Source organism: Ammoniphilus resinae (genome assembly GCF_017873965.1).
GTDB classification, from domain to species: domain Bacteria; phylum Bacillota; class Bacilli; order Aneurinibacillales; family RAOX-1; genus Ammoniphilus_A; species Ammoniphilus_A resinae.
Genome location: NZ_JAGGKT010000023.1, coordinates 1 through 57671 on the forward strand (window position 1 = coordinate 1; position 57671 = coordinate 57671).

Sequence of the window (57671 nt, forward strand, 5' to 3'; positions counted from 1 at the left end):
CAGTTTCTCCGTGTTGTATCTGCTTATTATACAAAAAAGTACCCCATAGGTAGACTTTTTTTAATGTGTCTACTCTATAGGGTACATTTTAAACGTCAGACTTCTCTTTTTCAACCTTACCTTACCAACTTTCCCGTCTCATCAAAATTGAACGTTGTTTCGTCTCCTAAAATCTCCATGGCTGGATGTTGCCGGACCTCATCAAGTAGATTAGAAGACACCCAGATTTTATTTAGCTCCAATGTATTCTTGATATGTACCACCCGAACATCATCCAGGTTTCTTTTCCTGGTTGTTTTAATGGCGGCGGCGATCGCTTGCTGGTCGTTCTTTAAAATAAGCGGAAGTTTCCCACCTCCGATTTCAACCGCGGTAATCGTATTGGCATAAAAAGCTGCAAAATCGACCTGGCTCAGCGTTTGTACCGTTGTAAAATCGGCCAATCCCAGTCCAGTGGAATTACCATGGGATTCAGGGGTTATCCCCAATACAACAATACGACGGATTGGTGGCGCTTGTTCAAAGGTGAAAAACTCGGAAGAGGACGACCGACCGATAATATTCGGATCCATTCCTGAACCACTAATGTTTTTTCCAATTTCATCTACGATCAAGACATCGATTTCCTGTAGATGAAATTTGGGCATCCAGTTTGTAGCTTTAACCAACAGTTCCTCTTCTCTTTTCGGCAACTCTTCCTTCGGAACAACCTCTAAGTGGGCAGTATCGTGGAAAGCATTTTCGATGATCCCCACTCCAAATAGAAAGGGAACTTTGTCCATAATAAATTTCCCAATTTCCGGCACCAGCTGCGCGAAAGCCAACATTCCCCCACGGTGGAGGAAACTAGCCCCTTTATGCTTGCCCAGACCAATCCCGAGCATTTTCATAAATCCGCTTTCAATCCGACCTTTAAAATCTGTATGGGGTTTAATCCGAGACACAACGATAATGCCATCTGCCTCTTCGTAAGCAATCCGGTCAAAGTACACATCAACCTCACCATTCACTTTGCCCAGGTGAACCGTATCCATCGATGAACGAACCGGTGCGCCTACCTGTTCCTCCGTAATCCCATAATCAGCCAGGATTTGCTGTTGACCTTCAGCAAGCCCTCCGCCATGGCTTCCCATAGCCGGAACGATGAACGGGATCGCCCCTCGCTTTTTTAATTCCAACACGGTACAGCGTACCACTTCCTGCAGGTTCGTAATTCCCCTGCTACCAACACCAACGGCAATTTTCATCCCTGGCTTAATCTTTTGGGAGATCGCTTCCTTTTTAAATTGCTCCTCCAGGATCTTCGGTATTTCCTTTACTCCAATAACGGGTGCCTCAAATGCTTGTCTCACCAGATGCATAGAAGGCCAAGGAATATCATACCCTCCCTCTACCCTTACATTATCAAAATTTAACTCGATCATTAGACAATCCACCTTTTTTAGGATTTGCTTGGCTATTTTTAATTTATTTTATTATATTCTAAATATTATTTCAATATAAACAAATTTGCGGGTTACAGGAGTCTAGGAGGCTTTTTTCGAGGCCTGGGTTAGGGGGGCTTGACCAAAAAAAGGGTGCCTCGCACCCTTTTTACTACACCATCTCATCTGTCCGATCCGTCGCCGGAGCCGGAGCTATGGATAAATTTGAAATTTCCTTACGCCAATCTTCCGTCATTTTTACATCCAGGGCTGCCAGTGATGGCTCTAATTGCGCCACGTCACGGGCCCCAATAATCGGCGCAGTAATTGCTGGATGGGACATTACCCATGATACAGCCAGCGTTGCTGGATGAAGATCATGGGACTTGGCATACTCGTTAAACCGCTCTGCAGTCTCGAAGTATCCCTCCTCCGCATACCTTTTCTGATACATTTCCTGAACAACCAAGCGTCCTTCCGCTGGCCTATTCTTCGTTGTATACTTGCCAGACAATAATCCTCCGCCAAGTGGACTATAGGAAATAACCCCAATCTGTTCTGATTCGGCCAATGGAAGAATCTCTACTTCAGCTTGCCGCTTGACTAGATTATACATGGGCTGGATGCACTCGAAACGCGCAAGTCTTTCTCTTTCCGAAATCCCCAGCGACTTGGCAATCTGCCAAGCTGCCCAGTTACTAACCCCGGGATAGAGAATTTTCCCTTGAGCCTGCAGATCATCTAAAGCCCGCAGTGTTTCCTCCATTGCCGTTTTTGAATCAAAGTGATGCACAAAATAAAATTCGATTCGGTCTGTCCCGAGCCTACGCAAGCTGTCCTCGATCGCCTTCATAATATGGCGTCTTGACAACCCCCGCGCGTTGATATCTGGTCCCATTGGGTTGAATACTTTCGTGGTCAGGACCATCTCATCCCGGCATTCGGCGATTAACTTCCCTAAAATTTCTTCGGAACGACCTTTATTGTATGCATTTGCCGTATCGAAAAAGTTGATTCCTGCCTCACGACAACGATGAAACATTACTCTCGACGTCTCTTCATCTGCCACTCCTCCGAAAGACATCGTACCAAAACACAAACTCGAAACCTTAATGCCTGTTTTTCCAACTACACGATATTCCATGTCTTCAACTCCTACAAATTATTTATATCTTGCTACTATTCTTTCTTTCCATATAAAATCCTGCTCCTCAGAAACAATTATATCCATCAATAAAAAACACTAACGAATCAATAAAAACCTTATTAAATATTTTAACATTAGATTTTAAAATATTCCGAATTTGTGACAGTGATCACAACATCTTGTGTAAAACCACTTTATATTTAGATACAGGACAATAACATTGATTGAAGGAGGGCTTTTATGTACCAGCAATTAGCCTGGATTCTCACAGTAGTTTTAGTTTTTGCTCTTGCTGTCGTTTTCCTAACTATTGCAAGAAAAACAGCCCGCAGGGTGGATTATCAACCCATCCAGGAAAAAGGGTATCGAATCAGAAAATATTGGTTTATTAGTTTAGTTTCAGTTATGGTTATCGCAACATTTTTCTCCTTAAGGGATCTTCCTTATCACGATGCGACTGCTGCTGCAGCCACAGGTGCTAAAGTTGTTAATGTGGAAGGGTATCAGTTCTATTGGAAATTAAGTCAAGAGGAATTTTATGTTGGCGAACCTGTCCAATTCAACGTGACAAGTATGGACGTAAATCATGGCTTCGGTCTTTATGACGAAAACATGCAGCTTTTGGCTCAAACACAAGCGATGCCTGGATACACGAATGTGGTTGATTTCACCTTTACAAAGCCTGGAAAATACCAAATTCTTTGCCTGGAATATTGCAGCGTTGGACATCACGTGATGGTGAAGGAAATCGTTGTAAAAGAAAAAGGAGGTGCTTCAGATGGCCAAAACTGAAACGACTTACCCGATTAGCAGAGCAACGAAAAAAGGAGTTGTCGGTCATCTGGCGGTTGCCGCAACCGTATTAATCTTGATGATGGCTTTTGGGATTATCATGCTGTTTAATCAAGGCGGATTAATTACAATTTCACCTGATCTTTTCTATTCCATTATGACTGTACACGGGATTGGGATGGTCGGCATGGCATCCTTAGGCGGAGCCGCTATCATGTGGTATTTCCTATGTAAATATGTGCCACTCAACCCAAAAGTGCTGATGACTAATTTGGTTTTGAGTGTCATTGGTATTGCCATGATCCTCATTGCCGCATTTGTTTTCAAATTCTCTGATGCGTGGACTTTCCTCTATCCATTGCCATCCGTTTCTGCAAAACAACATGGAATGGCAGGTGCAATGTTTTTCTTAAATGGTGTGCTTTTCGTTGGTGTTGGCTTCTTAATCATGTACTTAGAAATTGGAAGGAAAATTGCCAAACAATACGGCGGACTGATGAACGGTCTTGGATGGGATATGCTTTTTGGTAAATCTGATAAACATTACGGCCCCCCAGCCGCTGTCGTTGCGAGCACCATGGTTGTCATTTGTAACAGTACAGCTATCTTAGCTGGTGCCACTGTGATCATCATGTCGATTATCAATATTCTAAATCCGAGCATTGTCTTTGATGCGTTGTTAGCCAAACATTTAACCTATGCTTTTGGACATATCTTTGCAAACGCCACAATTTATATGGCTGTTGTGGGAGTTTATGAAATCTTGGCAAAATATGCAGATCGCCCATGGAAAGCGAACAAAGTCTTTCTAATTGCCTGGAATTTCTCTACCCTATTTACCCTAATGATTTATACCCACCATTTATTAATGGACTTTGCTGTACCAAAATGGATGCTGTTAATTGGACAAATTTTCTCCTATGCGAACGGCTTACCTGTAATGGTCGTTACTGCTTATGGTGCATTAATGATCGTTTATCGATCAGGTCTTCGTTGGGATATGGCGTCCGGTCTAATGTTCTTAGCGATGTTTGGCTGGGTTGGTGGGGCAGTTCCAGCTATTATCGACGCTACCATCGTTGTAAATCATGTCATGCATAATACCAAATGGGTACCAGGACATTTCCATATTTACATGGGATTAGGCGTGACCATCATGATCATTGCCTTCATGTATTACTACAATAAAGTAGAAGGAAACCGCAGAGATCATTCTTGGGATCGCATTAGTGCCGCCTTCTATACCGTATTTTTCCTAGGTTTAACAGGATCTTTCCTATATGCGGGAAAAATCAGTGCACCAAGAAGATGGGCTGTCCATCTGCCAGAATGGATGTTAAGCGACATTGTGGGTGGAATTAGTGCTTGCTTTGTTTTAGCGGCGACAATCTCTTTTACCCTACGCTTTTTCGCTAATGTTAAATATACGAGAACAGCTAATACAACTGAAGAAATGGTCCATGACACTACATCTTTGATGAAGAAATCAAGCTAAAAGATCCCGGTGGGTAACCACCGGGTCTTTTTTGCAGTTAGAATTCTATTAGCACCTTAAGCGAACGGTCTTCCTTGCGCTCAACGAGTCGAACAACACTTCACCTAGGTTAGGACTATGAACCAAATTTCTCAATCGCTTGCCGTAACTCTGTATTGGTCTTGGCATATTCCTCTAAGCTGATTCCGCTTAATGCCGCTTCCCAACCCTGGATCATACTTTTTACGCCAGCTGCTGTTCCCCCAGGATGAGCAAGAATGCCTCCACCAGCGATGTTCATTACATCGATTGTTTGCATCTTAGTATAGGATTCCACCGCCATCCCTGCCCACTGTCCTGACGAAAGTACAGGCATAACGGTTAACCCGCCAAACATTGGGGTCAGACAATCATTAACAGAATTTAGTACAGATTCATTTGATTCGAAGAATTTATTATTTAAGCCATTCGTATGTAGATGATCAACGCCAACCAGTCGGCAAAGCTTCTGGTATGCCCTAAATTCCATTCCAAGTAGCGGACAGCGAGTCATTGCTCCCCATTGGTTTCTATGGCCATGGATTGGAAGTTCACTATACTTACGCAGATGCGCTACTGCAGGGAGGCCCACACTATTAATACTTACCATCACACATGTTCCACCTGCATCGTACACAAGATCATGATTTCTTTTTAGCTCATCAATATCACCAGTAATATTAAAAGCATACATCACCTTTTTCCCTGTGATATCTGCCACTCGTTCAATTTCTTCCATCACGACCTTCACTCTCTGTTGAAGAGGGGCATAAGGGGGATTCCCGTTCAATTCATCATCCTTGATAAAATCCAATCCCGCCATCGCAAGCTCACGAACAACGGGGCGCAATTCTTCGGGGGAAAGACCAATACTGGGTTTGATAATCGTACCGATTATGGGACGGCCATAAACACCCGCCAACTTCCGAGTCCCTTCAATGCCAAACTTAGGACCTAGATAAACCTCCGTAAACTCAAAGGGCAGGTCTAGATCCATTAGCCTTAAACCAGAGAACTCCCGAAGCTCATAAAGATTTCCTGCTACAGTGGCTAAGAGGTTTGGGATGGATGGACCGAAATTATGAAATGGGAAAGAAAGTGTCACCAACCCACGACGAAAAACAGGTTTTTCATTAACCCTTTTAGGAAGCTTAAATCCAGGAAGCGAAGGAGTTTCGCTTGATTCTAATTCCTGAACTTCAACGACCCTTGCCCCAAACTTTTCCTTTATTTCTTGGGTTTCTCCAGGTACAGAAATAAATGTTCCAGTTGATTGCTCACCTGCCATAACCTGTGCTGCATACTCCAACGAATAGGGAGTTTCAATCAAATAGGTTGCCAATACGCGCGCTTGACTCATATCTCCGCCATCCTTCCAAAAAAGAAATGCCATTTTAGATTGAAGTTTTACATTAACTTAGTGACTTTTTACCATTGCGGAATTTTTAATCACTGTTTCTTCCACCAAATATTTTTTAATGGCCTCCTGATCCCAATCAATCCCAAGCCCATTTTCTTTTGGTGGTGCTAAAGTTCCCTTTTCTGTTAATTGATAAGGATTAATCATGACTTGATCAAAATTGACTACATTTGTCCCCACAAATTTTTCAACGAAAGCAACTTCCCTTGCAGCACATGCAAGATGTACGTGGATATCCCAGAAATAGTGGGGGGCTAAGGTAACCCCTTGAGCGCCAGCTAGAACGGCTATTTTCAACCATTCGGAAACACCGCCACATTGTGTTGCATCTGCTTGGATATAGTCCACTGAACCCTGTTGGATCAGCTCTTGGAACTCCCAACGTGTTGCACCAACTTCACCTGTTGCTAAAGGAATAGATGTTTGTCTTTTCAGTCGGTTAAACCCTTCAATCATATCCATCGGCAAAGGTTCTTCAAAAAAAGAAATGTCATACTTTTCAATTCTTCGACAAAGCTCCATGCACTCATTTACATCTAGATAGGATTGATTAGCATCGATCATAAGTTTGACATCCGGTCCTATGATATCTCTAGTAATAGCTACCCGTGTGGCTTCTTGTATCGCATTAAGCCTGCCTATTTTAATTTTTACCGCTTTGAATCCCTGCTCCATGTACCCTTGAATTTCTTCCTCTAATTTCGTGTACATATCAAGTCCTTCATAATAATAGCCACCCGAAGCATAACAAGGAACTTCATCTCTATAGGAACCTAATAATTTATGCAGAGGCATTCCTGCTAATTTTGCTTGATGATCCCAAAGAGCAATATCGATAGCAGATAGAGCAACTAATACGTTTCCCCTTCGTCCAGCTCTTACGGTTTGAAAATACATTTTATCCCACAGTTTTGCAATGTCTCTGGGATCTTCTCCTATTAACATCGGTGCTAATAATTCATCAACAACTGCTTGCACGGGTTTTGCACTTGTATCTTGTAAACAAAAGCCAATCCCTTCGATCCCTTGGTCGCTTTGAACCCGAACCATAAGATAATCCCGGTAGCGTAACGTTTTAATAGAGAAACCTACAGGATTTTCCAAAGGAATTCGTATCCATTGTGAAGTTAATTGAGTAATTTTCATATATCTACCTCCCTTCACGTTTCTTATTTGAAATCACATTCTACTGTGAAAATAATTAAGAATTATATCCCATGGTCCGCAACCTGGCTTAATAGTAATTTCCCCGTCTCGATAATGTGACTTTTGATTTCTTCAACGGCCTTTTCGACCTCACCATTTTCCATCGTTTCAATCAATTTCTCATGCATTTTAACTACTATTTCAAGTGATGAAGAATAATTCTTATCAATTGTAATGGTATAAAACATATACTTGTACTTTAGAGGGTACCACGCTCGATATAACTGTTCGTGATCTGCACCCCTAACAATTATCTCGTGAAATTTTGAATCAAGCTCTGCCATTTGAAGTTTATTTCCTGTATTACATACCTCTATCATTTTGTCATAGATATCCCAGAGAGAAGTTATTGTATCTCGGATATTAGATTCCATGACCCGTCTAATTGCGAATTCTTCCAACACTGCTCTTAAAGTATAAAGCTCCCAGACACCCGTATAATTTAAATCCATTACGTATGTCCCTTTATATGGAACAACGTGAACCAAGCCTTCCTGTTCTAACTGAATCAAAGCTTCCCGTATTGGCGCTCGACTAATGCCGAGATTCTGGGCAAGCTCTAATTCCACAATCCGTTGTCCTGGTTTTAAGTGACCCAGAGCTAGAGCATTTATGATTTGATCCGCAACTTGCTGACGGAGGCTTTTGGGACGCCCTAGTTCCTTCCATACTGAATTTGCACCATAATCCATCATGTCCTCCGAACATTCAACAATTACACATTAAATGTTGAACAGATTATTCATCAATTTGAGAAACCTCTATTACGTTTCCATCTGGATCATGGAAAAAGATTTGATACCAACCTTTAATAGACCATTCTCCATAATCAGAAAAAGGAATGTTATTTTCTCTAAGTCTTGCCTTGACCTCTTCGATATCATCTACGCGGAAAGCGATATGGCCTTGTAGCAGGGGATTAACGTGATGACCAGTAATAAAAGACATGTAAGGCTCATTTTGGGCTATATGAACCTCTGCCTGGCCCTCTTCCGCAAGTAAAAATCGAACATTTCCTTGGTACTGATCTTTTATTCTAGCATCTGGCAATTGGGTGCTTTCTTTCATGCCAAGGATGTTTTTGTAAAAGGTGGCCATTTTGTCAATGTTTGAGGTACTAAAATTCCGATGATGAATACTAATTTTCATAAAATTCCCCTCCTAAGGTTTTAGTAATACTTTCGTCCCTTCTCCACTTGAGGCAATTCGAAATCCTTCTTCGTAATCCTCTAAAGCAAACTCATGGGTTATTGCAGGTCGGACGTTGAGCTTTTTTTCAAGAAGTAAATTTTCCATTACATCCCATGTATCCCACATCAACCGACCATGAACACCTTCGACAGTTGCTTCTTTATAAATAACGTCGCGGGAAAGATTTAAGGAAACATCGCCTGAATAAAGGCCAACCATTGCAACTTTTCCCTTTTCCCGCAAATATGGGAGGGTCTCGGCGATCGCTTGATTGCTTCCCGTGGTTTCAATAATTACTTCAGGTGCTGAAGAACGCGAACCCAGCATCGCCGATGCAGAGATTTCCAATGGATTCCATATATGCATATCTCCACACATTGAAGCTACTTCTAATCTGGTATTTTTTACGTCACTGATCGTAACAGAATGGGCACCTAAAGCTAAGCTGGCACAAGCTGAAAAGAGTCCAATAGGGCCAGCCCCGAGCACAACCACCCTTTTTCCCTGAACATTCCCTACTTGAGCAGCGTGGACGCCAACTCCTAACGGCTCCAAAATGGATGCCAGATCATCAGGGATAAAATCCGGAACCTTGCGTGCGCAAACTGCCGGAACAACTGCATATTCTGCAAAGCAACCATCAGTATGTAAGCTGAATATTCGTTTATTTTCGCATATATGCATGTTTCCGTTTTTACAAAGTGAACAATCCTCACAAGGAATATGGGTTTCTATACAAACTCGGTCCCCTAAAGCGAGAGATTCTACCCCCTCTCCTAGCTTTACAACTTCTGCAACGCACTCATGCCCCAATATGTTACCTGGTTTGATTCCTATCCCTGCAGCCCATTTGTTCCAATTAAAAATGTGTATATCTGTCCCACAAATAGCAGTGATCTTAACCCGAACCAAGACTTCCCCTTGCCTTGGTTCTGGAATAGCAGCTGTATGCAGGCGTGCTCCAGGTGCACCAGTGATCAATGATTTCATGCCCATTTTAATTTCATCTCCTTTCTTATTGACTACAGTCTTTGATGACTGTCGACAATAGTTATTTAATTATTTAAATAATATAAAATTTTTAAAATATTGTCAACACATTATTGTTGTTTATTTTGCTCGTAGCTTTTGAGAAAAAAATTATCCCCTAGAATTTTCTAGGGGATACGTTCTTCCTTATTGGGTTAATAGTCCGCCATCTACGAATATCGTTTGCCCAGTAACATAATCGGATGCAGGGCTAGCCAAAAAGAGCAATACTCCCACGAGCTCTTCCGGTTCTCCAAAACGCCCCCATGGCAATTGATTTAACATTTTTTGATAACGGACAGGATCAGCTCTCGTATCTTCATTCATTGCTGTTTTAATATAACCAGGACCAATAGCATTTATATTTACGTGATCTGGACCCCATTCAGCAGCCAATGTTCTTGTTAAATGCTCGATGGCTGCCTTCGAGGTGCAGTATGCCAATCTTAAATCAAGGCCCATTCGGCCGGCTATCGATGAAACGTTGATAATTTTCCCTTTCCCTTTCCTTTTCATCATCACGCCAAAGTGTTTACAGCAAAGAAAAGTACCTGTTAAGTTCACATCCATCACACGATTCCATTCTTGAAGCGTCATATCCTCTGTTGTTACTCTTTGCACGACACCGGCATTATTAATGAGGATATCTAGCTGCCCCAACTCATTACTAACCTTGTCTACTAATGCGATGACTTCTTGCTCAATTGCAACATTGGCTTTGTAACCTTTGATCTCACCATAAGAGGTTAATTCCGCCACCGCGGCTGCCACTGCATGTTCATCTAAATCACAAATAATCACTTTTGCACCTCTAGATGCCAACGCTTTAGCATAGGTAAACCCGAGTCCCCTTGCACCACCAGTGACCAAAGCCGTTTTACCCGCTACTGAGAACAGATCGTCCAAGTTCTTTTCACCTCAGGATGTTCATTTGAATAATCTTCGTTTCTGTCATTTCTGCAATGGCATATTTGGGTCCTTCCCTGCCAATCCCGCTAAATTTAACCCCACCATATGGCATGGCGTCAAACCTGGTGTTTGAGGTATCGTTGATATTTAAACCTCCTACCTCTATCTTCTCCGCGGCAATCATTGCCTTATTAATATCATTTGTGAAAATACCAGCTTGAAGGCCATATGGACTATCATTAACCAAATCAATCGCTTGTGAGAAATCTTTGTATGGCACTACACTAAGGACGGGGCCGAACACTTCCTCACAGACAATTCGCATCTCCTGTTTGGCATTTGTTAAAACAGTAGGGTAATAGATGACACCTTCCCTTTTCCCCCCCGTTAGAACCTTTGCACCTGTAGAGACTGCTTCGTTTACCCATTGCTCAACCTCAATCGCCTTCTTTAAGCTAATCATTGGACCGATATCGGTGTCTGGGTCCAAGGGATTTCCGACCTTAAACTTCTCCACCTCGCGGGCTAGACGATTTGCCAGCTCCTTTGCAATCGACTGATGGGCGTATACCCGTTGCAGGGATACGCAAACCTGCCCCGCTTTTCGAAAGGCTGCCCGCACCATAATCGGTACTGCAACATCCAGGTTGGCATCTTCACACACGATGGTTGCCGAATTATTCCCAAGTTCTAAGGCCACTCTACGTAAACCGGTTTTGGTTTTTACCACTTCTCCAACTCGTGTACTTCCGGTAAAAGTATAAAAGTTGATCCCGGGATGTGTTAACATGGCTTCGCCTGTTTCAATTTCACCGAAAATCACTTGAATAAGCTCTTTAGGGTTCCCTGCATCAAGTAGAATCGAAAGCACCTCCAGGGCAGATTGCGGGGTGGCCGTGGATGGTTTCAATACAACTGCGTTACCCGCAGCAATCGCTGGTGCTACCTTATGAATCACGTTGTTGAACGGTGCATTAAAAGGAGTGATTGCTCCTACAACTCCGACAGGAACTTGAATGGTAAATGCGAGTCTGTTCTCCATCCCAGGGTTTGCTTTTACAGGCAAAACCTCACCTGTGATACGCTTAGATTCTTCAGCAGAAAGGATAAAAGTTTGCACGGCACGAGCTATTTCCCCATAGGCATCCTTTAAGGTGATTCCGGACTCAACTGCCATTACCTCGGCAATATCTTTTTTTCTTTTTTCTGTAATCTGAGATGCTTTAAGAAGGATTTCATAACGTTGGTAAGGGGTTAAAGCATTTTGTTTAAAAGCACGTCTTGCTGCTTGAACAGCTTGGTCAACCTCCCGCTGACCCGCTTCATGAACCTGCGCGATCACTCCCCCTGTAAATTTGTTCGTTACAGGGATTAGCTTCCCGGTTTTGATCCACTCTCCTTGTATAAAGAGTCCAATCTCTTTCATCTCCTACCTTCCTTCCCTACCTGCTAGTGATTCGGCATTCGGCTCGATTACAACCTTTAAACACTGGCGCTTCAATAATAATTCCACAGCTTTATTCGTTTCGGCTAATGACAAACGATGTGTCACCAACAGCTCTAATTGAGGGACAATCTTCCCGATGATTTCCATCGTTTTCGGCCAGGTAGACAAATTATAGGCGCGGACCCCTATCAATTCTTTCTCAGCAAAAACCACCTTGGTCGTGTCAATTGGTGTATAAGAAGCCGCAATTCCAACCATGGCAACCTTTCCGGCAGTTTTTACGAGATCGATCGCAAAGGTGATGGAATCATTTGTTCCGGCAACTTCGAATACTACATCTGCTTTCGGTTGACCCGTCAGTCTTTCAAAGGCGATATAGGGATCCTCCTTTTCAATGTTAACTGTCTTCGCTCCCATTCTCTTGGCCAATTCCATTCGCTCCTGATCAGAATCTAACCCAAACAATACAATGTCCTCATATCCTGCCGCCTTGCAAGCGATATATTGCAATAACCCAACTGTTCCCACGCCAACGATGGCCGCTGCTTTATCAGACTTCTGCTGGACCCTCTCCAATGCGTGAACGGTGACGGATAAAGGTTCGGCAAGGCTGCCCAAATAAATCGGTACATTCGCTGGCAATACAAAGACATTCTTGGCTCGAACTGTGAGGTATTGGGTTAAACCACCATCTGCGTGACAGCCAAGGATGGGACGGTTCTCACAAATAGATTCACGATTCTGTATGCAATAGGGACAGATTCCACAAGATATATGGGGGTTAATCGCAACTTTATCCCCTACTTTCAGGTGGGAAACCCCCGCCCCTACTTCCTCCACAATTCCTGCAAATTCATGCCCAGGGATCAGTGGGAAAACGGGATGATATTCACGTGCAACAGTTTCCGTCCATTTATAAATCGACAGATCCGTTCCACATATTCCAACGGTTTCTACACGAATTTTCACCTCGTGATCCCCAGGTGATTTCGCCATTGGAACCTCGATGACTTCAAAACTTCCATACTCTGACCTTACCTTGGCAACCGCTTTCATTACATTATCCATGAAACTCCCATCCTCTGCCTTGCAAATTATCGATACTCTTTCCAATCCCTACCTCAGCCTCCGGGTGGATAATTTCCAGCATACAAATCCCCTTATAGTTGATACCCTGCAGAGCTTGTTGGACTTTTTCGAATGGAACGTCACCAGAACCTATCACGGCATGCTCCCATTTGGAATGAGTCGTGTCAGACAGGTGAACAAGCTTGATGTAATCGCCCAGTCGACGGATTCCCACTGCGGGATCTTCCACCATATACCCGTTTGCTACATCATAAATGGCAGCAAAGTACGGGCTTGGAAGCTCGTTTAACACCCACCCAACCTCTTCGGAGGTTTGTAAAAATAGGGACGGGATATTTTCAACCAGCAGCGTCACTTTTCGCTGTTCAGCAAATTCAACGAGTCGTTCAAAATCACCCTTACACTGTTTCCAGACCCATTCAAAATCAGGTGGCAGCAAAGGATGCAGTTTACCAGGTGGCATGACAAGATAGGGAACATCCCATTCGCTCGCGAGAGAAATCCACTGTTGATAGTGATCAACGGTATATGCACGCATATCTGGATTAACACTTGCTAGATTAATATCCAAACCTGGAGGATTAAACGCCATAATCTTTACGCCCGCCTTTAAGGCAGCTTGCAGGATTCTTGCTTTCTCTTCTGCTCTGATGCTCTTTGCATGAATATGGGGGACGGATGTGAGAATTTCCACATCCTTAACCCCCATGTCTGCTATTTTCTGAAAAGAATCTGCTAACTCACAGTTCCACAAATAGGGATACGTATTGATTCCTAATTTCATTTTTCCTCCTAAGGCCGGAAATTGGGCTCTGGATGTTTAAATGGCGGCAACACCCACGTACCGGTTCCTGGGGGCTTAATGTCACGGTCAACAAGAACTTCAATTAAATAAGGTTGATTGAGTTCAAGAGCATGCTTCACAGCCTCCCCAATCTGCTCTGGCTGATCAACCTTTGTTGCTGCTACCCCGAAAGAATTAGCTAAGGCTACAAAGTCCGGATTATAGAATTCCCCTGAATTACGCTCAACAAAGCTTGTAGCCAATTCTCTTCCTCCGAAGTATCCAAGTTGTAAATCCCGAATCGACCCATAGGCGAAATTATTCCATACCACCCAAACAACTGGAATATTGTATTCTTTGGCAGTAGCCAAAATATGTGGGTGCATCATGAAGGAGCCATCCCCTACAATCGCCACACATGGACTATCTGGTGCTGCTAGTTTTGCACCTAAAATGCCGCAGGTGGCAAATCCCATACTGGCAAATCCCCAGGATTGCAAAAGTTTTTGTGGCCCTGTGCTATTCCAGTATTGAACAACCCAGTTATGATGGACACCTACATCTACACCAAGGATTCCATTTTTAGGCAAAACCTTTCGTACTTCTCCGACCAGTCTTGCCGGATGAACAGGTGAACCCGGCTGTTGAAAAGCATCTGTTTCGTGATCTTGCCAGATCTTTTTCCAAGCGGCTATGCGGTTTAGCCAAGGATCAAAATTTGGTTTCCGCATCGCAAAAACTTCCTTCGCCTTCGTTAGGATTTGTTTTGCTACGGTTTTGGCATCACCGATAATGCCTAATTCAACGGGATAGTTGCGACCGATTTCCTGTGGATCAATATCAATGTGAACGATCTTTGTCGTGGAAATGTTATACGTATATCCGTCTAACCAAGCACTGGTGGCCCGATCGTCAAAGCTGGAACCAAACGCAATTAACAGATCACAATTTTTGCCTGCTTCATTTGCCGCATAGGATCCATTTCTTCCCGTTGCCCCTAAGCTAAGCTTATGGTATTCGTCAATGGTCCCCTTCCCCTGCGGTGTCGTATGTATCGGGATCTGAAGGAACTCCACCAATTCCAAGATCTCTTGCGAAGCCTCAGACAAAAGCGCCCCATTCCCTGCCGCAATGAGTGGCTGCTTTGCTGCCGAGATCAACTGTATTACCCGATCAATGGTCGTTTCATCTGCCCCGAATCGCTGATAGATATTTCGGCGAAAACCTTGGGGATCTGCCGTTTCGACTTCGGCTTGCTCCACAAATACATCTAGTGGAACATCCAAGTGAACAGGTCCAGGCTTTCCGGTTGTCATTTCCTTGAAAGCTTGGCGAACTGCTAATGGAACCATTTCTGTCCGCGTTGGCTGAAAGCTTTTTTTCACATACGGCCGAACAACCGACGGAAAGTCGGCTTGGAAATATTTCCCTGTTTCTTGGAAGGGACTTCGATTGAATTGGGTCGTTGGCACGTTTCCGGTAATCGCCAAAAATGCGGAAGAATCCATGAAGGCCCCGGCAAGAGCAATAGGCAGATTAGCGGACCCCGGTCCACAGGAGGTAATGGTAGCCACTGGTTTGTGGGAGATTCGATAATAAGCATCCGCCATAAATCCAGCTGCAGTTTCATGGCGAACGGAAATTGTTTTGATTTTATCGGATGCCTTATGTAATCCGTCTAATAACCCCACATTGCCATGGCCGCACAAACCAAAAACGTAAGGAACTTCTTCTTTCACCAAATAATCTACGATAATGTCCGCACCATTCATCACAGCTTTTTCCTTCTTCTTTTCTGATTCCATAACCTGATTATTTTGCTCTGACAAGTTCTTTTCCACCTTTCATTTATTAATGAAACTTCTCATTGTAGGGACAAATCCCAACCGCCTGGAAATCTGCTGACAAGCTTCCCTTAATGCTTTGATAAGCAACTGTCGGCTCGCTTCAATTCGTTCTGTCGGTCCAGAAATACAAATTGCGCCAACAACATATCCCGTAAAATTGAAAATTGGTGCAGCAAAACATGAAAGTCCCTGTTCTAATTCCTCCGCATCCTTGGCCACACCCAATGAGCGAATTTGACTAAGCTCCTCATGGTACTCCCGGAGTGTGGTAATGGTCGATTCTGTATATTTAGGCATCCCTTTTTCGAAGAGTATCCTATCTACCTCTTCCAATGGAAAGGCAGATAGAATTGCCTTTCCTAACCCAGTACAATGGACCGGCCTGCGGGAGCCAAGTTGGCTCGAAATTCGAATCGAACGTGTCCCCTCAGCCTTATAGAGATAAACAACCTCCCCTTCGTTGTAAACTCCAAGAAAGGAAGTTTCCCCTGTAGTTTCCGCGATCTCCCGAAGGTAGGGAGCGGAAACATCCACGATTTCCCTATTTCCCAGGGCTGATGCACCTAAATCGATAGCCTTTAATCCTAAACTATACAAATCACTTTGTGGAAGCAGTTCTACATATCCTCTTGATTTTAGTGTTTCAAGCAGACGAAAAACCGTAGTTTTAGGCATATCCAATGCCTTGACCAATTCAGCCAGTGAAACTCCATTTCTTCCAATAGAAATATACTCCAGTATGGCAAGTGCCTTATCCACTGAAGAAGAATAGGAAGCTTCGGCCTCATTGGTTTTATTCTCCATAGCACAACTCCTTTCTGCACATGTGGAACAATTTCCCACTGCGCAATATACTTATTACCTTTTTGGAACATCATACCGTTTCTGTTATGGTAATACGGTAACAATAAATAGTCAATATATTTTGATTAATTTATGTTTTCGGATTATTTTTTTATGAATTATATTATTTACAATATTGACAATTATTAAATTATTTATTATTGTAATTCTGTATTACATCTCATCTGATGAGTTAAACACGTGATGAGTCTTTTCTTTTTAAAGCTCCACTTTAAAACCCAAAATTTGTAGAAAGGTGATGCAAATTGAGACGCAAAATCAAAGTTGCTGTCATTGGAGCGGGACGCGTAGGAAACAGTCATATACAAGCCATTTTAAAATCTCCAGAGCAAATTGAACTTGGAGGAATCGTTGAACAACAAGCAGCATTGGCCAATGAAACCGCAAAAACAAATAACACGAGAGCCTTTTATTCTGTGGAAGAAGCCCTAAGCAACACGGACATTGACGCTTATGTTGTTTGTCTTCCACATCATTTGCATTACCCCATTGGGAAACAGATCCTTGAGGCAGGCCGTCATGTGCTTATTGAAAAACCGTTGGGAATTCACCTCAGAGAGGTGCGGGATCTTATTCAAACCGCTGAAAAACATGGCGTATATGTCATGTCTGGTCAGAGCCGGCGATTCTATAATCCGATTCAACAAGCGAAGGAATACTTGCCTGCCATTGATGGCCCTACGAACCTTCTATACAATTTCGCCTGCATTTTCACAAAGGATAGTGCTCCAGTATGGTGGCGTGAAGAAAAGAAAACTGGCGGACTGGTTTTAGGAATGCTTGGTTCCCATAGTATTGATATGACGCTCTGGATGTTTGAAGGAAGAAGGCCTGTACGAGTTTATTGTGAAACCCGTAAGATTACAGATGTTTTTGAAGGGGATGATGCGGGTTCCATTATCATTACCTTTGATGATGGGTGCATTGCAACCAACTACTTATCAATCTGTCATTCCCCTCTCAAACATGAATGCCTTATCGAAGGACGAAAAGGATCAATCTATTTTAATCATGAAGGGGACCACGATGGTGTGATCGGCACCTCTGCCACCAAAGTTTTAGTAAACGGAAAACAACTTGATACGTCGGATGACCCTGATTGCTTCACCCTGCAAATCAGGGAATTCACCTCGGCTATTCTAGAAAATCGGCAACCCAGCACTTCTGCACAAAATGTTTATTCTTCCTATCTTGTTTTGGAAGCTGCCAAGGAATCTGCAAAGAAACACCAATCCATCGATTTGAGAGAGTTCATTTAAATCATAAAGAAGGCAGACATGATTATGACCTATCACCTACAACCATTCATCGAGAAATTAACGAGAGATATCGTTTGGAAAATTACCCAAAATGAATATGGTCCACGCGAGCAGTTACCATCCATTGAAGAAATGGCTAAGCAATACGGGGTTGCCCGCTCGACTATTCGGGAAGCCTTGAAACATCTTCAATCATGCGGATTAATTTACTCCCAGCACGGTAAAGGAACCTTTCTATTAAACTTTAAAGTTTCTGAACATGGGGGCAATGTTATTTTAGAAGAGATTTTAGATCTGAGAAGAATGCTTGAAATTCATGCCATGAAAAAAGCCGTTCAGACTAGAACAGACCAGGATATTGCTAGACTCCAACAATTATTGAATGAAATGGAACAGTGCATCACAAGTCCTGTTCGCTTTACCGATACGGATCGGCAGTTTCATATATCGATTGCAGAGGCATCGAAAAACCCATTTCTACCTAGTATGTATCATAATATTAGCGGATTGTTTGCGGGTTTACAGGATGCCATTTTCCAGGTAAAAGGATCGCCAGAAAAAGCCCTATATGAACATCAAGTCATGTTAAGAGCGTTAGTGGGACGTGATGAATCGCTTGCACTGGATGTTATGAACAATCACCTGGACAGTATTGTTAAGCAAATAAGAGAACGAAGGGTTTAATATAAGAGGAGGGATACTATGGTAGCAACTCTAGCAGCCAAGCTAATTGAAAAAGAAAACTTAATTCTAGAAGAAAAAAAACTCGAGCTGGGGGAAGATGAAGTACTTGTTAAAACCCATATGGCCTCGATTTGTGATGCCGATTTAAGAGCATTTCGAGGGCTTCATATGCCGGGTGACCTTCCGAAATTTGACTATCTCGGCCATGAAGGTGGAGGTGAAGTCGTTGCCATCGGCAGTAAGGTGCGGGAATTTAAAATCGGTGATAAGGTGATGGTATTTGGCCCACATAATTCGTTTGCATACTACTTTAAGGCTCCTGTCGCGAACTTGCATAAAGTTCCTGAAGGAATGGATATGAGCGTCGCTTGCCTTGGAGAACCAATTGCAGTGGGGATGTATGCCGTGGTAGAAACGGATATCCAGCTAGGCGATACGGTTGTCGTAGCTGGATTGAATTTCCAAGGGCTGATTGCCGTTCAAGCGCTAAAAAAACGTGGAGCAAGCAAAGTCATTGCAATTGACTATTCCGATAAACATCTGCAAATTGCGGCTGAAACAGGTGCTGATGTTTTAATCAATACAACAAAAGAAAATGCCTTCGAAAAAGTTCACGAGTTAACCCAAGGAAGACTATGTGATGTGGTTTTCCACAGCTGCGGGTATTGGAATCCGCGAGCGGAGGAGTATTTCAATTTAAGTGCTTCCCTTACCAAAGATGAAGGGACCATGGTTTCTGTCCCCGACCTTATGTCTAACATTTCCGCTTATTTACATCGCATCCATCATCATGGTATTACCCTGAAGTTTCCCGCACTTATGCATCATAGTCCCGCATTCCGGGAAATTTGGGTTCCGCGGTTATTGCGAATGGTCCAGGAAGGTGGCATCAACCTTCAGCCTTTGATTACGGGACGCTATCCTATTTCCGAAGTCGTGAATGCCATGCAGGAATTCCACCAAGATCCTGATCAAGTCAAAATAGTCCTTGTTCCCTAAATCCATCATCGGACATTTTTTAACCAAAAAAACCACCTGTAACCAGGTGGTTTTTCCTATGTGTTGCAAATCCCTACTTCATTAACAAGTCAGGTAACACCAATACTAATTGCGGTACATAGGTAAAGAGATACAGAAGCAGGATAAGCATCGCCAAAAATGGCGCAATCTCTTTAATAAATTCACCTATCGTTGACTTTGAGATACTGTTCGTCACATACATCAGTACACCTACAGGTGGAGTAATTGATCCAATCATGACATTTATCGCAAGAATAACACCATAATGGACGGGATCTACCCCGATTTGTGCTAACAACGGCATAACCACAGGCGTGGTAATGATAATGATGGCGGTTCCCTCCAAAAAACAACCAAGAACAAGCATGACAAGCATCAATAGTAACATAATAACCCAAGGTGTTTGGGAAATGGATTGGAACAATTCCAATACCTTAATTGGTCCTTGTTCGAAGGCCATAATCCAGCCAAAAGGGGCCGCAGCTGAAATAATAATTCCCACAGAGGCTGTCATTACCAAAGTTTCTAGAAGTTTCTCAGGTATATCTTTCCATTTTAGGTCACGATACACAAACAATCCAACCACTAATGCATAAAGAACAGCAATCACCGCAGATTCAGTTGGGGTGAAAGCACCGCTTAAGATTCCCCCTACGATAATAAGCGGCATGATAAGTGCCCACACGGCATTCTTAAATGCCTTCCCTACCTCCGATGACGTAGCACGTGTTCTTGTTTCCAGCTTTCTCTTTGTAGCTATAAAATACGTGATCACCATTAGTCCAAGTCCCATAAGAATTCCCGGGATAGCCCCGCCAAGAAACAGTTTTCCGACGGAAACCCCAGCAATACTTCCATAGATCACCATTGGGATACTTGGGGGGATTATGGGGCCAATAGTTGCTGCAGATCCTAAGATCGCCGAGGAAAATCCTCTGCCATATCCTCTTTTGACCATTTCGGGGATTAGGGTTGTACCGGTAGCAGCTGCATCAGCAACTCCAGAACCCGATACACCTGACATAAACATATTCGAAACAACTGCAACATGGGCTAAGCTCCCACGAATATGGCCGACAAGTGCCTCCGATAAACGAATCAATCTTGTTGTAATACCTCCACCGTTCATCAGTGCTCCAGCTAAAATAAAAAGCGGAATCGCAAGTAAAGGAAAGGAGTCTAAGCCCACAATCAACCGCTGTGGAAGCGTTTCAATCGGGACGGTTCCAGTCGTTTGAATAGCTAATAACGAAGCTGCCAACAATGCAAAACCAACGGGGAGTCCAACCACGATTAAAATTAATAGACTTGAAACCAGCATCACGAGCATGGTTATATCCCCTTTCCATCAAAATTGTCTAATTGGTCTACAACAATGGAAGGTCCAAGCCACAATGTTTTCCACATATCGATGACGGTATAAATAAACATCAAAAAGCAAGATACTGGTACTGCCGCGTAAATTATCCCTGTTGGGATTTCCAAGCTTGTTGTCGGTACATCCCATGTCGAAAGGGTTAGCAGGAATCCATAATAAAACATAATAGAAAACAAAATGAGTAGGGCCAGTTGAATGATGAAATAAAAGGCCTTTTGGAATCCCCCGGGGGCAATTCGAATTAAAAAATCCAAAGCAATATGCCCTTTCCTTTTAACAGCGACTACTGACCCTAAATACACCGTCCAAATAAACGTATAACGGGATAACTCATCCGTCCATACAATAGACACATTAACAAACCTTGCAAATACTCCAACTGAAACGGTCGCAACCATCACCGCAACAAGGATGCATCCCACAATTTCTTCCGCATGTCGAATGATAAAACGAATGTTGGACAATACATTTCACCCCTTCTTAGAAGTTTTAGGGGAGTAGGGCAATCTCTGAGCCCTACTCCATCAAGATCGCTATCTCTATTCTTGTGCTTTTTTGATTTTTTCATAGAAATCTTGATCAAACTTATCCAAGAAGGATTTATATGTATCCTTTGTCGCTTCGCGGAAGGCATTCAAATCAGGCTTTACAACCTTCATTCCGTTCTTCTCCAGTATCCCCAGTTCTTCTTCATTAGCTTTCAGCTGTTCTTCAGACTGGTAATCCCCCGCTTCAATCATTGCATCCTTAATAATTTGCTGTTGCTCAGATGATAAGGTATTCCACCACTTTAAACTGATGCTTGGAATCTGATTCTGGGTCATATGGCCTGTCAAATTAATCGTGTCTTGAACTTCAAAAAACTTTGAGGTATAAATAGTGTTTATTGGATTTTCCTGAGCCTCAATCGTGCCAGTGCTTAAGGCCATGTAGACCTCTGTGAAAGCCATTGGTGTAACGTTTGCTCCCATGATTTTAAAAGGTTCGGTATGTGCTTTCGCATCAGGAGTACGAATCTTTAAACCCGCAAGTGCATCCGGGGTAGCGATTTCCTTTCCTTTCGTTGTGATTTGTCGGTCACCGTACCACCATACCGCCTCAGGTATAATTTTTAGGCCTGCCGCTTCAGCCTCCGTTGCAATTTCTTTATAAGCGTCACTTTGCGCTAATTTTTTTAAACTAGCAAACTTTTCCCGTTCATTCTCACCTTTAATAACATAGGGTAAAGCAAGAACCGCTGCTTTCGGTGCAAAATTAGACATCATAGCAGCAGAGGGTATAGAAATTTGGAATGTACCTAATTTATTGCCTTCAATCATATCCTTTTCATTTCCTAGCTGGCTTGAAGGGAACACCTGGACTTCCATTTGTCCATTGGATTTTTGTTCTACAATTTCTTTAAATTTAAGTGAACCTTTCTGCAGTGAGGTTGTATCTGCAACGGTGTGTCCGAGCTTGATAACTATTTTCTCAGTACCAGCTTGCTCTTTCTTGGCCTCTTCTTGTTTCGGTGGTGTAGATGTTGAATTAGAATTCGAGCTGTTATTCGCTGGTTGGCTTCCAGTTGAAGAACCTCCGCATCCAGCAAGAATCGATGATGCCAATAAGGTTGTCCCAATCATCCAATGTACTTTTTTCATCATAACAACTCCCCTTATAGTTTTTATTAATTTAAAGCGCTTTAAAAACTGTGTTTTAACCTGCCGAGATTCCACTTTAATCTATCGAGTTTCCTCACCGCCTTCCAAAAGTAATTTTCATTCATAGGCAAAACCCTCAATACTAGTTAGAATCATTGCAAACTTCAAAATATAAAAATTTAATTGAACTATCTGACTATTATTGTATAATAAACATATTGGAACATCAATACACAATCTCAAACAATATCAAACAAAGTTGTCATTCAAGGGGATAAGCAATGTTAGCTGAAGAGCGAAGAGCCAAAATCATTGAGTTTCTTAAAACGGAAGAGACGATGACTGTTCAGCATCTAAGCGAAAAACTTAAGGTTTCTGAAATGACTATTCGCAGAGATTTAATCACTCTCGATAAAAAAAGGGTGATACGCCGCATCCATGGAGGGGCAACAATCTTACAAAGGGAAAAGATTACGGTCCGAAGCCCGTTTAATGAACGAGAGGATCGCCTTTGGCACGAAAAATTACGAATTGCAAAAAAAACTGCTGAAACCATCAAGGACGGAGAAACCATCCTTATGGATATTGGGACTACAACTCATCTTGTAGCACAGCACTTAAAACATAGAACGAACCTTTTCATTGTGACAAACTCCATTAAAATCGCCCATGAGATGGCTGGTCTCCCAAGTATTAAAGTTCTCTTATTAGGTGGATATCTTTATGATCCATTTGAATTAAGTTTGGTCGGCTTACCCGTGATTAAGATGCTAAGCGAACTAAGAGTCGATAAGGCAATAATTGGGGTAGCCGGCGTCCATGAGGACAGAGGGATCGTCAATTTAGATTTAGATGAATCCGAAATTCGCAAGATAATGATCCATTGCGCAAGAGAAGTCATTGTTGTTGCAGATCATTCCAAAATCGGGAAAGATTCCCTTGTTTCAGTGGCTCCATTAACAGCCATTGATACACTGATTACCAATAAAGCTGCTGATCCCCACTATATTAGTCTTTTCAAACAATATGGTGTTCAGGTCATTCTAGCGTAAGGAAAGTCAAACATTTATAGGAGGTTTTTATTTTATGAAGAACATGTATCAAGCTGCTGTTGTTTACGGTCCAGGGGATATTCGTTTGGAAAACCTTGAACATTCAACACCCGCTGCAGATGAAGTGAAAATCCAGGTTTTTGAGGCGAATATTTGCCCTACAGACTTGCGTGGATATCGTGGGGCTAAAGAAATCCGTCATCCTGAACGTGTAGGTCATGAATTTGCTGGATATGTCACAGAAGTCGGATCATCAGTAACACGCTTTAAGATAGGTGATCGCGTGACTGCGATGTCATGGACGGCTTGCTACCGTTGTGAAAAGTGCACTCGTGGAAAATATTCTGCTTGTCCACATCGTACTTTGAACATGGGGGCTTTTGGAGAATACATTACAGTAAAAGAATGGGTAGTTTATAAACTCCCAGAACATTTATCCTTCGGTGTTGCAAGCTGTGCTGAACCTTTGGCAAGCGTGTTAAAGGCCTGTACTGTAATTAGTCGCGTAACCTTAGGGGACCAGGTTGTTGTTTATGGACTCGGCCCTATGGGAATTCTTCATCTCCAAGTATGTAAACTTTTAGGTGCTACGGTTATTGGAATTGACTTAATCCCAGAAAGGTTGGAAATTGCCCGGAAGGCCGGTGCAGATGCTGTAATCAATGGCAATGATGTGGATGTCATCAAAGAAGTGAAGGAACTAACAGGCGGTGGAGCCGATGTCGTCATTGTGGCTGTAGGCGGAGCAGCTGAAGCTCCTTGCACAGAAAATGCGCTAAAAATGGCGGCACATGGCTGTCGGATCAATATTTTCACTGGCACTTTCCCTCTACGCAAAATGACCATTGATCCCAATTTGATCCATTATGGAGAATATGAATTATCCGGAACACGGTCTTACAATCCCAAGACATTTGAATTAGCTCTTGATCTGCTCGCTAAAGGGCAAATCAATGTGGATTTAGTTCGGACACCAACGATTACCCTTGACGACATTAAGCATGGCTTTGATATACACGGAACACGGGAAGCCATGAAGGTAGCAGTCACAATTAGGAAATAAAAATGACAAAGATAGCGATTATCGCGGATGATTTAACCGGGGCATTGGACAGTGCTGTATATTTCGGGAAAGAGGGATACCCAACCGTTTGTTATCTCGAATGGGGGGAAAAGACAATTTCAACCCTCTCCCCTTCTGAGGTTACAGTCTTTAATACCAATTCTAGAAATCTGCCAGAAGAACAACTAGAGTCTTGCTTGAAACCCTATATTGACTGGTCTTCTAGTGCCAAGATTTGGTTTAAAAAAATTGATTCAACTCTGCGTGGACATATCGGACGTGAGTTAGAAATTTTCATTCAACAACTAAAGCCTGATGCTGTCCTAGTCTCCCCTGCTTATCTAGATACGGGAAGAACTGTCAATCAAGGAAGCCTGTTTGTTTATGGGGTACCGCTAGAAAAGACAGAACTAGCTTATGATCTTCCTGACGATTGTCGAACCTCACAGCTCGTGAAACGGTTTAGCTATAAGTCAAATATTAAAATGAAGCACATGAATCGGACCGAATATTGGAATAAGCAATCTATAATGGATACAATAGAAACCGCTTTACTGCAAGGAATTAACGTTTTTTCATTTGACATGATTCACCAGGAGGATGAAGCTCTTTTAATAGAAATCGGTACAAAGCTGCAAACCACCGGAAAAAAAATTCTTTGGTGCGGCTCTGCCGGATTAGCAAAAGCATTGGCCCACAGCCTGCCTAGTAAATTAAAAAGTTCCTTAAGCCTTCTCATCAACCATAGCAGGTTGTGGATCATCGGTAGTAGAAAAATGATCTCGCACCAACAGGCAAATGAGCTCATTCAAAAAACCTCAGCTGCTGTTCTATTGATATCGGGTAACTCCCTTACGACAGAACAACAATTAAAGATAAAACTAGCGGTAGAAGAAAAAAAAGATATAGTCTTATATTCCGCTATTGAGGAAACATCTTCCGAATGTAAGCCAGAAATTGCTCAGCACCTGGCCCAGGCAGCACGTAATATCTTAGAGCTTTATCGAACAAAGATTAACTATATTATATTAGTTGGAGGTGATACAGGCTCCATTTTCCTGCAAACAATAGGAGGCAACACCATTCACATTATTGGGGAAATTGAAGACGCTGTGCCTTGCAGCAGGGTCATAACAAATGATCACCATGAATTTATATTGATTACGAAGGGCGGAAGTATCGGTGATGTCGGAACTTTGTCAAGGGTTTGGAATTGGATAAACAAAGGGAGAGAGTGAGCAAATATGAAAATGAAAAAACTAGGAAATACAGGCTTAAAAGTTTCAGAAATTAGCTTAGGTACCATGTCTTTTGGACGATGGATTGATGAGAAAGCATCCATAGATTTAATTGATATCGCCATTGAGAACGGGATCAATTCGATCGATACGGCAGACGTCTACGGCCGCGGGCAGGATAACGGTGTTTTTTCTCAGCTTGGAGAGGCGGAGAGCATTGTTGGGAAGGCATTAAAGGGGCGTAGAGATCAAGTTGTTTTGGCAACCAAGGTATGTAATCGAATGGGCCAAGGGATCAATGAAGAAGGGTTAAACCGCAGACACATCTTAAAATCTATAGAAGATAGCTTAAAACGTTTACAAACCGATTATATAGACATATATTATGCACACCGTTTTGACCCTAATACCCCTTTGGAGGAAACACTGCGAACTTTTGAAGATCTGGTCAGGCAAGGTAAGGTTCGTTATATTGCATGCTCCAACTTTCAATCCTGGCAAGTCGCAAAATCACATGGTATTAGTGTTAAGCTGGAACTAGAAAGATTCGAAGCTGTACAACCCCAATACAGCTTGCTCGTAAGAGATATTGAAAAGGAGTTAATCCCTTTTTGTCAATCTGAGCAAGTGGGTGTCATCGTATACAGCCCCCTGGCAAGAGGGATGCTCTCTGGAAAATATCAAACGCCCGACCGCTTCCCAGACCATTCTCGAGCAAAGGCGGGTGAAGAACGATTGCTTGATTTGCTGAAACAGGAGGCAAACTTTGAAAAGGTACGACAGCTGCAAGAAATCGCAAATCAATTAGGCATTCCGCTAGCCCAAATGGCTCTTGCTTGGATTCTACATCAACCTGCTGTCACCTCGGCAATTATTGGAGCAACCAAAAAAAATCAGTTGGAGAGCATTATTCAAAGTAAAGAAATTCACTTTGAAGCGGCTGTTCTTGAGCAGATTAACAGTGTTACAAAATAAAATCAGGTGTATTCCTCTTTAGAGGAATCTTTCCATGCCGATAGGAAGGTTTGGTTCACTTTAACGCTTTAGTGTGAACTTAAACTTTCCTATACGGAGAGAAAAACCGGGCATAGCCCGGCCCTTTTACTTTGATTCCGCCCAGCCTTTAACAATGCAATATTTATGACAAAGATGCTATCTCAATTTCTAAAATTCTATTAGCACCTTAAGCGAACGGTCTTCCTTGCGCTCAACGAGTCGAAACCCGAGATCCGCTTGAGAGTAAGGCAGAACGTGGGAAATTAGAGATTCAGTCTTCACCTTCCCTGCAGCAAGAAGCTGGATGGCTTTCAACATGTCCTTCCGCGTGTATGTGTAAGATCCAACGATTTCCTTTTCCTGACCTTGCAGCTGCATTATATCTAGTGCTTGCTCCTCATGAAACATGGCCACGGTGATAATTTTTCCACCACGACGAAGAAGGGATAGAGCTTGGTTCACAATTCCGGGCACCCCCGCCGCTATAAACACTATATCAATTGACCCTCCAACTAGTTTTTTTGCTTCACTCACCCAATCGGCATGCTGACGAATATTTAGCGTGGAAGTTGCTCCTAGGTCACGAGCAGCCTCCAGAGCGTAATCAAAGACATCTGTTGTAAGAATGGTGGTAGCCCCTGCTGCGATCGCTGCGGCTTGTGTAAGTAAGCCAATAGGTCCTGCCCCCAAGATCGCCACGCGGTCGCCAAGAGATACTCCCCCTTTAAAAACCGCATGCACCCCCACAGCAAAAGGCTCAACTACGACGCCATGATGATAGTTCAGCACATCTGGCAACACGAAGACTGTGGATTCTGGTGCAACAAAATATTCCGCCATTGACCCATACCAATTTTTCACGCCGGGCGCTAATCGATCCCCACAATAATTGATCCTACCGTTTATACAGTCTTCACATACACCACATCCAGCCTGTGGTTCAACCGTTACCCGATCCCCGATTTTAATCCTCGTAACCTTGCTTCCCACCTCGACCACATCTCCGGCTACTTCATGGCCGATGATAACCGGTGGCTTGCGAAACGGATGAATCCCTTTATAAGTATGTATATCCGAACCACAAATCCCGGCTGCTTTTACCTTTATTCGTACGTCGTAATCCCCTACAACCGGATCTGTCACATCCTTTACAACAACCTGATAAGGACTTTCCACGAGCACCGCCTTCATCCTACCGTTCCTCCTCCTAATATTGAAGCTTTCTTATCATCCTACTTCTCTAGATCAACCGAGCTTATTGCTTGAAACAGTTCTTTATTCCTTTGATATAAACTTTTAAAAACAAAATAGCCACTCTGATAAATCTTTTGATGATCCAAGTTTGGAACATATGTAGTTATTATTTTGGATTCTGGAAGATCCGCAACTGTCCCACCAGTCACACATAGCAATGCAAGATAGGCCGCACCCAGTGAAGCCGTTTCTACATCGGTGGACAGTACTTTAATTTCTGTACCTAAGATATCTGCTTTGATCTGTGACCATTCCTTACTAAAATATCCCCCGCCCGTTCCAAGAAGTGATTTCATAAACCACCCTGCATTCCTTAATTCATCTTGAATCGTCTTCAGGCCATAAGCTGTACCTTCCATGATAGAACGAATCAGTTGTGCCTTATCTGTGCTTAACTGCAATCCGAAGAACATTCCTCTTGCGTGGCTGTCCCATAATGGAGCACGCTCACCAGCTAGATACGGAAGAAAGATCAGTCCTTTCGATCCGGCAGGGATGGTTCTCACCAATTTTTCATAATCTGAAAAGGCATCCACTTGCCCAGTTCTCCCATCGAGCTGGTCTCGAAACCATTGAAGAGACCCCCCGGTTGCTGACATGCTCCCTTTTAAGATCCATTGACCATCCACTGCATGCTTGAGCAGCGCAAGGTTTGGATGTGTGACCGGTTGGTCTAAAATCACTCCGATACCCGAGGATTGCCCTGACATTTCAAATGCCTGATTCGGCTTAATCAACTTCAACCCCAACGGTGCTGTCGCACCATCTATGGCACCCGCTACAACTGGAATACCCTCATTCAACCCAAGCAATGATGCCGCTTCAGATGTCACATGCCCGACAATCTCCATGCAGCGATAAATATCGGGTAGTTTGTCAAGAGACAACCCTAGTTCACGGATCAAGGAAGCGTCCCATCTCTGTTCACTGATATGGTATAACTGCGTTAATGCCGCATGAGAAATATCAATAGAAGCCTTTTTTGTTAACCGATAAATAATCCATCCATTCGCTTGAACATAACCCTTTGCCCGTTCATATCGATCTCTTTGATGTTTCTTTTGCCAAAGCAGCTTCGGAAGCATATAATACGGATCAATCCGATTTCCCGATATATTTTGGATCGTTTCCTTGCCGACAAGGGTTGCAAGTTCGCCGCATTCTTGTTCACTTCGGCGGTCCATCCAGATGAAGGCGTTCCCCAAAGGCTGACCTTCTGCATCAATCCCAAGAAGAGAAGGCGCTTGGCCGCTCACCCCGACACCACGGATGTTCCCAGCCCCCTCTTCCGAGAATTTGGTGACCTCCCTTATCGCTGAACAGGTTGCCCTCCACCAGTCCCAGGGATTTTGTTCTACCCATAAGGGTCTGAGATGAAAGGTCGGATATTCCACTCTTCTTTGAACCATTACCTTTCCATTTCGATCAATCAGTGTTGCTTTTACACCCGTTGTCCCTACATCAATTCCCAAAAAAGTGTCACGTGAGGGCATGAAGAGGCCTCTTTCCTTGAACAAAGTGCTGAACATCCTTCACTACCATTTCCGTTTGATGATAAAGAATATCCTGCGAAGCCCCTCCAATATGCGGGGTCAAAATGATATTTTCAAGCTGCAAAAATGGGTGGTTTGGATCCATCGGTTCCTCCACTAAGACATCCAAGGCAGCTCCGGCAATTCTTTTGTTTAACAATGCTTGAAACAGATCCTCCTCATTGACTAGTCCGCCACGGGCTGAGTTAATGAGATACGCTCCCGCTTTCATTTTATTTAGCGTTTCTTTACATATGATATTCTTGGTTTCAGAAGATAGCTTACAGTGAAGACTTATAAAATCCGATGTGGTCAAGACTTCCTCTAATGTGGAAGCTACAAAGATATCTTCGTTAGCTTCTTTTAGATAGGGATCATAGACGATAACATTCATGTCAAACCCTTTGGCCCGTTTAGCGACCTTTCTTCCGATTGCCCCATAACCAATCAAGCCTACTGTCTTTTGCTCCAATTCCGGTCCAGCAAAACGCTTGTAAGGTGTATTCCCTGCAATATCCCAAGGAACGTCCCCCCAACGCCGCTCCATAATGTAACGATAGGTTTGCGGAATAAATCGAGAAATACCGATCATCAGACCCATGGTTAAATCTGCTACTGCACTTGCGTTTCTTCCAGGAGTATTAGAGAGGGTAATATGGTAGCATTTCACCAGTTCGACATCAATGTTTTCGATTCCGCCGCGGGTGCAAGCAATATATTGTAATCGAGGTAATCCCCGCAAGACATCCTCTGTAATATCTTCATAACCAACAATCAGAATTTCACAGTCCTTCGCCCTTTCAACCAGCTGCTCAGGTGTAAGCTTCACCCCTTCATAACCCCATCCTCCAAACTCTAAGGACAAAGATTGGGATAATTCATTTATCCCTTGCTCAGTCAGCTGTGCCGTAACAAATGCTTTCATCCTTTGTCCCTCCTATCTCCAGGGGTCAATCAGTACTTTGATGCCCAAGAAATTGTTTTTCATTTCAAAAGCTCTTTGCCAATCTTCTAAAGGTACGATTTCCGAAATCAACTCGCTCACATCCAATTCTCCGGAAGCCAGTAATTCTAATACCTCATGGTGGATTTCCGGCGTTGAAGCGGAGGATCCCGTAAAATTAATTTCTTTATAATGAATGACATTCGGATCAATGGTAATCTTTGAACCATGCGGACAACCAGCAAAGATCAGGAAGGTGCCTCCCTTTTTTACGTAATCAAGGGATGTTTCAATCACCTTCGGAATTCCGACATCAATGATCACCACATCTGCCCCTTCTCCATTTGTAAGATTCAGGACTTGTTCAATAGGGTCTGCAGTTTGTGGATCAATCGTATGCGTAGCTCCACAGAGAACTGCAAGCTCCCTCTTCTCCTCCTGTGGCTCAATCACAAGAATCTGAGCAGGTTTTTTCAGTCTCGCTAATTGTGTATGAAATAAGCCAATCGGACCAGCCCCCACAATAATGACGGTATCGCCTTCTTTCAGCTGACTTCGTTCGATTCCGTGATAAGCAGCTGCAATCGGTTCGGAAGCCGCTGCAATCTTGTCATCGAGTCCTGGTGGAATGATGATAACATTCCCACTTTCGATGGCAATCGCCGGTATTTTTACATATTGTGAGAACCCACCATCAATTTCGTAACCGATCGTGGTGCGATTAACGCAAATATTTTTTCTCCCTCCGCGGCAGGCATAACAAGAACCACATGGAATCATTGGATAAACCGTGACTCGGTTTCCTAGCGCAAATTCCTTGACATCTCTGCCAACGCCAACCACCTCACCGACAAATTCATGGCCGATAATCCGTGGTGTCGAGATTTTCTTCGTCCCTTGATAGATCCGATTGTCGGTTCCGCAAACCCCTGCATATGTAATCCTAACCAAAAGCTCATCATCTTGAATGACAGGGATAGCGCGTTGCTCCACCTTTAAATTTTTCGGACCATAAAAAGCTAAGGATTTCATCATCTTTGCTGACAATTCCCACCAACTCCTTATTTATAACTGGCCTTTATACCATTTGTAGCGTCAATGGGTAGCGGGCGCGCCAATCCGTTTGATATAAAGTAAATTCGGGCGTTATCCTCCACCTCTGAAGCAACCACGATGGCTTCCTCTAGTGTTTTTCCAACGGCTAATACACCGTGGTTTTCTAGTAAAACAGCTTGGCTATTTTGAATTCCTGCACTTACTACTTCTCCTAATTCATTGGAGGCGGGTAAACGAAAAGGGGTTAAACACACTGAACCAACCTTCGCCACAAGACTAGGTACAAAAGGCGGCATCATTTCCCCTGGTTTCAATGTGCAGGCATAGGTAACGGCATGGATCGAATGGGTATGGGCAATAGCACTAATATCTGGTCTTGCCTCATAGACGGCAAGATGCATAGGCAATTCTTTTGTAGGTTTTAATCCCTCACAATATGTCCCATTCATTTGCGCTTTTGTGATCGATTCCGGTGTTAGATGGCCTAGTGACCATCCACTTGGTGTACAGAGAACCAATTGGGGACTGATGCGAATCGATAGATTACCGCCGGTTCCATTTACTAATCCTCTCTCGTAAATTTCCTTTCCCCACTTGACGATTTCCATTCTGGCCTGCTCTTCATCGATAATCTGATTGGCTTTCATTCCTCACACACCTTTCCATTCGGTAATAGCACTACCGGGCCTGTTTGACTCAAAGCCTGGATTTGTTCCGGGGTCGTTCTATGATCGGTAACAATGTAGTTCACTTCGTTCATTTGTGCGACTCGAGCCAGATACCTTTGGCCAATCTTCGTTTGGTCGGCAAGCACAATGAACTCTTTGGAAGAGGCAATCATTTGTTTTCTGACTTCCAAAGAAACGATATTGGATACGGTTACCCCCCCTACCGGGCAGAGACCACTGCAGGATAAAAATAATTTATCGATCCATATTCCTTTTAAAGTATCTACTGCAATGGAACCAATGACCGATCCTGTACGATGACGCAGAATTCCGCCAATAAAAATCACTTGGATAGACTCATATTCTTGTAAATGAAAAGCAATGTGAATAGAGTTGGTAACAATGGTCAAGTCCTTTATTGAAGAAAGATAGGGAATCATTGCTGCCGTTGTGGTCCCGCCGTCGAGACAAATGGTTTCATTATCTTGAACCAGCATCGCCGCCCGCTTAGCAATCTCTTCCTTTTCTAACACATGTGTCCTTTTTCTTTCTTGAAATAAAGGCTCCGCGTTTTCCTCATGTAAAACAACAGCTCCGCCGTGAGTCTTCTTTAAAATGTTCTCTCCCTCAAGATAATCTAAGTCCCTGCGTATGGTCGTTTCCGACACCTTAAGTGTTTGACTTAGATCTGAAACGGAAATGACCCCTTGCTCCACAATCATTCTTCTAATGAAATTCCTTCTCTCTATGACTAACATTAGACCACCTTTGACTTTATTAGTGTGCAATTGAATGATTTTGATCGATTCTGCTGATTTCTGCACATTTATATTTTACATTTTTTAGAATATTAATTCAATACTGATCAAATAGAATGTTATGGGACCACAATAAAAATGAGCGTTCCCCCTTTTGGTAAAAACGCTCACCTGTTTGTTTTCCTTATTCCCTCTTTCGCAGCAAACGAATATTGCCAATTGCAACCAAAAGAATGTCTCAGTATTAAACTTAGGCGTGCTCAATTTCCTTTTTCTTTAGTTCGGCGCACATCCAGTTATAATACTTTTCCAAGGATTCTTTAAAGTCCGCACGTGGTCTAAAACCAATTTGTTCCTTATATTCGGAAACGAGCGGACCGCGTAATGGGGCTTGCTGTACAAATGGGTCCATACCTTCTCCAATCTTAATTTCTGCCTCTGGGCATTTCATGGACAAGAATTCAATAATTTCCCGATTCGAATACAATTGTTCACTGCTTAAGTGTAGGTATGCTGGCGGGTTATCCACTTCAATAGCTCGACAAATCCCATCCACAACATCATCTACGAAGGTAAAATTCGCAATAAAATCGAGACCGGATTCTTCCACTAATCTATTTTCGGTTATTACTTTCCAGGTATAGTAGGCAATTGGACCTGTGTTCCATCGCGGCTCACGAAGTTCCGGCAGCGGGCCGAATACCCAAGAAACGCGAAGGTTCACCCCTTGGATTCCATAGTTCACGCGATAACAGTGGACCAATTCTTCACTGACCCGTTTAGTTGAAGCATAAGTATTCATTGGAGTAGCCAATGTTGATTCATAAATCGGGTCGGTACTGGTTTGGGTTCCAAAAACAGAACCTGATCCAACGTACAAGAATTTATTGACTCCATAGATCCGCGCTAGTTCCAATAAATTTAATGTTCCAACGGTGTTGGTTTGAAAAGCATCCGTTGGATTGGCCTTACAGTACATCCCGTTTAAATTCGCTGCTGAATGTACAATGGTTTCAATCCTATATTTCGAAAACAAAGCCGTCAATTGAAATGGATTGGTGATATCTCCACCTTCGTAATAGATATTAGAGCAGCCCTTAAAAAAATCACTCTGGGGATCGATAACACGATCAAAAAGAATAATTTCTTTTCCTTCCTCTGCCAACCTTTTGACAAGATTAGAACCAATCATCCCGAATCCACCTGTTACTAAAATCACAAAGATCTCTCCCTTTCTATTTATAAATCTTAAAATTCTTTGTAAATTTGCTTGATAATTGCAATATAATCGATATTTCCGCCTTCCTGATTGATTAGCTGCTCATAGAGTTCCTTCGATTGAAACAGAACCGGCAGCTCTAACTGTTCAGCCTTTGCCTTCTCTATGGCCAGGTTGATATCTTTTAATAAAAGGGCAGATTTAAAACTAGGCTCAAAGTTTCCTTCAATCATAAGTGGAGCCTTATGCTCTAAATGCCAACAGTTAGCCCCTCCTGAAACAAGAACATCCCTTAATTTATAAAGGTCTAGTCCGGATTTTTTCCCCAAAGCTAGGGCTTCACTCATCGTCAGGGTCGTTCCCGTAACCATAATTTGGTTGCATAACTTTGTCGTTTGACCCGCACCACTTGGTCCCATATAGGTAATTCGTTTCCCCATACACGCTAACACATCTTTAACCTGTTCAAAGGCCTGTTCTTCACCTCCGACCATGATTGACAGACTGCCAGCAACAGCGCCAACATACCCGCCACTGACAGGGGCATCAATATAGGAAACTCCCTTTTCCCCAAAAGCTTCGTTAATTTCCTTGGTTACTTCCGGTGAGATACTGCTCATATCGATCACAATCGTTCCTGGCTCAACATATTGAATAAGTGCCTGTTCACTTAAGAGACAGACGTCCTTCACATGGGGAGAATTAGGGAGCATGGTAATAACAATCTCATTTTCCCCCACAGCCTCCAGCAAACTGGATGCAGGGTGAGCACCTTCCTTCTTCAATTCATCAACCAAGGATCGTACCTGATCAAATACGGTAACCTGGTGCCCCGCTTTTATCAAATTCATAACCATGGGTTTTCCCATTACACCAAGGCCAATAAATCCTATCTTTTTCATGAATTATCCCTCCCAAATGAGAAGTGGGGGAATTCCCCCACTTGGTTGTTTATTTTACATCTCGAATACGTTGGATTAGATTTGGTGCCCATTCGCTCTCAAATTGTTTTTCCACCTGGGCTTCTTCTACTTTTTTGGCAAATAGTGATTTGTCGACCTCTACTACCTTCATGCCTTCTGCTTTTAATTGCTCAAAGTACTCTTTTTCAGTTTGTTTTGTAAGATCCTTCTCGTAATTCCCTGCTTCAATAGCGGCTTCTTTAATCACTTTTTGAATATCTTCAGGGAAACCGTTCAGCTTCTTATTGTTTATTAGGAATATGAAAGGTGCAATCAAATGCTCGGTGAGCATCACATGGGATTGAACTTCATAGAACTTGGAAGTATAGATTAAGTCAACAGGGTTTTCCTGGCCATCTACAACCTTTGTTTCCAAAGCTGAGAACAGTTCGGTAAATGCCATGGGTGTCGGATTGGCTCCTAAAGCTCTCCAGGATTCTAAAATGTTTGGAATTTCGGGAGTACGAAGCTTCATTCCAACCAAGTCATCAGGGGTTTTAATTTCCCTGTTTGCAGTAAGATTTCGCGGGCTTCGATCCCACCAATCCAAAACGGTCGAATCTAAATTCTTATTAAATTCCTCTTTAATTTCATTACCTATTTCACCGTTTAGCACCTTATGTAAGTGTTCCAAATCTCGAAAAAGGTAAAGGGAAGATAAACCAGCGTATTTCGGAGTGAACATGGCAAATGCTGCATCCCCTGTAATCACAAAATCCACCGCGCCGAATTTCATACTATCAAGCATTTGCTTTTCGCCGCCAAGCATTCCGTTAGGATAAATATCAATTTTCACCTTGCCATCGGTTCCCTTTTCAACCATTTCGGCAAATTTCTTCGCACCCAAATCAACGGGACTATCAGCTGCATTAACATATCCCAATTTCAGAACAACCGTTTCTTTATTCTCGTTTTGGGCTGGCTCCGTTTTAGCAGATTCCTGTGGTTTGCTTGCTTCTTGTGGTTTGTTGGCTTCCTGTGGTTTGCTAGCCTCCTGAGGTTTGGAACCACACCCCGCAATAATCATAGACATCGCCAACAGGATTGCAAATGAACTAACAAGTGTTTTTTTCATCGATCGTATCCCCCTTCGGAATCTGAATTTTTGTTTTGTCCAAACTTAAAGTGACAAGTTTTCTATTCCAGAACCGCCCCCTCTCAGGTGAATTTGTAAATATTAGTTAAAATAAATAGAATATACAGATATTTATTTTTAAAGATTGAATCCTTTGGGCTCACTCATTTGCAGTTGCTTCCAACGCCAAATCAGCTCTTTATTGTTTTCATAATAGGCTCTGAAAATAGGTAAGGCATGCGAGTAAAATGAATGAGCGTCTGGGTTAGGAATTACTTGTCTTTCCACTTTAATCCACTTTTTCCGCAATGATGCTAGGTCCGGAAATAAACCGATACCCCATCCCGCAAGCATCGCTGCTCCTTTTGTTTCGGTTTCCAACTCCGCTGGAATAAGTAATCTCTTACCTAAAATGTCACTAATGATTTGCATCCAAAGTCTGCTGCGGGCCCCGCCTCCACCTGCATATAAATAGGTAGGGTTGATTCCACATTCCTCCTTCAAAATGCCATCATTTTGCGCTAAAGCAAAACCAACGCCTTCAAGTACAGCCCGGATCAAATGCGCCTTGTCATGCCTTAACTCTAGTCCAAAAAAGCTTCCGCTAGCATGCGGATCCCAAATTGGTGATCTTTCCCCTGTCAAATAAGGGACATACATCAAGCCTTCCGCTCCCCGATGAATAGACTCAGCCATCCTATCCATTTCGTCGTATAATCCGGTTGCGGGGCAATCTGAGAAAAGCAGCTTTTTTATCCATTTCATTGATATCCCTGCACTGTTAATGGGTGTCATACTAATCGGAGGGCTTGCCTCATCACAGACAGTATTCATAAATCGCAGATCCAATTTATCGTTCTCTACACAAATTCGGCATACAGTCCCCATAATCAGCGCACCACTACTGGCTTCTACCCCCAAACCAACCCAAGCCCCGATTGTATCCATCGCTCCAGCGATAACTGGTGTACCTGGTTTAAGACCAGTGCGAGCAGCTGCTTCGCTGTGGACAAAACCAATCACTTCTGAAGAAGAATAGATGGGCGGCAACTCCTCAGGGTGGAGTGAAAATGCTTGACAAAGCTCACTGTCCCATCTTCTATCAAAAATATTGTAAAGCATTGTACTCGATGCCCTGCTATGATCGATACTGTACTCACCCGTTAAGCAAAACGTCAAAAAACTTGTAGGTGCAAGGAAATAGCGAATTCTTTCAAAAATATGTGGTTCATGCTGTTTCAACCATAAAAGGGTAGGACCCCAAAATGCCCCGGAAGCGATCCGATTCCCGGTCTTTTCGAATATCCACTCGTGACCGAACTCCACGGTCAATTGTTCAACCTGGGCTGTGGCCCGATGATCAAGCTGCATAATGGCCGGACGAAGGATGTTTTGTTCGGCATCCATTATGATTAGAGAGTTAGTACAGGTAATCCCAATCCCTTTGACCTCTTCCGCCTTCACTTTTCCTCTAGAAAATACCTCTTGCAACCCATTACAAACATGGCTCCACCATAATTTTGGATCAAATTCCACCCAACCTTTGAAAGGCATCGATAAGGCGTATTCACGGTAAGTTCGATCAACCAGCTCTCCATGGTCTGTGTAAAAACTTACTTTTAGCCCGGTTGTTCCGATATCGATCCCCGCAAGTAGTTTTGTCAACGAGCCACCACCCCCACATCTGACCATTGATCTATATTGTTGATTTTCTTTTACTCAAATTTGAAGTTTTTTGCTCATTTTTGGTTGTTAATGATCTTATTTTAATATATTGAGAATTTAAGTTCAATACTAATATTTCAGTTTATTTAAAATAATCACTATGCATGAGGTTGTTTCATCAGTGAGAACCATCACTTTAAATTCGGCGAAATTTGAATAGAATTAAACTAGAACCTGCACCCTAGCAGGTAATTTTACTAACATAGAAGAAATGAGGAATTGCCATGGAGAATACTCATTTATACGAACCAAACCTTAAAAATACACTCAACCGTTTTGAAAACAGACAAGTGGTTTTAAATTTCTATCAGGAGGATATGCTTGTGGATCGAGTCGGGCTTTTCTTTGATACAATGGAGGTAACCGACAAGTCCGTCAACTTTCAAAAAAACGGAGAAACCAGCTATGTCCTTGATATCCAAGACTATAACAGTTTTCAAGCCTTAACAGGCTTTAAACATTACTATTCCTTCTCTAACGACAACAACAGGGTTGAGTTGTATTTCCCCTAGGCTCTACCCTGTCCGTTAGTTTATTTTCCCCACATATGAAGTTCTATTTAAGTTTCACTTACTCCTAAAAATAACCCCAGATTTTAAGCCTTATTAAACAAATAAATCAGGGAATCCCCCGACATACTTTTCATATAAAAACTTTTAAAATAGTGATTAAGAAAGTTTTAGTAAAAAAGGAGAGTGGTTAATATGACGCTTATTGATGTGAAAGAAGTATTCAATACATGTGAGTATCCATTTTATAAAGAAGTTATGTTAAATTCAGGGACAATGACCTGTACAATATACAGCACACATTCCGACTTTAAGAAACAAATCAACATCCCGCTATTAAACTTTGATCAGGCTGTACACTATATTTCACTAAACATTATCCAGCTACGATCCTATGAAATGATCCACAAAGAGTTAAGCGAGGATTTGGACTGATATCCTCTGTTTGCTCCATTTTGAGTCCAAATCAGACCTGGATTCGGACTGAAACCCTCTATTTGCTCCACTCTGAGTCTGAATCAGGCGTGGATTCGGACTGAAACCACTGTTTGCTCCACTCTGAGTCTGAATCAGACCTGGATTCGGACTTAAACCCACTGTTTGCTCCTCTCTGAGTCCGAATCAGACCTAGATTCGGACTGAAACCTACTGTTTGTATTCCAAAAAGCTGTCTTCATCTTCTAAGCACCTTTTGTTTTTTCTAGGAAAATGGGCACATTAAAAAAGCCGTCTTCATTTATCCATTAGAAAGGAGTAAGAACATGCATTCAGGAAATTCACAATTAACGATTCAAACGACAAGCTTGGTTATAGGGTTTATGGTTTGGGTCATTCTTTCTTCCCTGATGCCCTTTATCCAAGATGATATTGCCTTGACACCCAATCAGATCACTTGGATCTCCTCGATTCCGGTCATTTTAGGATCACTCTTGCGTATCCCCTTTGGTTTTTGGACCAATCGATACGGGGGAAGGGTTATGTTTGCGATTAGCTTTGTATTCCTTTTATTTCCTGTTTATTACATTAGTATAGCTGACTCTTTTATTGATTTGCTAATAGGAGGGTTATTTGTTGGGATTGGCGGAGCAATCTTCTCTATCGGGGTCACCTCACTGCCCAAGTATTATCCTAGTGAGAAGCACGGTTTTATCAATGGGATTTATGGGGCAGGCAATATTGGGACCGCAATCACCGCCTTTTTAGCACCTGTTCTTGCCAACCAATTGGGGTGGGTTACCACAGTTAGACTTTACCTTATCCTTCTCGCTGCCTTCGCACTGCTCAATTTTTTCTTTGGGGATCGTCATGAACCACGTGTGGTTGCATCGCTAAAAGAACAAGTCTCACAGGTCTATAAAAGCCAAAAGCTGTGGTTCATTTGTATCTTTTATTTCCTTACATTCGGATCCTTTGTTGCCTTTACGATTTATTTACCAAACTTTCTCGTCTCCCACTTTCAATTGGCAAAAGTAGATGCAGGGCTTCGCACCGCTGGCTTTATCACTCTGGCCACCTTGATGCGACCGATCGGGGGATGGTTAGGGGATCGATTTAATCCGTTTAAACTGCTCATGCTTGTCTTTGCAGGACTGACTGTTGCAGGGGTTCTCTTGTCGTTTACACTTTCGCTGTTTCTCTATACGGTCGGATGTTTGACGGTTGCATTCTGTGCAGGGGTGGGAAACGGGGTTATTTTCAAATTAGTTCCCCTTTACTTCTCTAAACAGGCAGGAATCGTGAACGGGATTGTTGCTGCCATGGGAGGGCTTGGAGGTTTCTTCCCGCCACTGCTCCTCACCATCGTATTCAACCTGACGGGTCACTATGCAATTGGATTTATGGCCTTGTCGGAAGTCGCGCTAGCGAGCTTCATTCTCGTGATGTGGATGTATTACGAAGAGAAGGTACAGCATGCCGAAACGAATCGCGGCGAATCAGAGGGCAACGCTGAAGAAGGGGGTTCTGCTGGTTTTCATTTTCCCACGTACCGTTTGAAAAGGCGTATTCGCGGAAAATTCTGAATCTACACCGCCCTTAATCTATCAAATTCATATTGATGGCGTGTTGCGCCCTGGCATATTCAACAGGGGTATTCATGTTTAAAAATTCGTAAGGGTCGTTTTGGGTAAAGGTTTTGATGTTCAATTCTTCGATAACATCCATCATCCTCCTGCGACCCGACTTTACAATTTGTTCAAAAGAAGCTTGCGTTCTGCGGCGATATAAAGCATAAAGAGGGTGAAGCTTCTCATTTGCTATTGGCACAACCCCATCGCGAGAAGGATCCTGTTCCAAGCATTGGACCATTTTCATAATCGTCTTTGTCCTGACAAAGGGATAGTCGCAGGCAATAACAAACTGCAACGGATAATTCGATTTTTCCATTCCGGCATGGATTCCGCCAACTGGACCGCAATTTTGATAAATATCCTTTGCAAAACGAACCATTGAAGGCAAAAAGCTATAAGGAGAAGGATCTGCGGTCACAACCGTAACCCTTTCACATACTGCAAGTAGCTGCCTACAAATCAAAAGAAGAACAGGTTCGTTATGAAGAAGGAGCAGTTCCTTCGGTTCCTTCATCCTCCGGCTTTGCCCGCCTGCCAAAACAATCCCATGCAATTGCTCCATTCGGAACCCCTTCCTTTATCTTTCTAGCACTTTTATCTGATAACTTAAGTTTGACTCGGTATCTACAGCATAATAAATCGGGTAAGTCCACTCTATTTTACTATGAATTGGCACAGCGATAAAGGTTGTCTCATCAAAATGAAAGCGGATATGTGTTGTATCCGGACATAGGCAAACATCCCATAAAGTCTTTTGGAAGGTGGGAGCCGTCGGCTGATCCTCCAAATCCAGGATTTTCACCTCGATCGGGCACCCTTTATATTCCTTAAGTGCTTCCATACTAGTGACAGCCACAGCCACCACACCCCTTTTCTCTCGCTTGATTAGGATATACCTGCAAACGATACCCTTGCAGCCATTGCCAAAATTCTGGATGGGCACGCGTCTCAAGAAAAGATATAACCTCTTCTTCAGAGCGCCATTTTTCCATTCCTCTTACTTCCGCTACGACGATTTCATATTCTTCATTTTTTCTCCAATCGATGTACCAATGCAAAGATTCCCCGAACAGGCTAAATAGTTCATCCTCAACAGCATCTTTTAAATTTTCTTGTTCCGCAAGGGGCGGGCAAATGAAACAGAAATCAAAGAAACATTCACTTTTCATTTGGGTTCGCCCCCACGTTTTTGTGCCGTTTATAAATCCAGATCGCAATTGGGAAAAGCACCACGTTCAAGCCTGCCAGGAGGAGTGTAATCCCGTAATTCTCGAAATAATATTGATGGACCGTAGCTTGTGTGATTACAATATTAAAAAATAAAATCAGGCATAACCACAATACCCCACGATAACTACGCTTCATAACGCTTCACCCCTACTGCATAAATCGAACCGCCATCCACTTTTATCACAATTTCAGGCAGCGCCCTTCTCGGTGGTCCCGCTGTCGGCTCCCCGGACTTCACATCAAAAAATCCATGATGACAAGGACAAACCAACTGATCTCGTTCCTTACTCCAAAAAACAGGGCAGCGAAGATGTGTACAAGCATTTTGGTAAGCCTTAAATTCGTTTTCACCTAACCGCACCAACAGAGCCGAATCGTGCTCACCCGGGTAGGCAAATTCCACCGCATCACCAACGGCGACTTGATTTAACTTCGCAATCTCCAATTCTGGATATTTTTTATTATTAAGCCCCATTAATTCCTTAGCAGCAACCGCTCCCCAAGGGAGGGTGGAAACTGCAAATAATCCTGCAGCGCCAGCCAATGTCTTCATAAAAGATCTACGATCTATACTCCGCTCATTATTTTTTGAGATATTGTGGGTATAATTATCCTCATCAAAAGGAATTCGACCGTTTTTTTCATTTTCCATTTTTCCAACCTCCTCCTAGAATAGCTTTACCTTCCCCTGAAGAATGCCTGGCAGGTTCATCTTGACATTTGTTTCCCCTTCCATAAAGGGCATGCTAGCCATCCATTTTCCATTATCCAATTGATGCTGTTCTTTCTTCCTGCTTAATTCTTCCTCCGTAATCCATTGCAGGGTATTGGTTGGGCAAACACTGGCACACATGGGCGGAATCCCGTCTTTTGTCCGATCAATACATAAATCACATTTGTACATTAGGTTTTGCTCTTCATCGAATTTCGGAATCCCATAGGGGCAAGCAATCGTACAGTTCTGACAGCCTATGCATTTTTCAACCAGGGCAGATAAGACGGCTCCTGATTCATGAATTTGAATCGCCTGGGCTGGGCAGCTGCGGGCACAAGCAGGGTTCACACAGTGAAAACACATTAAAGGAATCGTCTGCCGATTGACTAACGGGTTTACATCAAGCACATAGTTTCTGTTCCGTTGTTCATGTCCCCCACACTGTGTACAGGCTGCCAAACAGGAGCGGCAGCCTATGCAATTATCCATTTCAATATATAAAACCTGCTTCATCTAACGTACCTCCCTCACAGCGATCCTCTCAATTTCCGCAGCACAAGCCTTGAATTCAGGCATCCGGGATATTGGATCCAGGGCCGCATTGGTTAATAGATTAATAGATTTCTCATGGCCAAAGTGATAGGGAACAAAAACCGTATCCTTGCGAATCGCTTCGGTGATTTTTACTTTATAAAAACTTTCCCCACGACGTGTATACAATCTGACAACTTCTTCATGTTCAATCCCGTATCGCTTGGCTGTTTCCGGATGAACCTCTACATAAGGTTCCGGGCACATATCCCTTAGGAATGGAATCCTTCTCGTTTGGTTCCCGGATAAGTAGTGGTACACCACGCGGCCTGTTGTCAAGCGCAAAGGATATTGTTCACAAGGTTCCTCAGCTGGTGGCCGGTACGGTAAGGCACAAATTTTTGCTTTTCCATCCGGATGATAAAATTTCTTATCTAGGAACATATGGGGCGTTCCGGGATCTTTCTCGTCCTTACAAGGCCAAAAGACGCCATCTTGTTTCTCAATTTTATCCCAGGTGGCACCATAGTAGTCGGCATATCCGCCTTTCGAAGCCAGGCGGAATTCATCCGCCACATCTCGGGCTGTCTTCAAGTGGCGGAAATATTGTCCTCTTCCCAAACGCTCTGCAAGCTCCACTTGAATTTGCCAATCGGGTTTTGATTCCCCAAGTGGTTCCTGTGCTTTATTAATCTTAATAATTCGACCCTCTAGATTTGTCACCGTTCCTTCGTCCTCGGACCAAGTTACTGCTGGCAAGACCACATCAGCGTATTCAGCTGATTCGGAGAGGTAGAAGTCTGCACAGACCATAAAATCCAAATTCTTAAAGGCTGCACGCACAAAATTTTGGTTTGGCGCAGATACAGCTGGATTAGAGCACAAAAGATAAAGCCCCTTGATCGTCTTGTTCATCATCAACTCGATCATTTCGTAAGCGGAAACACCGGGTTTTGGCATTTCTTCAGGGGTAATCCCCCATACCTGGCAAACCTCTTCAACATGTTTCGGGTTGGTAAGTTTCCGATACCCAGGCAATAAATCCGATTTTTGCCCGTGTTCACGACCTCCCTGACCATTTCCTTGACCGGTAAAGGTGGCCACACCGCATTTAGGTCTGCCAATCTTTCCTGTTACTAATGCTAGATTCGTATAAGCGGAGACGTTGTCTACCCCTTTGACTTGCTGCTCAATCCCTCTCGCAAACATGACCACTGCGTTTGGTGCTTTCCCATAAATTTCTGCAGCACGAATAATTTTGTCAGGGGAAACACCGGTTATCTCACTTGTTTTCTCTGGAGTGAACTCTTTAACAAGCTCTTTCGTTTCTTCAAAGCCGTTCGTATGTTGTTCAATAAACTCTGGATCGGTATATCCATTTTCAATCAGCAAATGTAAAATTCCATTCGCTAAGGCCAAATCGGTTCCAGGACGCAAATCGAGATGAATGTCTGCCCTTCTGGCAATCGGTGTTTCCCGAGGATCAGCAACAATCAGATAACCCCCACGTTCTTGTACTGCCCAGACGCGAAACATTGAAGTGGGGTGGCATTCTGCTGTATTACTTCCAGCAATGAATAAACAGTCCGTTTCATGAAGATCTGTCCAAGGAAGGGTGGAACCCCGATCGACGCCAAATGAACGCAAGAACCCACCCGCTGCACTGGACATACAGAACCTTCCATTGTAATCGATATAACGAGTCTGCATGGCCACTCGGGCAAACTTTCCAGTGAGATAGCATTTTTCATTTGTCATGGAAACACCGCTGAACACAGACAATGAATCTTTCCCAAATTCAGCTTGCAGTGCCTTAAATTTCCGGGCAATCAGGTCATATGCCTCATCCCATGAAGCTTCCCGAAAGCCCTCTTTCGTTCCCTTCAGTGAAGTATCCTCTCGGATCAATGGACGTAACAAGCGATCTTTGTGGTTCGTCTGCTGATAAGCTGTTACCCCTTTCGGGCACATCTTTCCAACTGTAACCGGCCATTCGTAACGCGGCTCAACCCCAATAATTTTATTTGTTTTGGTATCTACCCGCAGGTTCATCCCACACTGCATACCGCAGTAACTGCAGTGAGTCTTTATCAACTTTTCATTAGGATGTCTCACATTCTCTATTACCTTGAAAAATTTATCCCTTTGCATTTTGATTAGCCTCCTTAACCTTCAACTCATGGGTCGAAATTCCCGTAAAGCGCGAAATCCGATATTTGCGCCGGCATGGCAAGCACAGTTCAGCCAGGTTGAAACCTTCTTTCATCTGGAACTGCATTTGATTCTGACTTAGAACATCGATGACATCATTGGATTGTTCCACGGAAACGAACCCTGTACCACAGACCTTGCATTTCTTCATTTCCTCAGCACCATAATGCTGCCGGTAATTTTTCGCAAAAACACTCATTGGACGAAATGGAATATGGGCTAATTTCCCAAAAGGCAGGTAAATTAATGTGACGATCACAGAAAACTGGTGAATCAAGGAAATCACCGGTTGACCCACTCCATGTAAAACCATATTGCTAAAGGTAAGCAGCAGACCAGTAATGCTGACAAAGAGCAGCAGATAAAGCGGTAGAAAATCATAAAGAAAGGTCTGTTCTGCTCGAGCCTGCATATTTTTAATCCTTCTGTACAAGGCCAACGATACTCCGGAAATAACCATCACTGCGGAAATATTCAAGGCATTATAGGATAAGAAAGCCATCCAGCCTTCAGCCGGAATTTTCACCAAATCCATTCCAAAGAACACAACGGTGTAAAATCCATTTTCCTCCATCGTAAAATACATCCAGCTAAATACGAGGGGAAACGTCACCATACAAGCAAGCACACATCCCCAGCCAATTAACAAGTGCTGCGTCCAACGGAATACCCCGCGGTTCCAAATAAAGCGATACGTTGCAAGATGTTCAACAGCCGTTTTTGGAGTGGTTCCTAAAAACAAAAGGCGAATCCCCTTTTTCAAAATAATCTTTGTTGGAGGTCTTTCCCCCCAAGAAATAAAACGGTAGAAAAAACCACCAAGAAAAACAATCGTTCCGACCATGTAGCCATACAAGTTTAAATCGATATGTGTAAAGGCTCTTGTTCCAAAGTAAACAAGAATAGCCAAAGCAACAATAGAAAGAAACATCGACTTTGCAAACTTATTAGCAAAGGCACTTTTCGGATTCTTATTTGCTTTGATTTCAATTCGATTGACCTGTTCCATCCCATTCAATCCTCCCCGGACAAAATAAAAACCATCTGACTCTTATAATAAAAGAGTGGCAGATGGTTTTTAATCGGGGAGATTCCTGAAAAAACGAGGAAAAATCCCTGAGATTTATCAGGGAAAGTCTTCTATTGACAAATATGATCAATTTCATCAAGCAATTGTCTGGTTCTTTTGGCATTCCCCTCAGCAAAATTACGTAGCCTAATCACCAGTTCTGCATTATTATGAACTCGTTCTGCGGTAATCAAGTAACGCCTCATCAGTTCATTTTCCATCTCTAGGCTTTCCTGAAGGACTTCTTTCAGGTTTTCGTTGGTTATATCATTTGCGGATTGATGTTCCATATCCCTTCACCTCATTTACAGTGTGTACCGGCAATCTACAATACATACTGAATTACCCTCTGGTTTTAAGATATGTCCATCCTTCTTCTTGATAGACCAGATCCTCCTTCATCAACTTCCCTAAGGCACGTTTAAAAGCACCTTTGCTGATGTTAAATTTCGTGCGGATAATATCTGGCTCTGTTTCATCTGTATAAGGCATCGCGCCACCCCGATCCTGCAAAAGCTGGAGGATTTTCTGGGAATCCTCTTCATACCCTACTTTTTTACTGACCATTTGGGTGACGTTTAAATGTCCATCATCACGCACACTTTTTACCCTGGCCGTGATCAACTCCCCTAAGCGGATAGGCTGTGTTCGTTCATCCCGATGCAAAAATCCTATATATCCTTCTGTTGTAAACAAAAAGGCCCCGACATTAATGACTCGGTAAATATGCCCGCTAACCTCTTGATTGACTAAGTTGCTTGTTCCTTTTACCGCTTGTTCCTCTAATTCTTTGCCAATCCCTAATCGAGCGAGCAGCCTTCCTTTTTTATCATGCTTGAGACCAACAAAAACCCGGTCCCCTATTTCCGGCCAGCTTGACCATTCCTGTGGCAGGTCATCTTTAGAAAGAAGAAGTTCTTTATGGATTCCTAAATCAAGAAAAACGCCCATCCGGCGATTCACATCTTTCACCGTAAGCCATCCAAACTCCCCTAGAACAATATGGGGTTGCTGCATCGTTGCCGCCAATCTCCCCTGGTGATCGATATAAAGAAAAACTTGTACCGAATCCCCTTCCGAAATCGTACCATTTGCTTCATTGTTATGTAAGAGAATTTCTGTCTGTCCATCTGAAAGAAAATATCCGAATGGCGCCTTTCTTTCCACTTTCATTGTTTGCAAATTACCAGCTTGTAACATTTGTCCCTCCTGCATGTATCCTACTATTAAACAACTTGATACATTAATTGAAATATAGTTTACCACAACAGGCCAGGTTTCAATATCTGAAAAGTGGTATCGCGGCATTCGATATGGTAAAGTTTGTTTAAAATACGGAAGAGGAAATGGTGGTAATGGAAAAAAGTCAGATTGAGATCAAACGGATCTATGATCCGCCAAGCGAACGCGACGGAAAAAGAATCCTTGTCGATCGGCTGTGGCCTAGAGGAGTAAAAAAAGAGCAGGCCCACCTAGATGTTTGGTTGAAGGATATCGCACCAAACCCGGATTTACGCCTATGGTTTGGACATGATCGGGAACGCTACGGTGAATTTCGCATTCGTTACCTGGATGAACTCGCTACTAACCCAATAAAACGGGAAATGGTAAAGCAGCTACTTGATGATGCCAAGATTCAGCCAGTCACCCTGCTTTTTGCCGCAAAAGATGTGGAATTTAACCATGCTGTTGTATTAAGGGAGATGCTTATCGATCTAGCGAAAACACAGGAGGAATCCAATGATTGCAGAGCGTAAAGGTGAATGGCTGGAAATCGGAATACCCCAGGACTGGGAAGGTTTGACTGTGGAAGACCTGCTAAAGGTCAAGTGGAATGCACCAAAGGGTCTGGTCCATCAACTTCGCATGGAAAAAGGGGTACGGTTAAACGGGGATGCCCTGTCATGGAAACAGCCTTTACAAGCAGGAGAGCGAATTTGGATTCATCTATTTACAGAAGAAGATTTTGATGTGAAGCCAGAACCAATTGACTTTGCGATTGTTTATGAAGATGATCATTTGCTTATTGCGAATAAGCCGAGTGGAATCGATACCCATCCGAGTGAAAAGGGCAAAGGAGGAACGCTTGCCAATGGTGTCGCCTTTCATTGGAATATGAATGGGGTGCAAACGAAGGTCCGCCATATCCATCGACTCGATCGGGATACCTCCGGCGGGATTATTTTTGCCAAACATGCACTAGCAGGAGCGATTATGGACGGTCTACTTCGAGAGCGGTTAATCGGTCGGACCTATTTTGCGTTTGTTCAGGGACGATTGAAGCAAAAGATAGGTACGATTAGACAACCTATTGGGCGGGACCGTCACCATCCTACTCGACGCAGGGTTTCCGAACGTGGAGATCAGGCTGTTACCGACTATAAGGTTTTAGGGTACGATCGAGCAGAGGATATTTCCCTTTTGGAGGTGAATTTGAGGACCGGACGGACACATCAGATTCGTGTACATATGAGCTATCTTGGACATCCCCTTGTTAGTGATTCATTATATGGAGGGAATCCACATCAAGTGATCCACCGTCAAGCTCTGCATGCCGGTCGAATTCAACTTCCCCATCCAATTACCGGTGAAAGCCTTGAGTTTGAGATTCCATGGCCATCGGATATGATGCGGCTTCGTCAGTTGATCATTCTCGGAGAACAGAAATAGTGGAATAATTTTCAGTTATTATCGAGAATACAAGTAAAGTAATCTAGATAGCAGAAAAAATTTCCGCTATTGACCCTGTTTTCCTATAATTAACTGTTTCTTAGTGGGATTAACGGAAAAGATTTCCGTTATTTGATAGATTTTTGCCCCAAAATAAAAAATAACGGAACAAATTTCCGTTATTTCAGGAAAACCATCACATAACGGGAATTTTTCCCGTTATGCCAAGCTCCGTATTCTTTCTTAAGAAGCTATCACAATTCGGTTTCTTCCACTGATCTTTGCCTGGTACAAAGCATGGTCAGCCTTTTCAAGCGAGTGATCAAGATGCTCCCCTGTAGAATAGGCGGTCATCCCCATGCTTACCGTGATATAGACTACCTGGTCTTTATGGATAAATCTCGTTTCACCAATTTTGTTCTGGATTGAATATGCGGTTCTTTTTGCTTCTTCCGATGAAATCCCTTGCATCAAAATGACAAATTCCTCGCCGCCCATTCGTATTACGGTGTCCATAGAACGAATAGTTTGTCTCATGATTTGGGAAACTTGCCGCAAAATCTCATCCCCGAATAAATGCCCGTACATATCATTGATCTTTTTGAAACGGTCAACATCCAAAATCAGTACAAAAGAGCCACCAATTTCAGCTTCCTGGGACTTGTTTAATCTTTTTCTATATTGGTCAAGATAGCGGCGATTGTACAACCCGGTTAACGAGTCTGTAAGCGTTTGCTTATGTAAGAGTTTAACCATCTTCTGCTGTTCAATATGAAAGAATGTAATGACGCTAAAAACAATCCACTGAACAACCGTTCCACCAACTAGCGCATACCAATATGCTTGTGAAGCCTGACCCTGATACAAGGCCCATTCCGTCAGATACTCAATAGAGGTAAGAACAAATAAAATAAGCCCAGCTACCCGCCAATTTGGCACTAAAACTGCAGGTACAATGAGGAATGTCCAGAAAAAGGGATACAAATTTGGAAATAGGCATCGAAGTCCAACGGGCAGCAAGATCGCGGCCAAGATCAAAGCCAGGACAATGTAGTTCTTTCTCATTCCGGTCCTTTCCTCCGTTTTCATAAAAATAAGAAAAGCCTCATACTATTTATTCGGCATTTTCCATCAAAGTTATGAGCATTTCTTGTATTTTTAGACTGTAGCTAGTACAAACCAGATCATTGCAACAATGGAAAGCAAAATAATCAAACCAAAAGCCCAAAAAACCGCTTTTGTCTCCTTCTGATCTTTACGCTCCTCATTATTCATCGCCATGCACCACCACTTTTATCTTTTTGTTAGAAGCTAACTTTCTGTTCATCACTATTCACTCTACCATATCCACTAAAAAGATCATAGAAAATTATCTGGAAGAATGCTTTATAGCAAGAAATATAGCGTATCATATAAAGAAAAGATGTATTGGAGGACTACTGATGGAAATTATGAATGCCGAAGAAATCCCTTCCTTGCTCCGGGATCATTTACAGGATCTTGAGATTCACGTGACTTTTGTGCAATGGGAATCCGACGATCCAGAAGAGGATGAATCCATCACTGAATTTGATGGTGTACTGGTTAAAACGTCCGTATCGGAAAATAAATTTCAGGGTTTTGACGGCCTTTTTCATTTTCAGCTAAATCATTCAGATGATATTAGCGAAATCCTGATGGATTTCCCTTCCGGATCAGAAGATGTTGTTGCCACGTTAGAGGATAGCGTAATTCGCATTTTTGGTGATGAATCCATGTTAACACTGCTAAAATTGCGGGAGAGCTGAGCCACTCCTCCAACTGCACTTCTTTGCACCAGCCTAGATACATACTATAGGAAGAGGAGGTGTACAGAATGCTAAAACTTCCATTCCGTTATGTATTATCCGCCGGATACGCCAAAATGGTCATCGAAAACATTGTTTTGGCCGCGGAGGCGTTAACAACGGCTGGTTTTTACAACTTGCTCGTGCTTCTCGACCCGGCAATGAGGCAACATTATCATTGGCACGACCTGTCTTCGGGCAAGGCCAATCCCGAACAGGTAGCAATGTTCGTGCATAAAGAAGTTTTTCCAGATGAAGATACAGCGCGCATAGTCAAAGAGGTTTGCATTGATTTTAAACTAGGTGAAATTAAAGTCACCATGTGGAACAAAATGAATGCCGGCTACGTCTTCCGAAGAATTTATCTGCCGATGGAGTGGAAGGATTTATTTTCTGAGGCAGAACTAAAAGCGATCATTGGTCATGAACTTGGACATCTTAAACTGGGGTCTGATGCGATGGTTCCGATGCGACTCGTCAATCGCGTGGGGGATGAACTTTTATTTTCCATGATGCCCGTACACACAACCGGATATTTCATGATTTTAATGTCAGTGGTAAGCGGAAATCTGTCTTATCTTAATGCTATTTGTCTCACATTTTTATACCGTCTGATGCAATTGTTCATTGAAAACCACTTTTCCCGCAAAGATGAATATTTGGCGGACCAATATGGGGCAAAAGCATCCGGAGCAAAAGCGATGAGGGAGGCTTTAATGAAAATCGACCACAAGGCGCGAACAGAATTGTGGGATGGCTTATTGCTTCTAACACCAGTCAAGCAAGCCTACTATCGCTGGTTATTAAAAAAGGAAGAAGGAATGTTCCGTGAAGCCTTGCTGGACCATCCTTTTCTTCCTAAACGTTTACAGGCATTAACCTAGGATGAAGCCGGCATATCAGCCTTCCGCAATTTCGGATAATTCCGCCCAGCGCTCAACCGTCTGCTCTAGTTCTTTTGTGAGCGCCTCGTGTTCCTCGGTCAATTGTTGAATCCTTTGATAATCACTGCCAGCCTCCTCAATGGTTTGCAATAGTTCTGCACACCGTTGCTCAAGGGAGGCTATTTTCTCCTCAATTTGTTCGTATTCCTTCTGTTCCTTAAAGCTTAATTTTTTCGGCTTAGTAGGCTTGACTTCTGCAGCAGAAGCAGCCCTTTCCTCACGTTTTTCTTCTTTATGTCTGGAAATATCAGCTTTCTGTTTTTCCAAATACTCCGAGTATGTGCCATTAAAATGGATGAGATGGCCATCACCGGCAAAGTAAAAAAGATGATCAACAGTTTGATCCAAAAAATAACGGTCGTGGGAAACGACCACTACTGCCCCCTGGAATTGCTCCAAGTATTCCTCCAAGATAGATAAGGTTTGGATATCCAAATCATTGGTCGGCTCATCGAGAAGCAAAACATTCGGGGCCTCCATTAATTTTCGCAGTAAATATAGCCTTCGCTTTTCTCCCCCTGATAAGCGGGAAATTGCCGTCCATTGAATGCTCGGTGGAAACATAAAGCGCTCAAGCATCTGGGAAGCCGATAAAACCGAACCATCTGCACCGTAGATGACTTCTGCCCCTTCTTTGATATAATCAATCACTTTCATCTCAAGATCTAATTCCGTGCTTTCCTGGTCATAGTAAGAGATTCGAACCGTTTCCCCTCGTTCGATTTGCCCTTCATCTGGCTGGGTCAGACCTGCCAGCATATTGAGTAGGGTTGATTTGCCGCAGCCATTCTCGCCAATTACTCCAACCCGGTCATGTGGAAGAACAAGGTAGCTAAAATCCCGAATCAACACTCGCCCTTTATTGCTTTTGGTAACACCCTCAAGTTGCAAAACCTTCTTCCCCAATCGAGTTCCTCCAAGGGGTGCGAAATCCAGCTTTTCATTGGAAACTTGCAGTCCGCTGTTCTGCATCTTTTCAATCCGTTCTATTCTAGCCTTTTGTTTCGTTGTCCGGGCTTTTGCCCCTCGACGCAGCCAGGCCATCTCGCGACGCAAAATATTTTTCCTTTTATCTTCTGCCGCAAGCATTTGCTCGATGCGTGCTGCCTTCTGATCTAGAAACTGGCTATAATTCCCCTGATAGACATGAAGCTCTGCCTGATCCAGTTCAATAATTTGACCCACCACCCGATCAAGAAAATAGCGGTCATGGGTAATTAACAGCAAAGCTCCTTTATACTTTTTCAGATATTCTTCCAACCACTCTACGGTGGCATGATCAATATGGTTTGTCGGCTCATCCAAAATTAAGAGCTCTGCTGGATGAATTAAGGTTCGCGCCATGGCTACACGCTTTTTTTGTCCCCCTGACAACTCTGTAACGAGCCGATCAAACTGCGTGATCCCCAGTTTGGTTAAAATCGTTTTAGCCTGCGTCTCGAGCTCCCACGCTTCTTCTGCATCCATTTGCGGCATGATTTGGTTCAGCCTTTTTTGAGTGTTTTCATCCTGTGGATTTTTCTCGAGGTCAAGCAAGATCCTCTCGTATTGGTGGATCAACTTCATGACCTTGGCTTCTCCGGCAAAGACATAATCCAAGACAGATTGCTCCTGTTCAAATGCAGGATCTTGTGGCAAATATTGTATTTTCACATGATTTCCGACTGCAATCCGTCCCTGATCAGGCGAGATAATCCCTGCTACCACTTTGAGAAAAGTAGATTTTCCCGTCCCATTAACACCAATCAGTCCGATCTTCTCCCCTTCCTGGATTCCAAACGTAATATCCTGAAACAGAGGTTTGATACCATATGATTTTGACACTGATTCCATGGATAAGATATTCATAATTACCGTTCCTTTATCTTAAAATGATGATGGATTTGCTTACGAATGTCATGCCAGTCCTGAACGCGAACAATCCCTTCCGGTAACTTGGCCTGGTTGTACGGTGTATCAAGCAGATAGACTGGGACTTGTAGTTTATCCCAAATCTCCAGAGCATTCTCTAGACGATCCTCAACCATAAGCCCAACTTGATATTCTTGCAATGCCTGAAGCTTGTCGTGTGATCCCGTGCATACAAGTTGACGTTTGGGAAAGCCATTCGTGGTTAGCCAATCCTTTGTAAGCTCCATATAATCCTTATACCTGGCTGTAATATAAACAATATTGAATTGGCGATCGAACCATTGCAAATGCTCTTTTGCACAAACTCTTGGAATCGAGGTTTTATAGATCGGTACACTATGTTCATCAAAAACAGCAACAAAATCCTCGTAATCCATCCCAAAGATTTCATGAAGATCATATTGTGTTAATTGTTCGGGAGTGACTTTTGTCCCTAGAAGATTATTCAGGTATGGTAAAAAAGAGTGATATTCAGTTAAGGTTCCGTCGATATCAATCCCTATATTGATTTTGTTCATAGTTAACAAATCCCTCACTGCATTTTTCTTAATACTTTCTGGCCTTCATCTTACCATAGGAACGTGTTTTATGTCATTTTTCGATAGGGAGGAACCGTGAATTGTGCCTGCAGAAAAAAAAACGCCCTAGGGGCGTTTTTACGGCTCATACTTATGCTTTTTCTCGCCAGGAACGTATTTTCGAATGATTTTTGTTTCTTCTGCCACTTGGTTAAAACTGCTGGGCGAAATGACGACCCATTTCGGGGGGAGGCGTTTTACTGCTTCCTGTTGTTTATCCTGTTCTGGCAGTTGCGTTTCCATTAGGCTGCGTTCCAATTCTTTTTCAATATCGTCCATAGCTTAACTTCCTTTCAGCGGATTTCCTACCTATTAGGATTCCGCATATACCCTTGATCCATCCAAGCGATGACCTCTTTAAGCGAATCGATCATTGCCACATAGGAAACGCCGCGCCTTGCCAATTCACCTTGATCCGCCCGATAAGCCAAAAATCGAATCCCGGCAAGTTTTGCCGCCATTCCGTCAATCCATGAATCGCCAATGAAGAGCCACTTTTCTTTCGGTACCCTGGGATATTGCCGCAAAATAAAATGGATGCCGGATGGCGAAGGTTTTAGCTTTTCCATCTGTTCACGCCCAACAACATGAGAAAAGAAGTCAAACGCTTTTGTATTCCGCAAAGCTTTTTCTGCCGCTTGATACGCATTGTTCGTTAACACAACAGTCAGTATCTCTCGCTTCTGAAGTTCAGCCAGCATATCCCTAGCATAAGGTTCTAGCTCAGCCCCCTCCATCCCCTCTGCTTCAATTTCACCAATTAAGCGCCATAGCTCTCCTTCAATCATGGAGAACTGCGAATGTTTCCGTCCAGTTTCAATGATTTGCGAAGCAGTTTGCTCACTCCATGGAAAATCATCTGCAATCATTTCATGTGAACAAAGAAATTCAAACACTGTACGCTTCATCCTTGGAAAATTGATATTTGAGCGAAGTAGTGTATTATCCATGTCAAAAATGACCGCTTGTTTAATCTCCGGCATTTTTTCTAGTAGCCTACTTCCACCGATGCAATGACAACATAGGCCAAATCATTCTTATCTTCCTTATCTTCCAATACGATCCCACTCGACGTGAGCATTCCACCTGACACCACTTCAAATGAGACCTGACCATACGGAAGTTCAGCTCTCACCTGTTCCAGGTCCAATTTCTCCTGATCACAAGGTACGGCGAGCTTTACGTTTACTTTCATATTTTCAAGGCTATTCCCCGGTAAAACTGAACGAATCCCCGGCATTGAATTATGATGAATCGCATTTTGCACGGCGCGAACGGCAGCCTTTGTCACGTTCTGACCATGCAAGTCCACACCCATCCCGATTTCAATAAACATTAACTTTTCCATTGAAACTCCCCCTAATCCAATTTAAAGGCTTATCAGCTTGCGAATAAGATCCGGAATCTCCTTTTTCTCCGGAAAACGATTCAATTCTTGTTTTGAATAAATGAGTTGATCATCTACATAGACTTCAAAAATCCCGCGGCTTTTAGGAAGTAAGCGTATTTCTGTTATATCAAAACGGAAATTTGTGTCATCCATTAGTTCATCCACCAACCTGATGGCTGAAGGTAAAAAGTTTCACATATTACAATATTCGATTTTTACTTTCATCCTTCCGGCCCCCTTAAATAACATGTCTTCCTGTTAATTATATACAAATATCCAAACAGCGCCAAATCGTTGAACTATTGCTCCCCCTGGAGAATAATGTTTTTCATAATCGAAATAAAGGAGTTGGCTGCTTTAGACAAATACCTTCCTTTTTTATGGCCAATTACTAGTTTTCGAGTCGGTTTTAAATCTGAGATCGGCAAATAAATAGGATGGTTTGACGGATATCCTCTCGTCACCATCTTGGGCACAAAAGCGACGCCCATGCCTGCGGCAACCAGCGACTGAACGGTTTCAATATTCGTACTTTCAAAAATCACATTTGGCTCAAAACCGGCATCATGACAAAGCTGCTCCGAGATCTTTCGGAATCCTTGTCCTTTTTTTAGAAAAATAAAAGACTCCTCCAGGCATTCCGCAAGCCGCACATCTTGCTGTTTCGCCAATGGATGGTTGGGTGGAACAGCAAGTAGGATATCCTCTTCAAGCAATGGAATAATCTCCAGCCCTTGTTCGGAGATCGGCATGGAAAGCAGGCTAAGATCAGTTTGTCCTCGTGCAGTTAACATCTCTAAATTAGTCGTCGTTTCCTCGATTAATACCAATTCAATCCCGGGAAATTCCCGTTGAAAAATGGGCAGCGCAGAGGGGAGCACATGTGCACCAGTAATCGGCAAACTTCCAATAACCAATTGCCCCTTTCTCATGCCCGCCACATCAAGCATTTCCTTTTTCAACATTTCCACCTGATCGAGGATTTTCGATGCTTGATCGATGAATCTCTTCCCTGCAAAAGTGAGCACAATATCTCCCGGCCGTCTTTCGAATAATTGCACTCCCAGTTCCTTTTCCAGCTTCATGATTTGTTGGCTTAAGGATGGTTGGGCAAGATGAAGCTTATCTGCAGCACGGGAAAAGTTCCTTTCTTCCGAAACTTTAAGAACGTATTGCAACTGTCTAATTTCCAATGGATTCGCCACCTTATTATAGGAGAAACCTATAGTATATATAGATATTATATCTTAGACCTTATAGAATAAAAATGTGAAAATAAACGTATTAACAAAATGCGAAAGGGGCATGAAGATGAAGCCAAGAACCATGTTTGAAAAAATCTGGGATAATCATGTGATCACGCAAGAAGAAGGGAAACCAAGCCTTCTTTTTATCGACTTGCATCTAGTCCACGAAGTAACATCTCCCCAAGCTTTTGAAGGACTACGCCTAGCTGGACGGAAGGTTCGCAGAACGGATTTAACCTTTGCTACCATGGACCACAACATTCCTACTACATCTAATGACCGTTTTACGATTACAGATCCAATTGCCAAGCAACAAGTTGAAACACTTGTAGAAAATTGTAAGGAATTTGGCGTGACACTCGCTGATTTGAACAGTCCGGATCAAGGGATTGTACACATCATTGGCCCTGAGTTAGGGTTGACATTACCAGGTAAAACTGTGGTATGTGGCGACAGCCATACATCGACACACGGAGCATTTGGTGCCCTTGCGTTCGGAATTGGGACAAGTGAAGTTGAGCATGTATTAGCAACCCAATGTCTACAGCAATCTAAACCAAAAACGATGGAAGTAAAAGTTGTTGGAG

At 42.9% G+C, this 57671-nt stretch carries 60 protein-coding genes and 1 pseudogene (1 of these 61 running past the window's edge); 17 read left to right on the forward strand and 44 right to left on the reverse strand.

The annotated features are described in order from the left end of the window. Positions 1–116 precede the first annotated feature (116 nt). Together J2Z37_RS22285 and J2Z37_RS22290 are read right to left on the reverse strand one after the other, a co-directional pair. On the reverse strand, positions 117–1424 hold the full coding sequence (locus tag J2Z37_RS22285; protein WP_209812535.1) for a nickel pincer cofactor-dependent isomerase, group 22: 1308 nt from the start codon (positions 1422–1424) through the stop codon (positions 117–119). A 172-nt stretch (positions 1425–1596) separates the two neighbouring features. Beyond that, positions 1597–2568: an aldo/keto reductase gene (locus J2Z37_RS22290; protein ID WP_209812536.1), complete on the reverse strand. Its 972-nt coding sequence runs from the start codon at positions 2566–2568 to the stop codon at positions 1597–1599. Between the two features lie 243 nt (positions 2569–2811). On the opposite strand from J2Z37_RS22290, the gene J2Z37_RS22295 reads away from it, so the two are divergent. Next, the gene (locus J2Z37_RS22295; RefSeq protein ID WP_209812537.1) at positions 2812–3363 is read left to right on the forward strand and encodes a cupredoxin domain-containing protein; all 552 of its coding nucleotides are present in this window, start codon (positions 2812–2814) and stop codon (positions 3361–3363) included. Then, positions 3350–4858, forward strand: coding sequence for a cbb3-type cytochrome c oxidase subunit I (locus J2Z37_RS22300; RefSeq protein WP_209812538.1), 1509 nt, complete (start codon positions 3350–3352; stop codon positions 4856–4858). The genes J2Z37_RS22295 and J2Z37_RS22300 overlap by 14 nt, the downstream gene beginning before the upstream one ends. 115 nt (positions 4859–4973) lie before the next feature. Here the strand turns inward: J2Z37_RS22300 and J2Z37_RS22305 are convergent, their stop codons facing one another. The 11 genes from J2Z37_RS22305 to J2Z37_RS22355 form a co-directional block, all read right to left on the reverse strand. Beyond that, a complete protein-coding gene (locus tag J2Z37_RS22305; protein ID WP_209812539.1) occupies positions 4974–6236 on the reverse strand; it encodes a ribulose-bisphosphate carboxylase large subunit family protein in 1263 nt (420 codons plus the stop codon). A 57-nt stretch (positions 6237–6293) separates the two neighbouring features. Then, positions 6294–7442: a mandelate racemase/muconate lactonizing enzyme family protein gene (locus J2Z37_RS22310; protein WP_209812540.1), complete on the reverse strand. Its 1149-nt coding sequence runs from the start codon at positions 7440–7442 to the stop codon at positions 6294–6296. A 62-nt stretch (positions 7443–7504) separates the two neighbouring features. Then, entirely contained in the window at positions 7505–8194 is a 690-nt protein-coding gene (locus tag J2Z37_RS22315) for a GntR family transcriptional regulator (protein WP_209812541.1), read from the reverse strand. A gap of 46 nt (positions 8195–8240) precedes the next feature. Next, positions 8241–8651 (reverse strand): VOC family protein, encoded by a 411-nt coding sequence (locus J2Z37_RS22320; protein WP_209812542.1) that lies wholly within the window; start codon positions 8649–8651, stop codon positions 8241–8243. Positions 8652–8663: 12 nt separating this feature from the next. After that, the gene (locus tag J2Z37_RS22325; RefSeq protein ID WP_209812543.1) at positions 8664–9689 is read right to left on the reverse strand and encodes an alcohol dehydrogenase catalytic domain-containing protein; all 1026 of its coding nucleotides are present in this window, start codon (positions 9687–9689) and stop codon (positions 8664–8666) included. 180 nt (positions 9690–9869) lie between these two features. Beyond that, positions 9870–10628: an SDR family NAD(P)-dependent oxidoreductase gene (locus J2Z37_RS22330; protein WP_209812544.1), complete on the reverse strand. Its 759-nt coding sequence runs from the start codon at positions 10626–10628 to the stop codon at positions 9870–9872. Between the two features lie 7 nt (positions 10629–10635). After that, entirely contained in the window at positions 10636–12057 is a 1422-nt protein-coding gene (locus tag J2Z37_RS22335) for an aldehyde dehydrogenase family protein (RefSeq protein ID WP_209812545.1), read from the reverse strand. Between the two features lie 3 nt (positions 12058–12060). After that, the gene (locus J2Z37_RS22340) at positions 12061–13146 is read right to left on the reverse strand and encodes a zinc-dependent alcohol dehydrogenase (protein WP_209812546.1); all 1086 of its coding nucleotides are present in this window, start codon (positions 13144–13146) and stop codon (positions 12061–12063) included. Next, complete coding sequence (locus J2Z37_RS22345) at positions 13139–13951, reverse strand: sugar phosphate isomerase/epimerase family protein (RefSeq protein ID WP_209812547.1); 813 nt, start codon at positions 13949–13951, stop codon at positions 13139–13141. The genes J2Z37_RS22340 and J2Z37_RS22345 overlap by 8 nt, the downstream gene beginning before the upstream one ends. Positions 13952–13959: 8 nt before the next feature. Then, positions 13960–15780 carry a thiamine pyrophosphate-binding protein gene (locus J2Z37_RS22350; RefSeq protein WP_209812548.1) on the reverse strand — a complete coding sequence of 607 codons (1821 nt, stop codon included), beginning with the start codon at positions 15778–15780 and terminating at the stop codon, positions 13960–13962. 15 nt (positions 15781–15795) lie between these two features. Continuing rightward, a complete protein-coding gene (locus tag J2Z37_RS22355) occupies positions 15796–16602 on the reverse strand; it encodes an IclR family transcriptional regulator (protein WP_209812549.1) in 807 nt (268 codons plus the stop codon). A 305-nt stretch (positions 16603–16907) separates the two neighbouring features. Between J2Z37_RS22355 and J2Z37_RS22360 the strand changes: the two genes are divergently transcribed. From J2Z37_RS22360 to J2Z37_RS22370, 3 genes are read left to right on the forward strand one after another with little or no spacing between them, the layout of a single operon-like run. Then, positions 16908–17921, forward strand: coding sequence for a Gfo/Idh/MocA family protein (locus tag J2Z37_RS22360; protein ID WP_209812550.1), 1014 nt, complete (start codon positions 16908–16910; stop codon positions 17919–17921). An 18-nt stretch (positions 17922–17939) separates the two neighbouring features. Beyond that, positions 17940–18605 carry a FadR/GntR family transcriptional regulator gene (locus J2Z37_RS22365; RefSeq protein WP_209812551.1) on the forward strand — a complete coding sequence of 222 codons (666 nt, stop codon included), beginning with the start codon at positions 17940–17942 and terminating at the stop codon, positions 18603–18605. Positions 18606–18623: 18 nt separating this feature from the next. Continuing rightward, a complete protein-coding gene (locus tag J2Z37_RS22370; RefSeq protein ID WP_209812552.1) occupies positions 18624–19604 on the forward strand; it encodes a zinc-dependent alcohol dehydrogenase in 981 nt (326 codons plus the stop codon). 73 nt (positions 19605–19677) lie between these two features. Here the strand turns inward: J2Z37_RS22370 and J2Z37_RS22375 are convergent, their stop codons facing one another. The 3 genes from J2Z37_RS22375 to J2Z37_RS22385 all read right to left on the reverse strand — a co-directional run bounded on the left by J2Z37_RS22375 (position 19678) and on the right by J2Z37_RS22385 (position 22643). Next, a complete protein-coding gene (locus J2Z37_RS22375) occupies positions 19678–20955 on the reverse strand; it encodes a TRAP transporter large permease (protein ID WP_209812553.1) in 1278 nt (425 codons plus the stop codon). A gap of 2 nt (positions 20956–20957) precedes the next feature. Next, positions 20958–21467 (reverse strand): TRAP transporter small permease, encoded by a 510-nt coding sequence (locus J2Z37_RS22380; protein WP_209812554.1) that lies wholly within the window; start codon positions 21465–21467, stop codon positions 20958–20960. A 75-nt stretch (positions 21468–21542) separates the two neighbouring features. Beyond that, entirely contained in the window at positions 21543–22643 is a 1101-nt protein-coding gene (locus tag J2Z37_RS22385) for a TRAP transporter substrate-binding protein (RefSeq protein ID WP_209812555.1), read from the reverse strand. 281 nt (positions 22644–22924) lie between these two features. Here J2Z37_RS22385 and J2Z37_RS22390 point away from each other — a divergent pair, with 281 nt between their 5' ends. Genes J2Z37_RS22390 through J2Z37_RS22405 form a run of 4 tightly spaced genes read left to right on the forward strand, consistent with a single transcriptional unit; the run spans position 22925 to position 26971 of the window. Beyond that, complete coding sequence (locus tag J2Z37_RS22390; RefSeq protein ID WP_209812556.1) at positions 22925–23695, forward strand: DeoR/GlpR family DNA-binding transcription regulator; 771 nt, start codon at positions 22925–22927, stop codon at positions 23693–23695. Between the two features lie 34 nt (positions 23696–23729). After that, positions 23730–24758 carry a zinc-dependent alcohol dehydrogenase gene (locus tag J2Z37_RS22395; protein WP_209812557.1) on the forward strand — a complete coding sequence of 343 codons (1029 nt, stop codon included), beginning with the start codon at positions 23730–23732 and terminating at the stop codon, positions 24756–24758. A 2-nt stretch (positions 24759–24760) separates the two neighbouring features. Further along, positions 24761–25996 (forward strand): four-carbon acid sugar kinase family protein, encoded by a 1236-nt coding sequence (locus J2Z37_RS22400; protein WP_209812558.1) that lies wholly within the window; start codon positions 24761–24763, stop codon positions 25994–25996. Positions 25997–26002: 6 nt separating this feature from the next. Further along, the gene (locus J2Z37_RS22405) at positions 26003–26971 is read left to right on the forward strand and encodes an aldo/keto reductase (RefSeq protein WP_209812559.1); all 969 of its coding nucleotides are present in this window, start codon (positions 26003–26005) and stop codon (positions 26969–26971) included. Positions 26972–27160: 189 nt separating this feature from the next. Here the strand turns inward: J2Z37_RS22405 and J2Z37_RS22410 are convergent, their stop codons facing one another. The 10 genes from J2Z37_RS22410 to J2Z37_RS22455 all read right to left on the reverse strand — a co-directional run bounded on the left by J2Z37_RS22410 (position 27161) and on the right by J2Z37_RS22455 (position 38124). Continuing rightward, the gene (locus J2Z37_RS22410; protein ID WP_209812560.1) at positions 27161–28183 is read right to left on the reverse strand and encodes a zinc-dependent alcohol dehydrogenase; all 1023 of its coding nucleotides are present in this window, start codon (positions 28181–28183) and stop codon (positions 27161–27163) included. Positions 28184–28224: 41 nt separating this feature from the next. Next, positions 28225–29739: a xylulokinase gene (locus J2Z37_RS22415; RefSeq protein WP_209812561.1), complete on the reverse strand. Its 1515-nt coding sequence runs from the start codon at positions 29737–29739 to the stop codon at positions 28225–28227. Then, a complete protein-coding gene (locus tag J2Z37_RS22420) occupies positions 29726–30703 on the reverse strand; it encodes a 2-hydroxyacid dehydrogenase (protein WP_209812562.1) in 978 nt (325 codons plus the stop codon). The genes J2Z37_RS22415 and J2Z37_RS22420 overlap by 14 nt, the downstream gene beginning before the upstream one ends. Positions 30704–30715: 12 nt before the next feature. Then, complete coding sequence (locus tag J2Z37_RS22425; protein ID WP_209812563.1) at positions 30716–31768, reverse strand: zinc-dependent alcohol dehydrogenase; 1053 nt, start codon at positions 31766–31768, stop codon at positions 30716–30718. Between the two features lie 14 nt (positions 31769–31782). Continuing rightward, a complete protein-coding gene (locus J2Z37_RS22430) occupies positions 31783–32424 on the reverse strand; it encodes a class II aldolase/adducin family protein (RefSeq protein ID WP_209812564.1) in 642 nt (213 codons plus the stop codon). Continuing rightward, the gene (locus J2Z37_RS22435; RefSeq protein WP_209812565.1) at positions 32421–33203 is read right to left on the reverse strand and encodes a DeoR/GlpR family DNA-binding transcription regulator; all 783 of its coding nucleotides are present in this window, start codon (positions 33201–33203) and stop codon (positions 32421–32423) included. Before J2Z37_RS22435 ends, J2Z37_RS22430 begins: the two co-directional genes overlap by 4 nt. A gap of 250 nt (positions 33204–33453) precedes the next feature. Then, on the reverse strand, positions 33454–34422 hold the full coding sequence (locus J2Z37_RS22440; protein WP_209812566.1) for an NAD-dependent epimerase/dehydratase family protein: 969 nt from the start codon (positions 34420–34422) through the stop codon (positions 33454–33456). 29 nt (positions 34423–34451) lie between these two features. Then, the gene (locus J2Z37_RS22445) at positions 34452–35324 is read right to left on the reverse strand and encodes an NAD(P)-dependent oxidoreductase (RefSeq protein WP_209812567.1); all 873 of its coding nucleotides are present in this window, start codon (positions 35322–35324) and stop codon (positions 34452–34454) included. Positions 35325–35373: 49 nt separating this feature from the next. Then, a complete protein-coding gene (locus J2Z37_RS22450; protein ID WP_209812568.1) occupies positions 35374–36459 on the reverse strand; it encodes a TRAP transporter substrate-binding protein in 1086 nt (361 codons plus the stop codon). A gap of 138 nt (positions 36460–36597) precedes the next feature. Beyond that, positions 36598–38124, reverse strand: a complete 1527-nt coding sequence (locus tag J2Z37_RS22455) for a xylulokinase (protein WP_209812569.1) — start codon at positions 38122–38124, stop codon at positions 36598–36600. A gap of 284 nt (positions 38125–38408) precedes the next feature. On the opposite strand from J2Z37_RS22455, the gene J2Z37_RS22460 reads away from it, so the two are divergent. The 3 genes and pseudogenes from J2Z37_RS22460 to J2Z37_RS22470 all read left to right on the forward strand — a co-directional run. Then, the gene (locus tag J2Z37_RS22460) at positions 38409–38696 is read left to right on the forward strand and encodes a hypothetical protein (RefSeq protein WP_209812570.1); all 288 of its coding nucleotides are present in this window, start codon (positions 38409–38411) and stop codon (positions 38694–38696) included. Positions 38697–38888: 192 nt separating this feature from the next. Then, positions 38889–39128 (forward strand): hypothetical protein, encoded by a 240-nt coding sequence (locus J2Z37_RS22465; RefSeq protein WP_209812571.1) that lies wholly within the window; start codon positions 38889–38891, stop codon positions 39126–39128. A 326-nt stretch (positions 39129–39454) separates the two neighbouring features. Continuing rightward, positions 39455–40618 (forward strand): annotated as a pseudogene (locus tag J2Z37_RS22470) (nitrate/nitrite transporter); the annotation flags it as partial. 109 nt (positions 40619–40727) lie between these two features. Here J2Z37_RS22470 and J2Z37_RS22475 read toward each other — a convergent pair. The 10 genes from J2Z37_RS22475 to J2Z37_RS22520 form a co-directional block, all read right to left on the reverse strand. Next, positions 40728–41324: a molybdenum cofactor guanylyltransferase gene (locus tag J2Z37_RS22475; protein WP_209812573.1), complete on the reverse strand. Its 597-nt coding sequence runs from the start codon at positions 41322–41324 to the stop codon at positions 40728–40730. A 15-nt stretch (positions 41325–41339) separates the two neighbouring features. After that, the gene (locus J2Z37_RS22480; protein ID WP_209812574.1) at positions 41340–41618 is read right to left on the reverse strand and encodes a hypothetical protein; all 279 of its coding nucleotides are present in this window, start codon (positions 41616–41618) and stop codon (positions 41340–41342) included. Further along, the gene (locus J2Z37_RS22485) at positions 41605–41931 is read right to left on the reverse strand and encodes a hypothetical protein (protein ID WP_209812575.1); all 327 of its coding nucleotides are present in this window, start codon (positions 41929–41931) and stop codon (positions 41605–41607) included. The genes J2Z37_RS22480 and J2Z37_RS22485 overlap by 14 nt, the downstream gene beginning before the upstream one ends. Next, positions 41921–42127, reverse strand: a complete 207-nt coding sequence (locus J2Z37_RS22490) for a hypothetical protein (RefSeq protein ID WP_209812576.1) — start codon at positions 42125–42127, stop codon at positions 41921–41923. Before J2Z37_RS22490 ends, J2Z37_RS22485 begins: the two co-directional genes overlap by 11 nt. Continuing rightward, positions 42117–42644, reverse strand: a complete 528-nt coding sequence (locus tag J2Z37_RS22495) for a Rieske 2Fe-2S domain-containing protein (protein ID WP_209812577.1) — start codon at positions 42642–42644, stop codon at positions 42117–42119. Before J2Z37_RS22495 ends, J2Z37_RS22490 begins: the two co-directional genes overlap by 11 nt. Before the next feature lie 15 nt (positions 42645–42659). Then, positions 42660–43220 (reverse strand): 4Fe-4S dicluster domain-containing protein, encoded by a 561-nt coding sequence (locus J2Z37_RS22500; protein ID WP_209812578.1) that lies wholly within the window; start codon positions 43218–43220, stop codon positions 42660–42662. After that, positions 43221–45389 carry a molybdopterin oxidoreductase family protein gene (locus J2Z37_RS22505; RefSeq protein WP_209812579.1) on the reverse strand — a complete coding sequence of 723 codons (2169 nt, stop codon included), beginning with the start codon at positions 45387–45389 and terminating at the stop codon, positions 43221–43223. After that, positions 45376–46458, reverse strand: coding sequence for a hypothetical protein (locus J2Z37_RS22510; RefSeq protein ID WP_209812580.1), 1083 nt, complete (start codon positions 46456–46458; stop codon positions 45376–45378). Before J2Z37_RS22510 ends, J2Z37_RS22505 begins: the two co-directional genes overlap by 14 nt. A 131-nt stretch (positions 46459–46589) precedes the next feature. Then, on the reverse strand, positions 46590–46808 hold the full coding sequence (locus J2Z37_RS22515; RefSeq protein WP_209812581.1) for a hypothetical protein: 219 nt from the start codon (positions 46806–46808) through the stop codon (positions 46590–46592). Between the two features lie 52 nt (positions 46809–46860). After that, on the reverse strand, positions 46861–47718 hold the full coding sequence (locus J2Z37_RS22520) for a CvfB family protein (RefSeq protein WP_245204135.1): 858 nt from the start codon (positions 47716–47718) through the stop codon (positions 46861–46863). A 155-nt stretch (positions 47719–47873) separates the two neighbouring features. On the opposite strand from J2Z37_RS22520, the gene J2Z37_RS22525 reads away from it, so the two are divergent. Further along, complete coding sequence (locus tag J2Z37_RS22525) at positions 47874–48275, forward strand: DUF488 domain-containing protein (protein WP_209812582.1); 402 nt, start codon at positions 47874–47876, stop codon at positions 48273–48275. Beyond that, positions 48259–49188: an RluA family pseudouridine synthase gene (locus tag J2Z37_RS22530; protein WP_209812583.1), complete on the forward strand. Its 930-nt coding sequence runs from the start codon at positions 48259–48261 to the stop codon at positions 49186–49188. The genes J2Z37_RS22525 and J2Z37_RS22530 overlap by 17 nt, the downstream gene beginning before the upstream one ends. A gap of 243 nt (positions 49189–49431) precedes the next feature. On the opposite strand, the gene J2Z37_RS22535 is transcribed toward J2Z37_RS22530, so the two are convergent. Next, complete coding sequence (locus tag J2Z37_RS22535) at positions 49432–50253, reverse strand: GGDEF domain-containing protein (protein WP_209812584.1); 822 nt, start codon at positions 50251–50253, stop codon at positions 49432–49434. Between the two features lie 377 nt (positions 50254–50630). Here J2Z37_RS22535 and J2Z37_RS22540 point away from each other — a divergent pair, with 377 nt between their 5' ends. Beyond that, complete coding sequence (locus J2Z37_RS22540) at positions 50631–50975, forward strand: hypothetical protein (RefSeq protein ID WP_209812585.1); 345 nt, start codon at positions 50631–50633, stop codon at positions 50973–50975. Between the two features lie 68 nt (positions 50976–51043). After that, positions 51044–51898, forward strand: coding sequence for a M48 family metallopeptidase (locus J2Z37_RS22545; RefSeq protein ID WP_209812586.1), 855 nt, complete (start codon positions 51044–51046; stop codon positions 51896–51898). A 15-nt stretch (positions 51899–51913) separates the two neighbouring features. On the opposite strand, the gene J2Z37_RS22550 is transcribed toward J2Z37_RS22545, so the two are convergent. From J2Z37_RS22550 to J2Z37_RS22580, 7 genes are all read right to left on the reverse strand, one after another. Continuing rightward, positions 51914–53806 (reverse strand): ABC-F family ATP-binding cassette domain-containing protein, encoded by a 1893-nt coding sequence (locus J2Z37_RS22550; protein WP_209812587.1) that lies wholly within the window; start codon positions 53804–53806, stop codon positions 51914–51916. A 2-nt stretch (positions 53807–53808) separates the two neighbouring features. Continuing rightward, positions 53809–54387, reverse strand: a complete 579-nt coding sequence (locus tag J2Z37_RS22555) for a hypothetical protein (RefSeq protein WP_209812588.1) — start codon at positions 54385–54387, stop codon at positions 53809–53811. Positions 54388–54525: 138 nt separating this feature from the next. Beyond that, positions 54526–54726: a hypothetical protein gene (locus tag J2Z37_RS22560; protein WP_209812589.1), complete on the reverse strand. Its 201-nt coding sequence runs from the start codon at positions 54724–54726 to the stop codon at positions 54526–54528. A 26-nt stretch (positions 54727–54752) separates the two neighbouring features. Beyond that, on the reverse strand, positions 54753–55430 hold the full coding sequence (locus tag J2Z37_RS22565) for an HAD family hydrolase (protein ID WP_209812590.1): 678 nt from the start codon (positions 55428–55430) through the stop codon (positions 54753–54755). Between the two features lie 5 nt (positions 55431–55435). After that, complete coding sequence (locus J2Z37_RS22570; protein WP_209812591.1) at positions 55436–55795, reverse strand: Lin0512 family protein; 360 nt, start codon at positions 55793–55795, stop codon at positions 55436–55438. A gap of 21 nt (positions 55796–55816) precedes the next feature. After that, positions 55817–56011 carry a SelT/SelW/SelH family protein gene (locus J2Z37_RS22575; protein ID WP_342453869.1) on the reverse strand — a complete coding sequence of 65 codons (195 nt, stop codon included), beginning with the start codon at positions 56009–56011 and terminating at the stop codon, positions 55817–55819. Positions 56012–56136: 125 nt separating this feature from the next. Further along, positions 56137–57030, reverse strand: coding sequence for a LysR family transcriptional regulator (locus J2Z37_RS22580; protein ID WP_209812593.1), 894 nt, complete (start codon positions 57028–57030; stop codon positions 56137–56139). Between the two features lie 118 nt (positions 57031–57148). On the opposite strand from J2Z37_RS22580, the gene leuC reads away from it, so the two are divergent. Beyond that, positions 57149–57671: the start of a 3-isopropylmalate dehydratase large subunit gene (gene leuC / locus J2Z37_RS22585; RefSeq protein WP_209812594.1), read on the forward strand. 890 nt of this gene lie beyond the right edge of the window; 523 of the gene's 1413 nt are visible here — the first part of the coding sequence; its start codon is at positions 57149–57151; its stop codon lies off the right edge, out of view.

What these genes read in the sequence shown, in the direction of transcription:
- J2Z37_RS22345 (WP_209812547.1), bottom strand. Translation starts at nt 13,951, where the DNA reads ATGAAATTAGGAATCAATACGTATCCCTATTTGTGGAACTGTGAGTTA.
- J2Z37_RS22320 (WP_209812542.1), bottom strand. Translation starts at nt 8,651, where the DNA reads ATGAAAATTAGTATTCATCATCGGAATTTTAGTACCTCAAACATTGAC.
- J2Z37_RS22390 (WP_209812556.1), top strand. Translation starts at nt 22,925, where the DNA reads ATGTTAGCTGAAGAGCGAAGAGCCAAAATCATTGAGTTTCTTAAAACG.
- J2Z37_RS22285 (WP_209812535.1), bottom strand. Translation starts at nt 1,424, where the DNA reads ATGATCGAGTTAAATTTTGATAATGTAAGGGTAGAGGGAGGGTATGAT.
- J2Z37_RS22540 (WP_209812585.1), top strand. Translation starts at nt 50,631, where the DNA reads ATGGAAATTATGAATGCCGAAGAAATCCCTTCCTTGCTCCGGGATCAT.
- J2Z37_RS22340 (WP_209812546.1), bottom strand. Translation starts at nt 13,146, where the DNA reads ATGGATAATGTAATGAAAGCGGTTGCCAAGGTAAGGTCAGAGTATGGA.
- J2Z37_RS22395 (WP_209812557.1), top strand. Translation starts at nt 23,730, where the DNA reads ATGAAGAACATGTATCAAGCTGCTGTTGTTTACGGTCCAGGGGATATT.
- J2Z37_RS22400 (WP_209812558.1), top strand. Translation starts at nt 24,761, where the DNA reads ATGACAAAGATAGCGATTATCGCGGATGATTTAACCGGGGCATTGGAC.
- J2Z37_RS22430 (WP_209812564.1), bottom strand. Translation starts at nt 32,424, where the DNA reads ATGAAAGCCAATCAGATTATCGATGAAGAGCAGGCCAGAATGGAAATC.
- J2Z37_RS22560 (WP_209812589.1), bottom strand. Translation starts at nt 54,726, where the DNA reads ATGGACGATATTGAAAAAGAATTGGAACGCAGCCTAATGGAAACGCAA.
- J2Z37_RS22515 (WP_209812581.1), bottom strand. Translation starts at nt 46,808, where the DNA reads ATGGAACATCAATCCGCAAATGATATAACCAACGAAAACCTGAAAGAA.
- J2Z37_RS22495 (WP_209812577.1), bottom strand. Translation starts at nt 42,644, where the DNA reads ATGGAAAATGAAAAAAACGGTCGAATTCCTTTTGATGAGGATAATTAT.
- J2Z37_RS22550 (WP_209812587.1), bottom strand. Translation starts at nt 53,806, where the DNA reads ATGAATATCTTATCCATGGAATCAGTGTCAAAATCATATGGTATCAAA.
- J2Z37_RS22290 (WP_209812536.1), bottom strand. Translation starts at nt 2,568, where the DNA reads ATGGAATATCGTGTAGTTGGAAAAACAGGCATTAAGGTTTCGAGTTTG.
- J2Z37_RS22365 (WP_209812551.1), top strand. Translation starts at nt 17,940, where the DNA reads ATGATTATGACCTATCACCTACAACCATTCATCGAGAAATTAACGAGA.
- J2Z37_RS22370 (WP_209812552.1), top strand. Translation starts at nt 18,624, where the DNA reads ATGGTAGCAACTCTAGCAGCCAAGCTAATTGAAAAAGAAAACTTAATT.
- J2Z37_RS22555 (WP_209812588.1), bottom strand. Translation starts at nt 54,387, where the DNA reads ATGAACAAAATCAATATAGGGATTGATATCGACGGAACCTTAACTGAA.
- J2Z37_RS22510 (WP_209812580.1), bottom strand. Translation starts at nt 46,458, where the DNA reads ATGGAACAGGTCAATCGAATTGAAATCAAAGCAAATAAGAATCCGAAA.
- J2Z37_RS22500 (WP_209812578.1), bottom strand. Translation starts at nt 43,220, where the DNA reads ATGAAGCAGGTTTTATATATTGAAATGGATAATTGCATAGGCTGCCGC.
- J2Z37_RS22355 (WP_209812549.1), bottom strand. Translation starts at nt 16,602, where the DNA reads ATGGAGAATAAAACCAATGAGGCCGAAGCTTCCTATTCTTCTTCAGTG.
- J2Z37_RS22490 (WP_209812576.1), bottom strand. Translation starts at nt 42,127, where the DNA reads ATGAAGCGTAGTTATCGTGGGGTATTGTGGTTATGCCTGATTTTATTT.
- J2Z37_RS22485 (WP_209812575.1), bottom strand. Translation starts at nt 41,931, where the DNA reads ATGAAAAGTGAATGTTTCTTTGATTTCTGTTTCATTTGCCCGCCCCTT.
- J2Z37_RS22310 (WP_209812540.1), bottom strand. Translation starts at nt 7,442, where the DNA reads ATGAAAATTACTCAATTAACTTCACAATGGATACGAATTCCTTTGGAA.
- J2Z37_RS22525 (WP_209812582.1), top strand. Translation starts at nt 47,874, where the DNA reads ATGGAAAAAAGTCAGATTGAGATCAAACGGATCTATGATCCGCCAAGC.
- J2Z37_RS22565 (WP_209812590.1), bottom strand. Translation starts at nt 55,430, where the DNA reads ATGCCGGAGATTAAACAAGCGGTCATTTTTGACATGGATAATACACTA.
- J2Z37_RS22295 (WP_209812537.1), top strand. Translation starts at nt 2,812, where the DNA reads ATGTACCAGCAATTAGCCTGGATTCTCACAGTAGTTTTAGTTTTTGCT.
- J2Z37_RS22415 (WP_209812561.1), bottom strand. Translation starts at nt 29,739, where the DNA reads ATGCCCTCACGTGACACTTTTTTGGGAATTGATGTAGGGACAACGGGT.
- J2Z37_RS22465 (WP_209812571.1), top strand. Translation starts at nt 38,889, where the DNA reads ATGACGCTTATTGATGTGAAAGAAGTATTCAATACATGTGAGTATCCA.
- J2Z37_RS22445 (WP_209812567.1), bottom strand. Translation starts at nt 35,324, where the DNA reads ATGAAAAAGATAGGATTTATTGGCCTTGGTGTAATGGGAAAACCCATG.
- J2Z37_RS22570 (WP_209812591.1), bottom strand. Translation starts at nt 55,795, where the DNA reads ATGGAAAAGTTAATGTTTATTGAAATCGGGATGGGTGTGGACTTGCAT.
- J2Z37_RS22420 (WP_209812562.1), bottom strand. Translation starts at nt 30,703, where the DNA reads ATGAAAGCATTTGTTACGGCACAGCTGACTGAGCAAGGGATAAATGAA.
- J2Z37_RS22305 (WP_209812539.1), bottom strand. Translation starts at nt 6,236, where the DNA reads ATGAGTCAAGCGCGCGTATTGGCAACCTATTTGATTGAAACTCCCTAT.
- J2Z37_RS22410 (WP_209812560.1), bottom strand. Translation starts at nt 28,183, where the DNA reads ATGAAGGCGGTGCTCGTGGAAAGTCCTTATCAGGTTGTTGTAAAGGAT.
- J2Z37_RS22300 (WP_209812538.1), top strand. Translation starts at nt 3,350, where the DNA reads ATGGCCAAAACTGAAACGACTTACCCGATTAGCAGAGCAACGAAAAAA.
- J2Z37_RS22535 (WP_209812584.1), bottom strand. Translation starts at nt 50,253, where the DNA reads ATGAGAAAGAACTACATTGTCCTGGCTTTGATCTTGGCCGCGATCTTG.
- J2Z37_RS22530 (WP_209812583.1), top strand. Translation starts at nt 48,259, where the DNA reads ATGATTGCAGAGCGTAAAGGTGAATGGCTGGAAATCGGAATACCCCAG.
- J2Z37_RS22450 (WP_209812568.1), bottom strand. Translation starts at nt 36,459, where the DNA reads ATGAAAAAAACACTTGTTAGTTCATTTGCAATCCTGTTGGCGATGTCT.
- J2Z37_RS22375 (WP_209812553.1), bottom strand. Translation starts at nt 20,955, where the DNA reads ATGCTCGTGATGCTGGTTTCAAGTCTATTAATTTTAATCGTGGTTGGA.
- J2Z37_RS22435 (WP_209812565.1), bottom strand. Translation starts at nt 33,203, where the DNA reads ATGTTAGTCATAGAGAGAAGGAATTTCATTAGAAGAATGATTGTGGAG.
- J2Z37_RS22460 (WP_209812570.1), top strand. Translation starts at nt 38,409, where the DNA reads ATGGAGAATACTCATTTATACGAACCAAACCTTAAAAATACACTCAAC.
- J2Z37_RS22385 (WP_209812555.1), bottom strand. Translation starts at nt 22,643, where the DNA reads ATGAAAAAAGTACATTGGATGATTGGGACAACCTTATTGGCATCATCG.
- J2Z37_RS22545 (WP_209812586.1), top strand. Translation starts at nt 51,044, where the DNA reads ATGCTAAAACTTCCATTCCGTTATGTATTATCCGCCGGATACGCCAAA.
- J2Z37_RS22475 (WP_209812573.1), bottom strand. Translation starts at nt 41,324, where the DNA reads ATGGAGCAATTGCATGGGATTGTTTTGGCAGGCGGGCAAAGCCGGAGG.
- J2Z37_RS22335 (WP_209812545.1), bottom strand. Translation starts at nt 12,057, where the DNA reads ATGAAAGAGATTGGACTCTTTATACAAGGAGAGTGGATCAAAACCGGG.
- J2Z37_RS22505 (WP_209812579.1), bottom strand. Translation starts at nt 45,389, where the DNA reads ATGCAAAGGGATAAATTTTTCAAGGTAATAGAGAATGTGAGACATCCT.
- J2Z37_RS22325 (WP_209812543.1), bottom strand. Translation starts at nt 9,689, where the DNA reads ATGGGCATGAAATCATTGATCACTGGTGCACCTGGAGCACGCCTGCAT.
- J2Z37_RS22520 (WP_245204135.1), bottom strand. Translation starts at nt 47,718, where the DNA reads ATGTTACAAGCTGGTAATTTGCAAACAATGAAAGTGGAAAGAAAGGCG.
- J2Z37_RS22315 (WP_209812541.1), bottom strand. Translation starts at nt 8,194, where the DNA reads ATGGATTATGGTGCAAATTCAGTATGGAAGGAACTAGGGCGTCCCAAA.
- J2Z37_RS22405 (WP_209812559.1), top strand. Translation starts at nt 26,003, where the DNA reads ATGAAAATGAAAAAACTAGGAAATACAGGCTTAAAAGTTTCAGAAATT.